Source organism: Olsenella sp. Marseille-QA0557 (assembly GCF_965119725.1).
GTDB lineage: Bacteria > Actinomycetota > Coriobacteriia > Coriobacteriales > Atopobiaceae > Coprovicinus > Coprovicinus avistercoris.
The window spans coordinates 1,729,189-1,786,859 of record NZ_CBCPMI010000001.1; the positions used below are offsets into that span (position 1 = coordinate 1,729,189).

At 47.6% G+C, this 57,671-nt stretch carries 52 protein-coding genes, 2 tRNA genes and 1 pseudogene (2 of these 55 only partly in view); 12 read left to right on the forward strand and 43 right to left on the reverse strand.

Annotated elements, in window-relative coordinates:
- The 4 genes from ACQY6Y_RS07855 to ACQY6Y_RS07870 all read left to right on the forward strand — a co-directional run.
- On the forward strand, positions 1-3,355 hold the 3' portion of the coding sequence (locus ACQY6Y_RS07855; protein WP_428379787.1) for a SpaA isopeptide-forming pilin-related protein. The gene continues 7,184 nt to the left of window position 1, outside the view; the window shows 3,355 of its 10,539 coding nt (coding positions 7,185-10,539); its start codon lies off the left edge, out of view; its stop codon occupies positions 3,353-3,355.
- A gap of 247 nt (positions 3,356-3,602) precedes the next feature.
- Positions 3,603-3,941 carry a hypothetical protein gene (locus ACQY6Y_RS07860; RefSeq protein ID WP_428379788.1) on the forward strand — a complete coding sequence of 113 codons (339 nt, stop codon included), beginning with the start codon at positions 3,603-3,605 and terminating at the stop codon, positions 3,939-3,941.
- Between the two features lie 758 nt (positions 3,942-4,699).
- Complete coding sequence (locus tag ACQY6Y_RS07865) at positions 4,700-5,389, forward strand: NYN domain-containing protein (protein WP_428379789.1); 690 nt, start codon at positions 4,700-4,702, stop codon at positions 5,387-5,389.
- A gap of 394 nt (positions 5,390-5,783) precedes the next feature.
- Complete coding sequence (locus ACQY6Y_RS07870) at positions 5,784-6,266, forward strand: hypothetical protein (RefSeq protein ID WP_428379790.1); 483 nt, start codon at positions 5,784-5,786, stop codon at positions 6,264-6,266.
- A gap of 91 nt (positions 6,267-6,357) precedes the next feature.
- On the opposite strand, the gene ACQY6Y_RS07875 is transcribed toward ACQY6Y_RS07870, so the two are convergent.
- The 5 genes and pseudogenes from ACQY6Y_RS07875 to ACQY6Y_RS07895 form a co-directional block, all read right to left on the reverse strand.
- Positions 6,358-6,433, reverse strand: a tRNA-Ile gene (locus ACQY6Y_RS07875).
- An 82-nt stretch (positions 6,434-6,515) separates the two neighbouring features.
- A tRNA-Ala gene (locus ACQY6Y_RS07880) sits at positions 6,516-6,591 on the reverse strand.
- Between the two features lie 164 nt (positions 6,592-6,755).
- Positions 6,756-7,382 carry a LysR substrate-binding domain-containing protein gene (locus tag ACQY6Y_RS07885; RefSeq protein WP_428379964.1) on the reverse strand — a complete coding sequence of 209 codons (627 nt, stop codon included), beginning with the start codon at positions 7,380-7,382 and terminating at the stop codon, positions 6,756-6,758.
- Positions 7,383-7,499: 117 nt separating this feature from the next.
- Positions 7,500-7,640: pseudogene (locus ACQY6Y_RS07890) on the reverse strand (LysR family transcriptional regulator); the annotation flags it as partial.
- 103 nt (positions 7,641-7,743) lie between these two features.
- Positions 7,744-8,136, reverse strand: a complete 393-nt coding sequence (locus tag ACQY6Y_RS07895; protein ID WP_428379791.1) for a hypothetical protein — start codon at positions 8,134-8,136, stop codon at positions 7,744-7,746.
- A 285-nt stretch (positions 8,137-8,421) separates the two neighbouring features.
- Between ACQY6Y_RS07895 and ACQY6Y_RS07900 the strand changes: the two genes are divergently transcribed.
- Positions 8,422-9,276 carry a transporter substrate-binding domain-containing protein gene (locus ACQY6Y_RS07900; RefSeq protein ID WP_428379792.1) on the forward strand — a complete coding sequence of 285 codons (855 nt, stop codon included), beginning with the start codon at positions 8,422-8,424 and terminating at the stop codon, positions 9,274-9,276.
- A 12-nt stretch (positions 9,277-9,288) separates the two neighbouring features.
- Positions 9,289-12,360: a mechanosensitive ion channel domain-containing protein gene (locus ACQY6Y_RS07905; protein WP_428379793.1), complete on the forward strand. Its 3,072-nt coding sequence runs from the start codon at positions 9,289-9,291 to the stop codon at positions 12,358-12,360.
- Between the two features lie 125 nt (positions 12,361-12,485).
- On the opposite strand, the gene ACQY6Y_RS07910 is transcribed toward ACQY6Y_RS07905, so the two are convergent.
- The 28 genes from ACQY6Y_RS07910 to rpsP form a co-directional block, all read right to left on the reverse strand.
- Positions 12,486-14,183 (reverse strand): proline--tRNA ligase, encoded by a 1,698-nt coding sequence (locus tag ACQY6Y_RS07910; protein WP_428379965.1) that lies wholly within the window; start codon positions 14,181-14,183, stop codon positions 12,486-12,488.
- Positions 14,184-14,240: 57 nt separating this feature from the next.
- Positions 14,241-15,332, reverse strand: coding sequence for a flavodoxin-dependent (E)-4-hydroxy-3-methylbut-2-enyl-diphosphate synthase (gene ispG / locus ACQY6Y_RS07915; RefSeq protein ID WP_428379794.1), 1,092 nt, complete (start codon positions 15,330-15,332; stop codon positions 14,241-14,243).
- 2 nt (positions 15,333-15,334) lie between these two features.
- Positions 15,335-16,711, reverse strand: coding sequence for a M50 family metallopeptidase (locus tag ACQY6Y_RS07920; protein WP_428379795.1), 1,377 nt, complete (start codon positions 16,709-16,711; stop codon positions 15,335-15,337).
- Complete coding sequence (dxr, locus tag ACQY6Y_RS07925; RefSeq protein ID WP_428379796.1) at positions 16,708-17,904, reverse strand: 1-deoxy-D-xylulose-5-phosphate reductoisomerase; 1,197 nt, start codon at positions 17,902-17,904, stop codon at positions 16,708-16,710. The genes ACQY6Y_RS07920 and dxr overlap by 4 nt, the downstream gene beginning before the upstream one ends.
- Positions 17,901-18,827: a phosphatidate cytidylyltransferase gene (locus ACQY6Y_RS07930; RefSeq protein ID WP_428379797.1), complete on the reverse strand. Its 927-nt coding sequence runs from the start codon at positions 18,825-18,827 to the stop codon at positions 17,901-17,903. The genes dxr and ACQY6Y_RS07930 overlap by 4 nt, the downstream gene beginning before the upstream one ends.
- Positions 18,824-19,612: an isoprenyl transferase gene (locus ACQY6Y_RS07935; RefSeq protein ID WP_428379798.1), complete on the reverse strand. Its 789-nt coding sequence runs from the start codon at positions 19,610-19,612 to the stop codon at positions 18,824-18,826. Before ACQY6Y_RS07935 ends, ACQY6Y_RS07930 begins: the two co-directional genes overlap by 4 nt.
- A 29-nt stretch (positions 19,613-19,641) precedes the next feature.
- The gene (gene frr / locus ACQY6Y_RS07940; protein ID WP_428379799.1) at positions 19,642-20,187 is read right to left on the reverse strand and encodes a ribosome recycling factor; all 546 of its coding nucleotides are present in this window, start codon (positions 20,185-20,187) and stop codon (positions 19,642-19,644) included.
- 2 nt (positions 20,188-20,189) lie between these two features.
- Positions 20,190-20,915 (reverse strand): UMP kinase, encoded by a 726-nt coding sequence (pyrH, locus tag ACQY6Y_RS07945; protein ID WP_428379800.1) that lies wholly within the window; start codon positions 20,913-20,915, stop codon positions 20,190-20,192.
- Positions 20,916-21,088: 173 nt separating this feature from the next.
- Positions 21,089-21,964, reverse strand: a complete 876-nt coding sequence (tsf, locus tag ACQY6Y_RS07950) for a translation elongation factor Ts (RefSeq protein ID WP_428379801.1) — start codon at positions 21,962-21,964, stop codon at positions 21,089-21,091.
- Between the two features lie 43 nt (positions 21,965-22,007).
- Positions 22,008-22,757: a 30S ribosomal protein S2 gene (gene rpsB, locus ACQY6Y_RS07955; RefSeq protein ID WP_428379802.1), complete on the reverse strand. Its 750-nt coding sequence runs from the start codon at positions 22,755-22,757 to the stop codon at positions 22,008-22,010.
- Positions 22,758-22,935: 178 nt separating this feature from the next.
- Entirely contained in the window at positions 22,936-23,874 is a 939-nt protein-coding gene (gene xerA / locus ACQY6Y_RS07960; protein ID WP_428379803.1) for a site-specific tyrosine recombinase/integron integrase, read from the reverse strand.
- Positions 23,867-25,249, reverse strand: coding sequence for a methylenetetrahydrofolate--tRNA-(uracil(54)-C(5))-methyltransferase (FADH(2)-oxidizing) TrmFO (trmFO, locus tag ACQY6Y_RS07965; protein ID WP_428379804.1), 1,383 nt, complete (start codon positions 25,247-25,249; stop codon positions 23,867-23,869). The genes xerA and trmFO overlap by 8 nt, the downstream gene beginning before the upstream one ends.
- Positions 25,242-26,165 carry a DNA-processing protein DprA gene (locus ACQY6Y_RS07970; RefSeq protein ID WP_428379805.1) on the reverse strand — a complete coding sequence of 308 codons (924 nt, stop codon included), beginning with the start codon at positions 26,163-26,165 and terminating at the stop codon, positions 25,242-25,244. The genes trmFO and ACQY6Y_RS07970 overlap by 8 nt, the downstream gene beginning before the upstream one ends.
- A gap of 8 nt (positions 26,166-26,173) precedes the next feature.
- Entirely contained in the window at positions 26,174-27,676 is a 1,503-nt protein-coding gene (locus ACQY6Y_RS07975; RefSeq protein WP_428379806.1) for a YifB family Mg chelatase-like AAA ATPase, read from the reverse strand.
- Positions 27,664-28,272, reverse strand: a complete 609-nt coding sequence (locus ACQY6Y_RS07980; RefSeq protein WP_428379807.1) for a YraN family protein — start codon at positions 28,270-28,272, stop codon at positions 27,664-27,666. Before ACQY6Y_RS07980 ends, ACQY6Y_RS07975 begins: the two co-directional genes overlap by 13 nt.
- A gap of 178 nt (positions 28,273-28,450) precedes the next feature.
- A complete protein-coding gene (locus ACQY6Y_RS07985) occupies positions 28,451-29,221 on the reverse strand; it encodes a ribonuclease HII (protein ID WP_428379808.1) in 771 nt (256 codons plus the stop codon).
- Between the two features lie 75 nt (positions 29,222-29,296).
- Complete coding sequence (rplS, locus tag ACQY6Y_RS07990) at positions 29,297-29,638, reverse strand: 50S ribosomal protein L19 (RefSeq protein WP_428379809.1); 342 nt, start codon at positions 29,636-29,638, stop codon at positions 29,297-29,299.
- A 101-nt stretch (positions 29,639-29,739) separates the two neighbouring features.
- A complete protein-coding gene (locus ACQY6Y_RS07995) occupies positions 29,740-30,705 on the reverse strand; it encodes a DUF6273 domain-containing protein (protein WP_428379810.1) in 966 nt (321 codons plus the stop codon).
- Positions 30,702-31,754 (reverse strand): deoxyguanosinetriphosphate triphosphohydrolase, encoded by a 1,053-nt coding sequence (locus ACQY6Y_RS08000; protein WP_428379811.1) that lies wholly within the window; start codon positions 31,752-31,754, stop codon positions 30,702-30,704. The genes ACQY6Y_RS07995 and ACQY6Y_RS08000 overlap by 4 nt, the downstream gene beginning before the upstream one ends.
- Positions 31,755-31,884: 130 nt before the next feature.
- On the reverse strand, positions 31,885-34,656 hold the full coding sequence (gene ppdK, locus ACQY6Y_RS08005) for a pyruvate, phosphate dikinase (protein WP_428379812.1): 2,772 nt from the start codon (positions 34,654-34,656) through the stop codon (positions 31,885-31,887).
- Positions 34,657-34,909: 253 nt separating this feature from the next.
- Positions 34,910-35,791, reverse strand: a complete 882-nt coding sequence (locus ACQY6Y_RS08010; RefSeq protein WP_428379813.1) for a pyruvate, water dikinase regulatory protein — start codon at positions 35,789-35,791, stop codon at positions 34,910-34,912.
- Between the two features lie 79 nt (positions 35,792-35,870).
- On the reverse strand, positions 35,871-37,967 hold the full coding sequence (gene glyS / locus ACQY6Y_RS08015) for a glycine--tRNA ligase subunit beta (RefSeq protein ID WP_428379814.1): 2,097 nt from the start codon (positions 37,965-37,967) through the stop codon (positions 35,871-35,873).
- Between the two features lie 3 nt (positions 37,968-37,970).
- Positions 37,971-38,879 (reverse strand): glycine--tRNA ligase subunit alpha, encoded by a 909-nt coding sequence (locus tag ACQY6Y_RS08020; protein ID WP_428379815.1) that lies wholly within the window; start codon positions 38,877-38,879, stop codon positions 37,971-37,973.
- A 47-nt stretch (positions 38,880-38,926) separates the two neighbouring features.
- Positions 38,927-39,466, reverse strand: coding sequence for a signal peptidase I (lepB, locus tag ACQY6Y_RS08025; RefSeq protein ID WP_428379816.1), 540 nt, complete (start codon positions 39,464-39,466; stop codon positions 38,927-38,929).
- Positions 39,463-40,221, reverse strand: coding sequence for a tRNA (guanosine(37)-N1)-methyltransferase TrmD (gene trmD, locus ACQY6Y_RS08030; RefSeq protein WP_428379817.1), 759 nt, complete (start codon positions 40,219-40,221; stop codon positions 39,463-39,465). Before trmD ends, lepB begins: the two co-directional genes overlap by 4 nt.
- Positions 40,221-40,760 (reverse strand): ribosome maturation factor RimM, encoded by a 540-nt coding sequence (locus ACQY6Y_RS08035; protein WP_428379818.1) that lies wholly within the window; start codon positions 40,758-40,760, stop codon positions 40,221-40,223. Before ACQY6Y_RS08035 ends, trmD begins: the two co-directional genes overlap by 1 nt.
- Positions 40,761-40,771: 11 nt before the next feature.
- The gene (locus ACQY6Y_RS08040) at positions 40,772-41,068 is read right to left on the reverse strand and encodes a KH domain-containing protein (protein ID WP_428379819.1); all 297 of its coding nucleotides are present in this window, start codon (positions 41,066-41,068) and stop codon (positions 40,772-40,774) included.
- A gap of 2 nt (positions 41,069-41,070) precedes the next feature.
- Positions 41,071-41,403 (reverse strand): 30S ribosomal protein S16, encoded by a 333-nt coding sequence (rpsP, locus tag ACQY6Y_RS08045; RefSeq protein WP_428379820.1) that lies wholly within the window; start codon positions 41,401-41,403, stop codon positions 41,071-41,073.
- 238 nt (positions 41,404-41,641) lie between these two features.
- Between rpsP and ACQY6Y_RS08050 the strand changes: the two genes are divergently transcribed.
- Genes ACQY6Y_RS08050 through dinB form a run of 3 tightly spaced genes read left to right on the forward strand, consistent with a single transcriptional unit; the run spans position 41,642 to position 44,900 of the window.
- On the forward strand, positions 41,642-42,322 hold the full coding sequence (locus tag ACQY6Y_RS08050; protein ID WP_428379821.1) for a response regulator transcription factor: 681 nt from the start codon (positions 41,642-41,644) through the stop codon (positions 42,320-42,322).
- Positions 42,323-42,379: 57 nt separating this feature from the next.
- Positions 42,380-43,618, forward strand: a complete 1,239-nt coding sequence (locus tag ACQY6Y_RS08055) for a sensor histidine kinase (RefSeq protein ID WP_428379822.1) — start codon at positions 42,380-42,382, stop codon at positions 43,616-43,618.
- 19 nt (positions 43,619-43,637) lie between these two features.
- The gene (dinB, locus tag ACQY6Y_RS08060) at positions 43,638-44,900 is read left to right on the forward strand and encodes a DNA polymerase IV (protein WP_428379823.1); all 1,263 of its coding nucleotides are present in this window, start codon (positions 43,638-43,640) and stop codon (positions 44,898-44,900) included.
- Here dinB and rsfS read toward each other — a convergent pair.
- From rsfS to ACQY6Y_RS08105, 9 genes are all read right to left on the reverse strand, one after another.
- Entirely contained in the window at positions 44,888-45,274 is a 387-nt protein-coding gene (rsfS, locus tag ACQY6Y_RS08065) for a ribosome silencing factor (protein ID WP_428379824.1), read from the reverse strand. The two genes, dinB and rsfS, sit on opposite strands and share 13 nt — an antisense overlap.
- Positions 45,271-45,975, reverse strand: a complete 705-nt coding sequence (gene yqeK, locus ACQY6Y_RS08070) for a bis(5'-nucleosyl)-tetraphosphatase (symmetrical) YqeK (protein WP_428379825.1) — start codon at positions 45,973-45,975, stop codon at positions 45,271-45,273. Before yqeK ends, rsfS begins: the two co-directional genes overlap by 4 nt.
- Positions 45,972-46,712: a nicotinate-nucleotide adenylyltransferase gene (gene nadD, locus ACQY6Y_RS08075; RefSeq protein WP_428379826.1), complete on the reverse strand. Its 741-nt coding sequence runs from the start codon at positions 46,710-46,712 to the stop codon at positions 45,972-45,974. Before nadD ends, yqeK begins: the two co-directional genes overlap by 4 nt.
- Positions 46,709-47,977: a glutamate-5-semialdehyde dehydrogenase gene (locus ACQY6Y_RS08080; protein ID WP_428379827.1), complete on the reverse strand. Its 1,269-nt coding sequence runs from the start codon at positions 47,975-47,977 to the stop codon at positions 46,709-46,711. Before ACQY6Y_RS08080 ends, nadD begins: the two co-directional genes overlap by 4 nt.
- A gap of 104 nt (positions 47,978-48,081) precedes the next feature.
- Positions 48,082-49,296: a glutamate 5-kinase gene (proB, locus tag ACQY6Y_RS08085; RefSeq protein ID WP_428379828.1), complete on the reverse strand. Its 1,215-nt coding sequence runs from the start codon at positions 49,294-49,296 to the stop codon at positions 48,082-48,084.
- A complete protein-coding gene (gene obgE / locus ACQY6Y_RS08090) occupies positions 49,293-50,693 on the reverse strand; it encodes a GTPase ObgE (protein WP_428379829.1) in 1,401 nt (466 codons plus the stop codon). Before obgE ends, proB begins: the two co-directional genes overlap by 4 nt.
- Before the next feature lie 109 nt (positions 50,694-50,802).
- Positions 50,803-51,057: a 50S ribosomal protein L27 gene (rpmA, locus tag ACQY6Y_RS08095; protein WP_428379830.1), complete on the reverse strand. Its 255-nt coding sequence runs from the start codon at positions 51,055-51,057 to the stop codon at positions 50,803-50,805.
- Between the two features lie 36 nt (positions 51,058-51,093).
- Positions 51,094-51,441, reverse strand: a complete 348-nt coding sequence (gene rplU, locus ACQY6Y_RS08100; RefSeq protein ID WP_428379831.1) for a 50S ribosomal protein L21 — start codon at positions 51,439-51,441, stop codon at positions 51,094-51,096.
- A gap of 123 nt (positions 51,442-51,564) precedes the next feature.
- The gene (locus ACQY6Y_RS08105) at positions 51,565-53,067 is read right to left on the reverse strand and encodes an MFS transporter (RefSeq protein WP_428379832.1); all 1,503 of its coding nucleotides are present in this window, start codon (positions 53,065-53,067) and stop codon (positions 51,565-51,567) included.
- 257 nt (positions 53,068-53,324) lie between these two features.
- Between ACQY6Y_RS08105 and ACQY6Y_RS08110 the strand changes: the two genes are divergently transcribed.
- Complete coding sequence (locus tag ACQY6Y_RS08110; protein ID WP_428379833.1) at positions 53,325-54,308, forward strand: NAD(P)-dependent oxidoreductase; 984 nt, start codon at positions 53,325-53,327, stop codon at positions 54,306-54,308.
- A gap of 18 nt (positions 54,309-54,326) precedes the next feature.
- Positions 54,327-54,998, forward strand: a complete 672-nt coding sequence (locus tag ACQY6Y_RS08115; RefSeq protein WP_428379834.1) for an MBL fold metallo-hydrolase — start codon at positions 54,327-54,329, stop codon at positions 54,996-54,998.
- A gap of 78 nt (positions 54,999-55,076) precedes the next feature.
- On the opposite strand, the gene ACQY6Y_RS08120 is transcribed toward ACQY6Y_RS08115, so the two are convergent.
- Positions 55,077-56,690, reverse strand: a complete 1,614-nt coding sequence (locus ACQY6Y_RS08120) for a peptide chain release factor 3 (RefSeq protein WP_428379835.1) — start codon at positions 56,688-56,690, stop codon at positions 55,077-55,079.
- A gap of 184 nt (positions 56,691-56,874) precedes the next feature.
- On the opposite strand from ACQY6Y_RS08120, the gene ACQY6Y_RS08125 reads away from it, so the two are divergent.
- Positions 56,875-57,671, forward strand: partial view of a calcium/sodium antiporter gene (locus ACQY6Y_RS08125; protein WP_428379836.1) — the 5' portion only. The gene runs 184 nt beyond the window's last position; only the first 797 of its 981 coding nucleotides appear in the window; its start codon is at positions 56,875-56,877; the stop codon falls past the right edge of the window.

Consider the following 57,671-nt stretch of genomic DNA (forward strand, 5'->3'; position numbering starts at 1 on the left):
TATGGATCAAGATGGTGTGGATGAGCTGTTAGCAAGCGGTCTTACGACCAATAACCAGGGTATTGTTACCACGGTTAATAACCAAACGCCCATAAATACTGAAAGTACTCTTGGGCATGACCTTACCTATGAAGGCAAGTACACCAAGCTTTCCGATGGTCTGCCTGAAGGTAAATACTACTTCCTTGAAACCAACGCCACCTCTGGTGCTGTTATGCCGGAAGGCGACGCTGCTAAGAGTGAGATACTCGAGATTACTCAGAATACGCACTATGCAGCCACCAATACGCCGGTATCCGCCACTATGGGAAATGAGGACTTCTCGGCTGAGGTTATCTTGCATAAGTACGATACAGTGAGTGGCGATCCCATCGAAGGGGCTGTCTTCCAGCTTGTCTACACATCTGAAGGCGGTACTTCAAGCACGAGCAAACGTTATACAACTGCTCCGGACGGTACGTTAACGCTTCAAAATCTCGAGAAGGGCACCTATGTCTTAACCGAGCTTTCTAATACTGGCTATGAATCCAACAATTTCAGCGCAACGTTTACCATCGATAACGACGATGATGACAAGACCTTTGACATCAAGAATGTCTCTGATGGAGATGACATTGACTTTACGGTTACAAGCGCTGCATCAACATTCGAAGATGGCAAGGGTATTCCAAATACCCCACAACCAGGCAGAATCACTCTGAGCAAAACAGATGATCAGGGTAACGCCCTTAATGACGCCACCTTTAGACTGGAAATCAATGATGGTGGTACTTGGAAGACCGTCGTCGATAATTTGGTAACAGGGCGAACCTACACGCTTAACGATGCCAACGATGGGATTAAAAGCACGGGAGCAAACGGCGTCAAAGGACAACTTAGTGTTGGTAATTTGCACTGGGGAACCTATCGATTTGTAGAGACCTCCCCTACCCCTGGTTATATTGGTGTTGCTAACGATGGTTCAGCCATTACAAGTAAGGAAGTTGCTGTCGGTCGCAACAATCTCAATCCTTCGCTCACGGGTTCCAATGCGGTGCCTAATAAACCTACAAGTCTTGAGATCAACAAACAGAATGAAGTTCATCAGCCGCTTGCAGGTGCTGAATTTAAGGTAACACCGGTTGATGGTACCTTTGCCGATGACACAACCACAGCAAAGACCCTCACTTCCGATAGCACTGGTCTCGCAGTTCTGAACGGTCAGCTTGTTGTTGGCACGACTTATCAGATCTTCGAAAGCAAAGGCCCGAGCGGCTATGATCCTGCAGATGAGATCCTGACGATTAAAGTTGCTGAGAATGGCGATCTTGAGGTGGTTGGCGATATGCCAGATCACTGGGAGCGCGCCGACCTTAACGGCGACGGCGCCGCCGATAACCAGTTCTCATTCATGGCGACAAACTTCCATATGGATATTCAGCTTCTGAAGATTAGTGCTGCTGATGGCACGCCACTGAATGGAGCAACCTTTACCCTTACAGGCTTCTGCATGGATAACAACTCCACCCATACCTACACAACGGCTGACATAACGAGTGATGAAACGACCTATTCCGGTGTTGCTCTTATCGATGCCGGCCTGATAACAGGCGTGGACTACACGCTTACCGAGACGCAGGCACCTGCGGGCTATATCCATATGACAAGCCCACTCAAGTTCTATATGGATGAACGAGGTGAAATCACCGTAGAGGGAGAGGTTCCTGAAGGTTGGACAACTGCAGGCAATAACATTTCTATTACCGCAGAAAACACGCCTGTCGAACTTCAGATAACGAAGCTCGCCTCTGCGAATGACGAGACGCCGGGTAAGGCTTTGGCTGGAGCTACTTTCAGCATTACACCTGCCGATGGTTCTACCTTTGCCAATGGCTCTCAGGACGCAATTGAACTCACCACCGATAAGGACGGCAAGGTCAATCTGACGGCACAACTTATGGTTGGTAGCTCCTATGACATCACAGAAGTCACTGCTCCTGATGGTTATGAACGAGTAACAGGCACAATGCGCATCAGTGTTGCCAACGATGGCTCTCTCAGCGTTGTTGGTTCTGTGGATGCCGACGGCAACGTAACCGGGCAGCTTGCTCCAAATGGTTACACCAAGGTTGCTGATAACAGCTTTGAGGTTCAGGTAACAAATGAACCTATCGAGATTGGACTTGTCAAGGTAGACGCCACGGATTCTGGAACTACACTTGCGGATGCTCAATTTGAAATTACGGGCGTCTTTGCTGGTCAAACCGAATCTGAAACACGCTCTTACACAACTGATGAGCAGGGCAAACTTATTTTGAAAGCCGAACTTAAGAGCGGTCAGACCTACACCTTGCACGAAACTGTTGCACCGGCTGGCTATGAGCTGGTTACTGGTGAGCTGACCTTCTCAGTTGCCGAAGATGGCACCTTGGCAGTCACAGGTGATATTCCTGCGGGTTATAGCATTGAGCAGAACAACGTAACAATTGTTGTTGCCGATGAACCGCTGAAGATATCGCTCGCTAAGGTAAACACCGATGGTGATGAACTTGCTGGCGCTCAGTTCCGTATTACGCCTGAGAGCGGCACCTTCCCTGATGGTTCAGAAGAAAAGGTTGCCACATCAGCAAGTGATGGCAGTGTCTTTACCGATCTCATGGTAACCGGCTCTTCTGAAGGCACGCGCTATACCGTCACTGAGGTAACAGCACCTGCTGGCTACGAGAAGGTACCTGCCTTTGACATCTTGGTATTCGAAGATGGAAGTATTCAGCTTGCCGACGATACCTCCGATGCGATTAAACAGGCTGTTCAGATTGGTATGTCCGACAACGGCGTAGCTACTATCACAGTGGCTGACACCCTCATTGAGGCATCGATGAGCAAGGTATCCCCTAACGGAGGAGCCCTTACCGGTGCAGTGTTTGAAATCTCCGGAACCTTTGTTGACGGAGGAGCCCCTCGTCTCATTACCTTTGATGAGACCAACACGGTGCCACTGGAAGGACTTGTTGTTGGTGAGACTTACACCATTCGCGAGACCAAGGCTCCTGATGGGTACGACGTAATTGATGGCGAGTGGAACTTCACAGTTCAAGACGATGGCACGCTTGCAGGCGACGCAACTGGTTCAGTTGCAACACTCACCACAGGTGGAGAAGCTGGCTACTTCGTATCTGACAACGGACTTGCCATTACAGCGGTTGATACCACGACACCTCCTGACGAGGAAGAGGATCGTGAGGATTCTGGAGTATTACCGTTCATACCTAAGACGGGAGATCCAACGACCTACACCTTCGTCTTCGTTCTTGCTGCACTCGCAGTCGGATGTATTGCTACAGGCCTGAGAATGGCACGCAAGCGCCGTTCATAAGGTCTAAGGAGAGAAGCTCCTCTCCCCTTTAGCCCTCTGGCTACTTTCGGGCCGCACTACTTCTAGTGCGGCCCTTCTTGTATGCAGGAAGGAGGTGCTCTCGGTATCAATTAAGGCGAACAAACTGTTTGATGTGTCTCTTGTAGCAAAACCCATTACCACATGCCTATAAATGCCTTGTAAGGCTTTCTCTTACGTAGAAAAATACAAGTAGGGATAGCATCTCTGTGATTGGAGGGTAGATGATATGACCGAAAACACTTCATCTGCTGCTCAAAGCCAATCAGATCATGAAGAGCTCGCCATCACACTTTGGCATCCAGATATGAGGCCTTCTGCAGAAACTGATGCCTCAAATTCCGACACACATGCTCCAGATGAAAACTTTTCTTTTGGGTCCCGTCTCACATTAGGTCAAAGAGCTGTTTTATCTGCATATGGCGTATTTGTTTGCGGTGTTGGAATGTTTGCATCATTTGCTGCAGGTATGACCCGCATAGGCCTTATATTGGCAATCATGTTTGTTGGATATGTTGGCCTTGCTTTTATCACATGGCGTGAATACCGCGAGCAAAAACAAGATTGATTGATTCAATAAAGCTTTTGCAAGATGACCTTACCTTGGCCACGTGACGTAGTTTGTATTAGACAAGAAAAAGATAGAAAGGGCCTCAGATGCTCACGCTCTTATACATGATCTTCTATGGCTCAATCTTGGTTACTGCCATCTATGTTTTCCTGATCGTTTTAGGTGGGATAGTAAATAGAAAGAAGTAAGCAAGAAGGACAGTATCTTTCCCTCCAGTCAATCTTGCGGATAATTCTCATAATAGGATTTTACATTCGACCAGCTAAATGATGATGGGTTCAGAAGGATTCGAACCCTCAACCAAAGGATTATGAGAATACTTTATATATATTAAATATACTGCTACCCTGATTGTTCTTGTAGTTGCGGTGTGGTTAAGTCTCCCTAAAATCTGCTTACAGCGATATTGCCGCTTCCGCAAGAAGGTGTTCTCGTTCATACTCGGTCAGCTCGGCCTGGGCGATGACCTCGCAGCTCATGTACATCGCAATTTCCGCATCGAGATTATGAGACTTCTTAACGAATATAAGGACGTTTTCAGAGACGTCCATGGAATATAGAAGGTGACCATTAGACGTTGTGGTATGGCATCAAGCGGATAAAGAGGAGGCGAAGTAGTAATTTTGTGATGTAAATAATTCTTGACACATATTTGCTTGGGTCGTTAAAGTATTTATTGATTCGGCCCTATGCGATATGCCCCGCACTGATAAGCGGTGTGCGTAAGCAAGGGCCTTAATTTTTTGGAGTCCCTTATGACAAAAACAGCGATTCTTGTTGATGGTGGATTCTATAGAAAACGAGCAAGGAAACTTTGGGGGATTAAAACTCCTGAAGAGCGTGCAAATGAATTAAACGCTTATGTTTTCAAGCACCTCAATAAAAGAGATGGCAATTCAAAGCGAGAGCTTTACAGGATCTTCTACTATGACTGTCCACCTGTACAAAGCACTGTTTATCACCCGCTCCTGAAGCAGAATATTAATTTCGGCAAGCTAGAAACTTACGCTTGGACACTAGGCTTCTTCAATGCCCTAAAAACAAAAAGAAAAGTCGCCTTGCGCATGGGGAAACTATCTGACGTAAAGCCACATTTCATGCTTGATCCAGACAAAGTAAAAAAGTTGTGTGCCAGTTCTATAACTGTTGATGATTTATCCGAGAAAGATTTTCGTATTTCATTCATGCAAAAGGGCGTTGATATGAGAATGGGAATCGATATTTCTTCTCTTGCCTATGAAGGAATTGTTAATCAAATTATCTTGATATCTGGAGATAGTGATTTTGTTCCCGCTGCAAAAGCGGCGCGCAGAAAAGGAATTGACTTTATTCTCGATCCTATGGGCAACTCCATTAGCAGTGACCTGATGGAACATATCGACGGCAAAGAGTCATTTGTTGACAACGACCCGGTAAAGAAGCCATACAAGAAGAATGATGAGTAGACAAAAAATCCCCCGCTAGTGTTGCAGCACGTAGGCAAGGGAAAACCTCGACTCGAAAGGGGCAACTACATTATCCCCCGAAAATAGAAGAGTCCCTGTTCAAGCCTCGGCTATAAGAAAGAGTTTAGGCCGGGTGTATGGAAAATAACAGTTGGCTGTGGCTATAAATCAAACGCTCAATAAAGAAGAGTGACCAGAACAATTCATGAAACCACAGACGGCGCTGAAAAAGGCATAGCTGCCTAGTGTTTGAAATAGAGCATCCCTTTCTAAAGGCGATCCGCGTACTATCGCTGACTGCTGTCCCTATTTCATGGGTCCCTTACACGGGGACAAAATTGAACCGCTATGGCTTGTGTTAGTTGGTGGCGGCCTTCGCGTTAAAGAAGCTCTCGTGCTTTGGTGCGAAGATATAACGTTCTCCCCTATAACTCATGTAGACGGTACGGAAGGCGTTATAGCTCATGCATCCATAACTAAGGCGTGGACTGAGAAAGACGGTTTGAAGGCAACAAAGAACGCCTTCTCTACGCGCATTGTACCTATACCAGATCCGTTTGCGAGCAAGCTATACGAGCAGACAATGATAGGACCAAGAACTCCATTATGGCCGCTTTATCCGGGTCGCTCGCGTAAGTGGTGGCGTTGTCTATTTGAGAAAGATAACCCGCTTTATGGCATGCCATACACACGTATGAAAGACATGCGATCCGTCCATGAAACCATGCTCCAGGATGCAGGAGTTCTCGATACCCTCAATGCGCGTATTCATGGGCGCACAAACGTGCAAACAGGTTATACGCACTACCTCAAACCATCTGCAGCGATGGATAATTCTGTCGATGCACTGCGTATAAAAATGCAGAATATAGGCTAATTTATCGAATATAAGGTATGACTATTAGCAACTCTTAGCAACCGATACAAAAACAGGCCAGAGGAAATATAGCCCCTGACCTGCGAAAAGTTGGTGGGCCCAGAGGGATTCGAACCCCCAACCCAGGGATTATGAGTCCCCTGCGCTAACCGTTGCGCCATAGGCCCTCAATACAAACAGACAAAAGCTGTTTAGATGCAAGCTACAAGTAATAAAAAGGCGACGGCCAGAGCCGCCGCCCGTAACTTGTGGTGGAGAATAGGGGGTTCGAACCCCTGACCTCATGACTGCCAGTCATGCGCTCTCCCAGCTGAGCTAATTCCCCTTGCTTGGTGCGTGAACTAATATACCAGAACCAAAATTTACGTCAAGCAAAACTTTGAAAAGATTTTCAATACCTTCAATACCTAACTTATGACTATCTATAAAACAAAAACTCACTTACCCATTGATTCTCTTGTCAGCACACCTTTGAAACACGGCATCTCATTAGATACGCAAAAGGTTTTGAAAATTGAAGGATTTGCTGGTAAAGAATGCATCCAGTTTATCTAAAGCTGGAGTATGCGTATCTTTTAGAATCGCGCGACTAATTGAAACTGAAACAACTTCATCAGGATCAATCTGATGCATTTCTGAAAGCCCAGGTATTCCAAACGCAGAAACCGCTATACCAAGAGCATAGGCATTGTTGTTCAGAGTTGCATCCTGATACTCCTCTTCGCTTAAAACCATAAGCTCGGGCGAAGTGAGACCACAACGTCTATAAGCGCCAGTTACTACTTCAAAAAATCCAGCAATGGCGGATGAATTGATTACAGGATATTGAGAGAGATCTTTGATTGATACGAACTTCTTATCATTGAGTGGATGATTCTTTGAAAAGAAAGCGGCTGTAGAAACTTTACCTATTGGCGTGGTATCACAATCATCATCTGAAAAGTTGCCAATAGTAATTAAAGCATCGCAAAGATTATCTTTTAGCGCGAGAAGCGCTTCGGACTGATACCGCATAGAAACTCGAACATTACACTGTAGATGCAACGATAAGAATTTTTCAAGACCGAGACAAAATCTCTCATGACTAAAAAAGAGCGGAGCCCCAATTATTAGCACAAGATCTGCTTTTGGTCGTTTAGAACTTGAGTTAATAATTGTATCCGCAAACTCCTTCGTTCTTTTAAAAGAGACAGTTGCTTTTTCTGCATATGGAAATAATGCCTCACCAAATGTTGTTAATTGAGAACCGGTACTGCCGCGAAAAAATAACGGCTCTCCCAACTCTTCCTCAAGCTCACTTAAGGCTTTAGACACCGCCTGAACAGATACACCAAGTTCAGATGCCGCATGAGAAAAACTACCAAGTCGAGCTGCTGCACAAAAGTAGAAGAGCTACCGAATGTTCAAGGGAAACACCTTTCGCAATAGCTTTTAATTAATGCAAAGAGATGTGACTTGCAATGAGATCTGATGGTCTTTACTGATCTTTGCGAGCGCGTCGTGCAAAAATAGCACCTAACAACGATAAACAAGCAATGACGATGTATTGCCAGCTACTACCAGTGCCACCAAAGGTAACCATTGCATATTCAGCAATATTTACAATCACGATAAGAGTTGAAAGCACGATGTAAGCTTTAGATTTCGATGGATCTTTGGCGCTGCGGAAACCAAGAATTGCATCTATAAAAAAGATGAAGCCACTAATTAAGAAGATAACTCCCCCAACTTCTGCTGCTATAGCTGAATTTGCAACACCAGAAATCACAGGGGCGCTCTGGGCGTTAAATACCATAACAAAGCCGACTGCGAGATATATAACTGCAATCACAAGCATAAAAAGGCTTAAACCTTTAATCATTTTAGGCATAGTTGTTTTCTCTATTCTATTTTGTGTTTGCCATAAATAAATGAACCGATAAAACTCAGCTCATAGAAAAGGTTTACGGATTGTTACAAACGTTGCAACTCAATAACACGTGGATTCAAAGAAGTGTTGAACCCACTGCTCTGTTTGCTTTTTAATGCCACCTTCTCTATTAACGCATTCGCTTCAACCAACACTTAAGCCTCATGACCTTCCCTCATCAGTTCTTTTCAGGTTCGGCACAATACAAAGGTTTGAGGATGAATTCAAAAGAGTTGGAGTGATAGCGTGAACTTAACACGAAGATCTTTTGGCCTGTTAGCAGTCACACTAGGAATGTCGGCTGCTTCACTGTTTTCCACAGGCTGTCAGTCGCCTACTACAACAAATTCAGCCGAGCATAATTCTTCACTGAATAATGGTGGTGTTTTACGAGCCGGTGTACGTGCAGACGTTGTGGGGTTCGGCTACCTAAATGAACAGACTGACAAATACTATGGCCTAGAAATTGATCTTGTTAACGAAATAGCTCAAAAATTAGGCTTTGGAGAAGTTCAATTCGTTACGGTTACACCAGATGATCGTAAAGAAATGCTTCTTGAAGGAAATATTGATTGTATTTGTGCCTGCTATTCAATTGCAGAAACAAGACTTGAAAACTTTGATTTCTCCCCTGCTTATTACAATGACTCTGTTATTGCAGTGGTTCAAAAATCTTCAATGATTGACAGTATTGAAGAGATGAAAGGGCTTACCTTTGGAACAATGGCAGGATCAAATGCTGCCCTTCTATTAAACATCAAACTCCAAGAAATTGGCTTTAGCAGCGGGATCGACACGGCACATAACGAAGATAACTCTGATGTGCAATTCGACACATGGCAGTTACTTCAACTGCCTTCTTATCAAGAATTATCTGATGCATTAGAGGTAGGAACAATTGATGCAATGGTGCTCGATGGTGCGATTGCTCAAACCTATATGGATGATAAACGCATTATCCTCGAAAACTTTGAAGTAGCAAAACAGTCTTATGGTGTCGCCACACAAAAGGGTTCTGAACTTTCTGGCCAGATCGCCGAGGCCGTTCAAGAAATGTTAGACGATGGCACCCTTGACGCTCTTATTGACAAGTGGAACTAAGGAGGATGAATCGTGTCTCAGAAACTAAAGCATAAGATTGTCCTTCTTACACTAGTTGTTATTGTTGCCGCTCTTATCTCCGGCTTTTTGCTTTATAGATTGCAATTAAATTTAACGCTTGCAAGCTATGAGGAAGAAATGTCACAGAAAGCTGAAAGCCTTACAGAGATTCTTGAAACAGCAAGTAACGAAGCCGCAGAAAGTAAAAAAACCTTTGACGAGATCTATCAATCAAAGGCAGAAAGCGTTTCCTTTATGGCTCAAAATGATGCCGGCTTCGAGGCAACTGATGCCAAGATGGATGAACTTAAACAATTGCTTGAAGTTGATAACATTTTGGTAGTACAACGTGACGGCACTATCATTGCAGAAGCCGAAAAGACTCAAGCAGATTTTTCTAGCGCTCGTTTTAATTATTTACGTAAATGTTTTAGTACTCATGAGGCATCACGAGCAGTTGAGATCGAATTGCCAGACCAAAATTGGCTCATGCGGTATTACGCAGCACGTCTTGATGACAAAACCATGGTTGTTATCGAACAAAACCCTGCTGAATTGCGTGAGCTCATTGAGAAAACGGATTCTACTGCAAGCGTATTGCGTGATGTTTCCGTAGGCCAAGATGGCTATATCTTTGCCCTTTCGGCGCAAACCTATGTTGTGGAATACCATCCAGATGAGTCGCTCATTGGCACCGATGCCCTGAGCGAAGGGATCGATGTAGAAAACCTCGAAGATGGCTTTACAGGCTGGCTGAATCTTGCGGGCAAACGGATATATGCGCATGTAGCCCTTATCGGCAACACCTACTATATCTGTGCAGTCCCGGAGAGCGCTCTTACACAGACTGCTTCTATCACCGTTGCTGTTATTCTCTTTGTATTAGTAGCAGTTATGGCCACCGTCGCTCTGTATGGCGTCTTTGTTATGCATGCTGATGAAAAGGACGGAGATAACGAAGAAGAATTCAGGGACTTTGGTGTATTCCGCTATCACAAAACAGTGGGTAAACGAACAGTAATTCTCAGTCTTGTTGGTTGTATTGCTGTTGCTGCAGTCTCGTTCTATATGCAAACGCTTTTTTCCTTGTCTGCCCAGTCAGTCACAAATAAAGCGCGTGCTGAGGATATTGCTGAGACTATTGAACGAACCGATGAGCAAGCAAAAGAGCTAACTGAGCAATACAACAGGCGCTACCTCTCTAAAGCACGAGTAGCTGCATACATTCTTGAAAAAAATCCCAAGCTTGCCAACAAGCAAGACATGCAGGAACTTGCCAATGTGCTTCAGGTTGCCAATGTGTACCTGTTTGACGGATCAGGTTCCCTCATTGCTTCAAATGCACCTTATGAACATTTCCAACTATCCGACGATCCCGAAGATCAGTCATATCCGTTTCATCAGCTATTAACTGGCGTTGATGAATATGTTCAAGAGCCCATGAACGATGAGATGACAGGAGAACTCAAACAATACGTAGGTGTAGCTACGTACGATAATGATGGATATGTAGATGGCTTTGTTCAAATAGGCATACGAGCCAGTCGACTCGAATCGCTCCTTCAAAGTGTTCAAATTGATACCGTGCTTGAAGGGGTGCAAATAGGCTCAAATGGCTTTGCATTTGCGATTAATAAAGACGATAAAACCATTGCGTCTTTCCCCAACCCTCTTCTTGTTGGAGCAAAGGCCACTGATGCAGGTCTTACTGAAAATCAGATACGCGGCGGCTATGATGACTACCTCACCATTGATGGATCGTCATATTTTGCTTCATCAATTGAAACACCTGACTATTACTTATATGTAGCAGGCCCTGAAGGTGAGCCAATGGCACAACGCATACCATTGACAATAACCATTACATCCATTGCTGTTATCTGTATGTGCGTTGTCTTTTGCGTTGTTACTCTTGAACGAAAGAATGCACCACAAATTCAGGCCAGTGCTTCGGATACATCTGACAAACCCGATATCTTTGATATTGAGACACCGTCAGGCCGTATGGCACGCACTGAGTCAGCCGCCAGTCGCTGGCTTAATAAATCACTTGCCTGGGATGATATGACACCTGAACAAAAGCTCTCGATTGTTCTAAAGTTTTTTATGAGTATTGGTGTTATAGCCATCTTCTTATCCGTGCTATTTCAGAAGCAGATTTTTGATTCAGAGTCTGTATTTGGCTATATTCTCGGCGGTGGCTGGGAACGTGGACTCAATATCTTCGCCATAACTGCAGCGATAATGACGGCTTGCGTCATCTTTACCATCTCATGGATCATCCAACGCATACTTCATTTGCTTTCTAGTATTCTCTCTGCACGAGGTGAGACAGTCTGTAGATTGCTCCTCAGCCTTACAAAATATGGCTCAATTTTGGGAACACTCTATTGGACACTCTCAACTATTGGAGTTGATACCGCAACACTTCTTGCAAGCGCTGGTCTTCTTACCCTAGCAATCAGTTTTGGTGCAAAAGATCTGGTAACAGACCTTTTGTGTGGCCTGTTTATTATCTTTGAAGGGGAATTCCGTGTAGGAGATCGAATCTCTGTGGGAAGCAACACCGGTACGGTTATGGAGATTGGAATACGTACCACCAAGATAAACGATGGCGATGGCAACGTAATTGTTTTACGCAATAGCGCAATCTCTAACGTTATCAATCGAACCAAGATGGATTCATATGCCAGTGTAGATATAGAAATTACTGTTGGTGAAGATCTCCCGTATTTGGAAACAATCTTAAAGAAAGAACTCCCCCGTATTGCAGGGCGTCAACCTCTTGTGCTCGATGGTCCCTTCTATAAGGGGGTTGTAGCACTGAGCACCTCAACAATGACGCTACGTATTGTTGCCCGCTGCAATGAAAAAGATCGTGGTGCTTTAGAGCGCAATCTTAAGCGAGAAATGCGTCTTATGCTCACACGATATAACATCGCGCCTTATCAGGAACAATTCATTCACACAGATGCCGAAGAGAACGTCAGAACTTTGAAAGATGACGAGGAATTGCAAGAAGCAGATGATTTCGTAAAGAGTCAGAGTTCATCATCAAAAGATATTGGCAACGATAATAAATAGCTGGTCAATATAACTCTATAGTGTTATCTATATCATCATTACAAACAAAGAAGGGCATCATAATGATGCCCTTCTTTCTATAAAGCTCATTGAAAAGGTGGTAAGTAGTATATAAGTACCATGCTCTATGCACGCTGTGGAATAACCATCTCGGCAAGCATGGACGCTACTTCGGAAATAGGAACTTCGTTTCTCTCTCCCGTTGCACGCACTTTTACCTCAACATTGCCATTCTTAATGGCCTTCTTACCGCAAACGATCTGATATGGGAAGCCCATAAGGTCGGCATCAGCAAACTTCACTCCCGGGCGTTCTTTACGATCGTCTACAACAACCTCAATCCCAAGGTCTACAAGCTGCTGAGCAATGCTCTCTGCAATAGGCCACACTACCTCATCATGAACGTCCAGAGGCACCACTTCTACCTCATATGGCGCTACACAAACAGGCCAGCAAATACCATGCTCATCGTTATGCTGCTCAACAACGGCTGCCAACGTACGAGACACGCCAATACCGTAGCAACCCATGAGAAATGGACGTTCACGCCCATCTTCATCCATGAAGGTGGCTCCCATGGCCTCAGAATACTTTGTACCAAGTTGGAATACCTGAGAAATCTCTATGCCGCGTGCGCCCTTAAGCGGCTTGCCGCAATGAGGACATGGGTCTCCTTCATGCACAGAAACAAGATCTGCCCATTCATCAACTTCAAAGTCTCGACCAGGACAGGCACCCGTAAAGTGATAATCAACCTCATTTGCTCCGCATGTCCAGCTCTTGGAGGCTTTGAGTGACTCATCACACACCAAACGGATGTTTTGAGGAAGGTTAACAGGCCCGATAAAGCCCTTATGCAGACCGGCTTCTTCAAGCTCCTCATCACTCATGAGGTGATAATCGCCAAAAAGACGTACTGCTTTAATCTCATTGAGCTCGTGATCGCCCGGAACAATCGCAACGACGCGTGTGCCATCCTCAGCGATAAGCGCCAAAGACTTACGCGTACCATTCTCAGGGAATCCAAAGAAAGATGCCACTGCCTCGATGGTACCAAGGCCAGGCGTATACACTTTCTCGAGCGTACCATCCCCGGGGCCTTCTGTTACAGAAACAGTGGTTGCAGCCGCCTCAACATCGGCTGCAAAGCCGCAGTCACACCAGACAAGAGCAGCTTCACCCGCATCCGCAAGAGCCATAAACTCAACAGAGGTGTCGCCACCGATTTGTCCAGAGTCTGCAACGACGGGCAATGCGCGAATACCGCAACGCTCTGCAATGCGCGCATAGGCGGCCTTCTGCTGGTCATAGCATTCCTGCAGAGACTCTTGCGTTGCCGAGAATGAATAGGCGTCCTTCATAATGAACTCACGGCCACGCATGAGGCCAAAACGCGGACGAAGCTCATCACGGAATTTATCCTGAATTTGATAGAGCGTTACTGGAAGCTGCTTATAAGAACGCAGTTCATTTCTTACGAGATCTGTAAACGTTTCTTCATGGGTAGGACCAAGGCAAAACTCACGATCATGCCTATCATGCATGCGCATAAGCTCTGGTCCGTAGGCATCCCAGCGGCCCGACTCATGCCAAAGCTCTCCAGGGGTGAGCATAGGTACGAGCATTTCCTGAGCACCAATGGTTTCCATCTCTTCACGGATAACCTCTTCGATTTTGCGAAGAGAGCGCCAAGCAAGCGGAAGATAGCTATACAAACCAGAAGCGGTTCTACGAATCATGCCTGCACGCAAAAGAAGTCGATGGCTCGCAAGCTCAGCCTCTGCAGGATCTTCCTTAAGCGTCGGAGCATAAAGACGACTCATTCTTTGATAGGTGCTCAAATCAAATCCTCTCCTGTACGACAATATGCACGTTACAGCTTAGCCAAAACGTCGCTCAATTTCTTCCATAAGTGCATCAACGATGTGATCTTCTTCCACTGTGCGGATGGTTTCGCCATTTGCAAAAAGAACACCCTTGCCACGACCGCATGCCACACCAATATCAGCGCCGCGAGCTTCTCCCGGTCCGTTTACCACGCATCCCATCACAGCAACGGTAATGGGTGCCCGCACTGATGCGAGGCGTTTCTCAACCTCTTCTGCGATGGCAATAAGATTGACTTGGGTACGGCCGCAGGTAGGACAGCTCACGAGCTCTGGTCCACGTCTCCGCATACCGAGTGCTGCGAGGATCTCCCATCCAACACGAACTTCTTCGGTGGGGTCTGCAGTGAGCGAGACGCGCATGGTATCGCCAATTCCCTCTTCAAGAAGAGCGCCGAGTCCCACAGCGCTTTTAATTGTTCCTTGGAGGGCAGTACCAGCCTCGGTGACACCCAGATGTAGTGGAATATGAGGCAGTTCGCGAGAAAGATTACGATAGGTTTCAAGCGTTGTCGGAACATCATGAGCTTTAGCGGACAAGACAACATCATAAAAACCGCGCTGCTCAAAATGATCGACAAAAGAAATAGCTGAAGCAACGAGCTTCTGAGAAAGGCTCAAGTCTTTTCGTTCATCTACGCTCTTATCAAGCGATCCTGCATTTACGCCTATACGTATAGGAACGCCAAACTCCCCTGCTGTATCGATAACTGCATCTACGCGATCAAATGAACCAATATTTCCCGGGTTAATACGAACAGCCGCCGCTCCATGCCGGATTGCCTCAATAGCCAGCTTGTAATCAAAGTGAATATCCGCCACTACTGGCAAGGGAGATTCGGTGCAAATTTGCTTGAAAGCATCAAGCGCTTCCATGCGCGGCACCGTGCATCTGATAATTTCGCAACCGCCTTGAGCAAGTATATCTATTTGGGCAAGCGTTGCATGAGCATCCTCAGGATTGGTGTTTGTCATCGATTGGACGCTTACGGGAGCTCCCCCACCAACGGGCACATTGCCAACATGAACCTGGCGAGTTTTGTTTCGTGCATCCTGGTGGAGCGCTTCAGTATTCTGAGTTTCCATGCCTACCCCATCAAACGTGTGATGTCATTCTGCAATGCCACAACAAAGAGCAGCACAAAGAATGCCAACCCTGCCATACTCACAATATTTTGAGCTCGTACAGAGACGGGCTTGCGACGAATTGCCCCGATAATCTCAATCACTATTTTTCCGCCATCGAGTGGTGGTATAGGAATGAGATTCATAAATGCAAGAGAAAGCGATACAGCTGCAGCAAGCAATACGAGCTGAGCCGGACCAGCTGCTGCAGCTTCAGAAGCCATAACAGAGATACCAACCACCGATGAGGCATTGTTCATGACTTCCATGGTTTGGGTTGGAATAAAGAGACGAACGGCAAAATCTATGACCTGTGCAGAATACTCAAACGTAAGCGCAAGAGCGTCTTGAACGGGCATTCTGAGACGCTCAATAGGAGCTGTAATGCCAATGTAGCCGGAGCCATCAGGAACAATGGTAGTCGTATAGGTTTCGCCATTTCGCTCGTAGGTAATCTCGAAAGGTTCGCCATCACGAGAGGCATCAGAAATAGCAGTTGCTAAGCTATTGAAATCATATGTTTCAGTTCCATCTACAACGCTTAACACGTCACCAGGTTCCAAGCCCGCAACCGCGGCTGGCGATCCTTCTGTAATCGTGCCAACTACGTTTACATTACGGGCAGCATCCATACCGAGAACAGAAAGCGCAATGACAATGAGGATTGCTCCTGTAAGAAAACTTGCAAGCGGCCCACCGAAAAGCATTAACAATCTTCTCGGAAAAGAAGCGCCCTGATAGGTATGTGAACGTTCAGCCTCGAAAAATGCTTCCGCATTATCATCTGCAAGAGGCTGAGGGGTGCCAACTGCATATGAGTCTGCATGATCTAAATTATGACCAGCGTCATAAATAGTGAGAAGGTTAGAATCACGCGCAACAGTTTGAAATGCCTGAGGCCAGCGATCTTGATGTTCATATTCGCCTAATTCAGGGTTGTAATAAGGCTCTACTGAAGCCCAATCAACGAGTATGGACAAAGCTTCATAAGCCTCATCCAACGTGCAACCAACTTCGGTCGCAAGCTCCTCAACAGCAACACGACCATGTTTTTGGACGCCGGCCAAAATTGGAGCCAAGTATTCATTACCCGAACCAGACATACCGCAGATACGGGTATATCCACCAAGCAAAATGGGGGTAATACCATATTCGGTGCCGCGCGTCCGACTTCTCTTCGATAGATGAAAACGACAAGGGAGGCCGAGAAAAAACTCAGTAACCCTCACACCGCTTATGCGCGCACAAAGAAAGTGACCAGCTTCGTGAGCAAATACCAAAACGGACAGGACAATAACACCCCAGAAAATAACTGGGAGAACGGTTAAAGCCTGACTCATACTTCTAATCCTCCAATGATGGTTTCCGCGCGCTTGCGAGCAAGACGGTCGACATCCTCGAGTTGTTCTAACGACTCGACATGTTCAACATCGGTACGATTCATAACTTGCTCTACGACTTCAGGTATTCCCAAAAATGAGAGATTCTTTTTCCTGAAGGCAGCGTTTGCAATCTCGTTGGCTGCATTCATCGCGCAAGGAAGAGTACCTCCAGTCCTGCCCGCCTCAAAAGCGAGAGCAAGACATTTGAATGTTGTCATATCGGGTTGAGAGAACTGTAGTGGGACTTCCTGACAAAAATCAACCGATGTAGCAGGACTTTCCCATCTATCCGGATAGCTAAAAGCGAGCTGAATAGGAATGCGCATATCCGAAGGACCAAGCTGAGCAATAACCGACCCATCAACAAACTCAACCATAGAATGAATGCGACTTTGCGGCTGAATGAGCACCTCAATGGCATCTACCGGAACATCAAAGAGATGATGTGCTTCAAGCACCTCTAAGCCTTTGTTCATGAGCGTAGCGGAGTCAATGGTGATCTTGGGTCCCATAGACCAGCTCGGATGAGCAAGAGCTTGCTCGGGAGTCACGTCGGCAAGTTCACTCTTTGTCTTTCCTAAAAAGGGACCTCCGGAACATGTTAACCAAATGCGTGAGAGCTCCGAGTGACGCTCACCCCTCAGACATTGAAAGATGGCTGAGTGCTCAGAATCGACTGGAATAAGTTTGCCAGGTTTCACCATAGGCATGAGCAAATCGCCACCTGAGACAAGCGCCTCTTTATTTGCACAAGCCACGATCTTGTCAGCGGCGAGTGCATCATAGCAGGCACCAATGCCAGCCTCGCCCACAACCGCTACAAGAACACAATCCACCTCAGGCAGCGTTGCGAGACGGCGAACAGCATCGGGGCCAAACCTCAAATCGCAGGTATCGGGAAGCTCAGTAAGAACAGGATCGTCTTTATGAGTGGCGTTGGCAACAACGACATGAGGAACATGAAATTCACGCTGTGCATGAACCAGTTTCTCGCACGAGGAGAAAACTGAAAGGCCAACGACCTGGATTTTATCGGCATGGAGACGACAAACATCTAACGCCTGTGTTCCAATCGAACCCGAACATCCCAAGATTGCAACACGAAGAGGCCTGTCGAGGGTTTGGGAAGGAACATCCTCAAATAAACTCACAGAAATCCTCCCATTCTCAAAACAAAAGCTGCGGCCATGCACCCAAAGAGCATGGAATCAGAACGATCAAGCATGCCACCATGACCTGGCATAAGATTGCCGGAATCTTTCACACCAACGGATCTCTTAATGCGAGACTCAAACAGATCACCAAAGACGCCAAAGACTCCGCAGACAATGCCAGTAATAATTGCAGCAGGAATCGTTAACGAGCTTAGCTTCAATACTGAAATCAGAACCCAGATGAGCACAGAACCAATCATGCCGCCAAAAAAACCCTCCCAGCTCTTGTTGGGAGAAATTTTGGGAGCGAGTTTGTGCTTACCAAATCGTGTACCGACGATATAAGCAAATGCATCGTTAGCCCATATCGAAAGCATAACGGCAAACGTGAAAACGCCGCCTAATATGCTTGAATCTGTACCGCGGAAATAAACAATTGCAGTAAAAAGAAGTGAGGTGTAGAGCGGCCCAAAAATGGTTACAGCAACGTCAGAAACATTGGCTCGCGGTGTTAATACATACCAAATACCTACAGCCGTCACAAAGACATATACTGCTGCACCCGTCCAAACATAGGAAAAGCTTGCAGCAATAGGAAAAGCAAGCGAGGCAATGAGGCCGATAAGCTCATTGGGCATACGGCCTGCCATGCGCATCATACGATAAAACTCAGAGCAACAAAGCCACGCATAAACGCACACCAAAAGAGTGGTTGTAATCTGGCCCGCCAAAAGACAACCTAAAGTCACTACAGCATAAATTACCCCTGAGGTTGTACGCGTAAGGAAGCGCTCTGCCTTACCTCGAGCTTGCTGACCCTTAAGTTGACCAAGGTCATGCTTTTCTAAGCGCTTGCGTTCTCTTTCTTCACGTTCAACTTGTTTGCGCTCTTCTTTGGACTGTGTCGGTTCTTCACTCATTTCGATGTACCAACTCCTCCAAAGCGACGCTCTCTCCCTTGATAAGAACGAAGCGCACGTAATAGGTCCCAACGCCCAAAGTCGGGCCACATTTTGTCGGTTACATAAAATTCGGTATAGGCAAGTTGCCAGAGCAAATAATTCGAGAGACGAAGCTCTCCTGAAGTTCTAATAAGAAGTTCAGGGTCTGGCATCGAAGCGGTATAAAGCTTGGAGGACACAAGATCTTGATCAATATCCTCAATACTAATGGAGTCTGCTGCAACTTCCTGAGCTATAAGCTTACAAGCACGAACAATCTCAGCACGAGAACCATAGTTCACCGCAAGTGCAAGTGTCATGCCGGTATTAGAGGCAGTTTCGGCAAGACCCTTTTTAAAGGTATCGCGCGTTTTGGCTGGAAGAGCTTCAATATCACCGAGAAAAACGAGACGTACATTTTCGCGTTCAAACAACGGCAATTCACGAACAAGCGTAGAGGCAAACAGATGCATTAGCAGGTCTACCTCACGCTGTGGACGCCGCCAATTCTCAGTAGAAAATGCATAGGCACTGAGATTATCAATACCCAAACGTACACAGGCAGTGATAATTTCTCTCAGTGCTTTTACACCTTCTTTGTGGCCTTGACTGCGATCAAGGCCACGAGCTTTAGCCCAACGACCATTGCCGTCCATAATGATGGAAATGTGCTTCGGCAGCGCCTCCAGGGATATATCATCAACCGATATATCCTCAGGCGGATTTGAGAAGTAAAGCCTCAGTTTTTCTTCGTTTCTCTCCACGAGCTTTGCCTGCCTTTTCCACCGAAAGTTTAGATTTCCATAACTTCAGACTCTTTTGTCTTGAGCATTTCTTCAATCTTCTCAATATAAGAGTCGGTCAGCTTTTGAATACGGTGCTGCTCACGCTTTACCTCGTCTTCGGAAAGCTCTTCGTTATGCTCAGCTTTAGAGTTAGCATCGCGGCGAACATTACGAACAGAAATGCGAGCCTCCTCAGCAAGCTGGCGGCACTCTTTTACCAACTCACGACGACGCTCCTCAGTAGGACGAGGGAAAGGTAAACGGATGCATACACCATCGTTACTCGGTGTAATACCCAAATCAGAAGATGCAATAGCACGCTCAATAGCGTTGAGTGAAGTCTTATCCCATGGCTCAACAACCAGCATGCTTGCCTCAGGTACTTTTACACCGGCAAGCTGTGTAATAGGTGTCGGTTGGCCATAGTAGTCAACAGTGATTGCATCCAAAACATGAGGATTGGCTCGCCCAGTTCGTACCTTCGAGAAGTTAGCAGTTAACGCCTTGAGGGTTTTCTCCATCCGCTCACGGGCTTTATCACAAATCTCGCTCATCGTTAGCACTCCTCCTCAACAACGGTCGTTCCAACGGGTTCACCGCGCAAGGCCTTATCAAAGACCCCAGGTTGTTCAATATTAAATACCATCATGGGCATATGGTTGTCATGACACAAGGCTGTTGCAGTTGCATCCATAACTTTTAGATCACGGGTAAGCACATCTAAGTAGGTAATAGAATCAAACTTAGTAGCTTCAGGGTGAGTTACGGGATCCATGTCGTAAATGCCATCAACTTTGGTTGCTTTCATAAGGATTTCCGCGTCGATCTCACAGGCACGCAACGCCGCAGCAGTATCGGTCGTGAAGTATGGATTGCCAGTACCAGCCGCGAAGATAGTAATGCGTCCTTTTTCAAGATGACGGGTTGCACGACGGCGAATATAACCTTCTGCAACTTCATGCATTTCAATGGCACTCATCACGCGGCACATCATGCCATGGCGCTCAAAGCAATCTTGCAATGCAAGGGAATTCATAACAGTTGCAAGCATGCCCATGCAGTCAGCCTGTGCCCTATCCATTCCGGAAGCAGCGCCCGCCAAACCCCTAAAAATGTTGCCACCGCCAACAACAATGGCTATTTGAACACCTTTATCGTAGGGGACTTTAATCTCATGAGCTAAACGCTCAAGCATCTGAGGATCGATGCCATAATCCGATGAACCCATCAGAGCTTCACCGGAAAGTTTAAGAAGAACACGATGATATTTGTAGTCCGACACGCTTGAACCTCCTCGTATCGTAGTAAGACGAAACGACGAAGTCCGTCGCGACGTCCAAACGATTCTAGCAAAGCCGTAAGCTTACTCAGCAAGCTGATAGGTGAGCAGTTGCTGTAGGCACACGAAAGGGGCCGGCGCTAAGCACCGGCCCCTCTTAAAAACCAAAACGCTCTTTACTCCTGCTCGCCAAAAGCGAAGCGATCAAAAGCGAGAACCTCAATGGTATCGTCACAAGCCTTGGAAACCTTAGCAGCAAGCTCATTGACAGTTACAGAACCATCCTTGATGAACTCCTGCTCAGTAAGGACGTTGTCCTTATAGAACTTCTCGAGCTTACCAGTGGCAATGCGCTCCTGGATTGCCTCGGGCTTACCGGAATCGGCTGCCTGAGCCATATAAATGGACTTCTCATGCTCAACAACATCTGCGGGGACATCTTCACGACGAGCAGCAACAGGAGCAGCAGCAGCGACCTGCATAGCAACATCGTGAGCAAAGGTCTTGAACTCCTCGTTAGAAGCAGTCTCTGGCTTGGTAAAACCAAAGGTGACAATGTCGGCAAGCTTTCCACCAAGGTGGACGTAGCTCGAAAGAGCACCGGACACAACGGAAACACGCTTAAAGCGGTTGACCTTCATGTTCTCACCGATAACGTGAATCATCTCGGTAAGCTCGGCATCAACCGTGGACTCGCCCATTGCGCAAGCCTTCAGAGCATCAACGTCGGCAGGATCGTTCTCGGCAACAACCTTAGCAAGGTCAGCAGCAAAACCGCAGAACTTAGGATTGGTGCCGACAAAGTCAGTCTCGCAGGTAAGCTCAAGCAGAGCACCGGTACGACCATCTTCAGAAATATAAGCAGCAATGGTGCCCTCGTTGGTATCGCGGCCAGCACGCTTAACGGCCTTTGCAACACCCATCTTGCGAAGAACGTCTACAGCCTTCTCAAGATCGCCTTCGGCCTCAACAAGAGCCTTCTTGCACTCCATCATAGGAGAGTCGGTCATCTCACGAAGCTGCTTAACAAGAGCTGCAGTAATCTGGGCCATGGTATGCCTCCTCAAAAGCTAAATATCAAAGCGTAAGAAATAGTTACTCTGCTGCGGGAGCTTCGGCAGCCTCGTCAGTACCAGCCATCTCTGCCTCAGAGATCTGCTCCTTACCAGAACCAGCAAGGCAAGCGTCGGCAACAAGCTCGCACATCAAAGAAACGGAACGGATAGCATCGTCGTTGGCAGGAATGCCGTAATCGATGACATCAGGATCAGAGTTGGTATCCAAAAGACCAACAACCGGGATGTGGAGACGATTTGCCTCGCGAACAGCAAGCTCCTCACGCTTGGTATCAACCACAAAGATAGCCTGAGGAATGGCCTTCATATCACGAACGCCACCGAGGTTGCGCTGAAGCTTCTCGAGCTCCTTACCGAGAACAGCCTGCTCCTTCTTGGGGAGAGCAGCCATACGACCATCCTCGACCATAGCTTCGAGCTCCTCCATGCGATCAATACGGGAGCGAATGGTTACGAAGTTGGTGAGCATGCCGCCGAGCCAACGCTGGTTGATATAAGGCATGCCGCAACGCTCAGCCTGAGTAGCGATCGGCTCCTGAGCCTGCTTCTTGGTGCCAACGAAAAGAACATTGCCACCCTTTGCAGTAACGCTCTTAAGGAAAGAATAAGCCTTGTCGGCATCAACAATGGTCTGCTTGAGGTCGAGAATATAGATGTCATTGCGCTCACCGAAGATGTAAGGTTTCATCTTGGGGTTCCAACGACGGGTCTGGTGACCATAATGGCAGCCAGCTTCAAGCAGCGTACGAATGTTAATCTTAACAGCCATGTTTAAACCTCCAGTTGGTTGGCCTCCGCGCAGGTCTACCCTATCCGACCACTTATCGTGTGGCTTCTCACGATAAGCACCATGGCGGATAAGTCGCCACGCGTGTGAATTAATATGCTGTGCAGACACACAACTTTTGGAAGTATAGCAGCTTTTTCTCTAACTTCCTAGGATTTACTTATCCTTCACCTCTTGGATGTGCCTGACGAGCTATCCCTTTGAGTCGTTCTACCGAAACGTGTGTATATATCTGCGTCGTTGCAAGATTTTCATGACCGAGCAACTCTTGGACACTTCTCAGATCTGCTCCACCATCCAAAAGGACCGTTGCGAACGTGTGTCGCATAGCATGAGGCGTAAGAGAGGGATCGAGTCCAGCTTCAGACACACGCGTCTCAAAAACTGTACGTAAGGCGGCAGCAGACATTCGTCTTCCTCTTGTTGAAAGAAAAAACCCTTGATCCCCCGGCGTTTTTCTCTTTGCAACATACAAGGGTCTGACGTTCTCAAGATACTCAGAGAGAGCTGAGAGAGCCGCAGGATAAAGCGGGACAATACGTTCCTTGGACCCTTTGCCAAAAAGCCGCACTTGACCGGAGGAAAAATCAATATCCCCCACATCGAGATTGGATACTTCCGAAATACGTGCTCCGGAAGCATACATAAGCTCAAGAATCGCTCTGTCGCGAATATCTTTAGGTTGAGAACCTTCACACGTAGCAAGTAGCCTACGAACTTGTCCGTCGCTCATCACATGAGGCAACCTTTTAGAAATTTTTGGGCTCGATATGGCAGCTGCTACATCTTCTGTAGATTTTCCTTCCCGTACAAGCCACGCAAAGAAAGAACGCAGTGCCGAAAGTCGCCTGTTAACCGTTCTCTCTGAATACTGCGCCCGTGTAAGCTCAGCAAGGTAACCTCGAAGTTGGCGATGAGAAACACTGAGTGGATTTATACCCTCCCGCTTACACCACAAGCCGAATTGTTCGAGATCTCCCTCATAAGCTTTTACGGTGCGACTTGATAAGTTGCGAACACCAGTAAGCTGAGAGAGAAATTCAGCAACTAACGTCTGATAGGCCTGGAGTGCAGCCTCACGTGAAGCAGCATCATTCATGCTCAAACACCGTATTATCTATGGCACAAGCACCCTCACTAAAGAGATCTGCACGAGAATCGATATAGGCGGTGAGATCTTCAAGGGCTCGCGTAGCATACGCTGCATAGCGTTCGCGTTTGCGACGAGAAGCATGTTCAAGTGGAGGGAAAATTCCAAAGTTTACGTGCATGGGTTGGTAGTTATCTGTCGCCTCACTTGTCGCCCACTGTACGAGAGATCCAAAAGCACCTGTTTTGGGAAGCTCAACATATGACGCACCAGTAAGCTGAGCATAAGTGTTAAGTGCAGCCAACAGTCCTGATGCAATAGCCTCGGTATAGCCCTCTGTCCCGGTTATCTGTCCTGCAAACCGCGTAGTAGTACAAGGGATAGCAAAGGTGGCATCTAACACCTTGGGCGAATCAATAAATGAATTACGATGCATCACGCCATATCGGAAAAACTCTGCCTGTTCAAGACCTGGAATCATTCTAAAAACACGACGTTGTTCGGGCCACGTAAGATTTGTTTGAAAGCCGACCAAGTTATAAGCTGCAGCACTGCTTGTTTCAGCACGTAGTTGTACGGCTGCCCAGGGACGTTTTTGAGTTGCAGGATCAATAAGACCAACCGGCTTAAGTGCGCCAAATCGCAATGAATCAATTCCTGTGCGCGCTATCTCCTCTACAGGTTGACAGGCACAAAAGAGATCGGTCTGTTCAAAGGAACGCGCAATAACGCGATCTGCCGATACAAGCTCGTGAATAAAGGCTTCGTATTGCTCACGATTCATCGGACAGTTGAGATAATCGCCACTGCCTTCTTGTTCATAGCGAGACTGAGCAAAAACAATGTTGCGATCGATGGTTGTGACATCAACAATGGGTGCAGCAGCATCATAAAACGAGCCATACTGACCACCCACTGCGTCAAGAATTGCTTCAAATAAGATGTCAGAACAGAGAGGGCCAGCAGCTATAACTGCAGGGCCCTGTGGGATCTCGGTTGCTTCTTCTCTTACAAGAGTAATGTGTGGGTTACACTCAATTGCTTCAGTAACCTTTTGGGAAAACTCTTCTCGATCCACCGCAAGAGCCCCGCCAGCTTGTACACGTGAAGAAAGCGCAAACTCCATAAGTGAAGAGCCCATAAGAACAAGTTCACGTTTGAGCAAACCAGCAGCAGAATCAAAGCGAAGTGACTTGAGCGAGTTGGAACAAACAAGCTCGGCTAAGCCATCCGTGTGATGTGCTGGAGAAGACATCAAAGGCCGTTGTTCAATCAACCGCACAGAGACATTACGCTTTGCTAGTTGAAGAGCACATTCACACCCAGCAAGGCCTCCACCTATGACAACTACTTCTTGATCAGATAGTACTTCTGAGTCAGCCATCTGATTCCCTTCTTACCATCGAAGCCTTTTGGATGTGCTCCGGAAGATATACCTTATTTGTAGGTGAATATCTTCCATCAGGAAGACGCTTTACAAGGCCGTGCATTTCATAATCAGAGAGAGTCTTCACAATCGTGAGGACATCTATACCCAAACGTGTTGCCAGCTCATCAGGACGCGTAGGACATGCAACCAGAGCCGAAAGAACTCTTCCTCGGTCGGGCAATTCATCCCTGGTAGCAAGTCGTGTTACACCAAAATCGAGCGAAAGTTTAACTTCTAAAGCCATTTCATCTGAAATTATTGATGCACCCTGCTCAATGAGCTGATTGGTTCCTCGAGATGATGGTGAAAAGATAGGACCAGGTATTGCATAAAGTTCTTTTCCAAGATCAGCTGCAGCACTTGCAGTACTGAAGGTGCCAGAAGGAATGCCGGCCTCAGCCACCACAAGCACCTGGCAAAGCGCGGCAATTACTCGATTACGTTTTGGAAAGGCATATCTTCTTGGTGGAGCGCCCCAGTGTTCAAGAGATACAACGACACCGGCCCCAGATGTAGCTTTACGAAAAATAGCTTCGGACGAGTGGGGGTAGATCATATCGGCCCCACATCCTGAGACAATGATAATTTGCCCGCCTGCACTCAGCGCAGAAGTGAGTGCGGCACAGTCACACCCCATAGCACCACCTGATAAAAGAGGGATGCCACACTCTGCTGCCACTCTTCCCAACATCTCAGACACACTCAACCCATAAGGCGTTGCTCTACGTGCTCCAATGACAGCAAGAGAAGGCTGCGTGAGAATACTTAGATCCCCTACACCATATAGTTTGGAAACATCTCCAAGCCCATCTAAGGCATCCGGCCAAGCCTCATCACCCTGATGCAGCTCGAAAGAATTATTTGACGTCATGCTGTCTCCTACGCATTTATCTCCATACGATATGCCAGAGCAAGCGAAATATCGTCTTCCTGAATGTATTCACGTTCTGCTAAGTCGGCAATTGTCCTTGCTATGTGAACAAGTCGCGTCATACCTCGTCCACCAAATCCAAGTTGTTGAGCAGCATGAATAAGATATTTTCTCGCTCGTTCATCCAGCCATTTATACGTGAGGGTGTTGCACGTACTGCATTCTTTCTCGCGTCGCCAACGTGCAAAACTTCTTCCAGCCAGCACTCGTTGAGCCATCTCATTTGAGGAAAGGCTGGTTGTTTGTGCTACCAACTCATCGCTTGATGGTTGCATCACACTAAGCCTCATATCAATTCTGTCCAAAAGAGGACCCTTAAGCTTGGCCATATAACGAGTTATTGCAGTTGGTGTGCATGAACATTCATGAGTCGGATCACCATAATGGCCACAAGGGCAAGGGTTTGTTGCTGCCACAAGCATAAAACGAGAAGGAAATACATACGTACCATCCACACGAACAAGACGAATTAAGCCCTCTTCAAGAGGTTGTCGTAATGCTTGAAGCGCATTGGATGGAAACTCTGCGAGCTCATCTAAAAACAGTACACCCATATGAGCAAGGGAAATCTCCCCTGGCATTACCGGCCGTCCCCCACCAACAAGTCCAGAAACAGATATTGAGTGGTGGGGAGCTCTGAAAGGAGGGATACCCGCAGCAAGATCTTCTAAGGATAAATTTGCCACAGAATGAACTCGCATGGCTTCTAGCATTGCATCTTTATCCAGCCTAGGAAGTATAGTTGGAAGGCGTTGTGCCAGCATTGTTTTACCAGCCCCTGGAGGACCGACCATAATTATTCCCAGCGAGCCCGTAGCTGCAATTACCAAAGCCTCCTTCGCAAGTTCTTGACCTTTCACTTCTGAGTAATCAAGCGAATGACTATTTGGATGATCAGTTTGAAGGGATGTAGTTACGTGGCGTGTAAGAGATCGTTCACTGGAAGGTAGACGTAAATCTGACAGTTGTCTTACATGCTCAAACGGAATGTCTATAAGTGAAGTATCAGTCCCACTAGCGCTGCAGAGAACGAGTTGTTTTTCTTTTGCCAGAAGCGCATAAGCAACCATACCGCGCACCGGTCTCACCAAACCGTCAAGTGCAAGTTCTCCAACTAAGAGCCTTCCTACAAGAGCATCTGACGATATTTGCCCTGTTGCTTGAAGGAGTGCTGCGGCAATAGGGAGATCAAGTCCAGTGCCTGTTTTGCGAATATCACTAGGCGCAAGATTTACCGTGATATGAACCCGAGGCATGGTAAAACCACTTGAACGAATAGCACATCGAATGCGAGAACGAGCTTCCAACACAGCAGCATCAGGCATTCCTACAATAGTGAGACCAGGTATTCCTCCAGAAATATTCACTTCAACTGAAATGGGAATTGCTTCTGCGCCCCTTATGACAGCTGATTGTATGGGAGCAAAAGCCTCAGATGCTAATCCTCCCACGAGTATGCTCCTATAAGATGACGAAGCCGAGCTAATGATTCACCAACGATATTGATGGCTATAACATCAAAACGCACTGCATCATATTCGGAGTGTAGAGCCAAATACATAAGAGCAATCTTGCGGTAACGTTGCTGTTTTCGTTTTCCAACAGCAATTTCAGGCATGGTGTTTTCAGAATCATGAAGCGCTAAACGTGTTTTTACCTCCACCAAAACCACTTCATTTAAAGATTGGACAACGTCGGTGGAGTCTTGTTCGAGGTTTGTACATTTCTTTGGAGTGTCTGGTTTTCCAGATACAACCGAAATGCATTCTGAGTGCTGTAATTCAGAAAAGCCGTCCGAAGTCACATGTTTTTCTGGAAATTCATGCGGCGCGAGTGTAACGATATCCGCTTCTCCAGCATTGGAAACCCAATTTCTATCAAGGATTGTATAGCCCCTCCGCTCGAGAAACGCAGCAGCAATATCCTCCCCTTCTAGGCCGATTTCTCGGGCGCTATATTCACTGAGTAGCTTACCTTGAGATCTTTTCGAAAACTGTTTCGTGGAGGTCTTCTGAGATATGAGCTGTCTTTCGAAGGTCTGAGACATCTGAACTCCCTTCTCAAAGATTGAGTAGAGAAAGGATTTCAGACACTACTTACAGATTTCTTGACGCAAACAGTCTGATTTCGAACAGGTCTTATAGCAAAGACCTATGTAAAACAGTGAGCATCCTGCTTATCTGCCCAATTGAAGCATCAACATATAAGTAGTTGTTCGTTACTTGTTAGTTATTCAAAAAATTTTGACAGAAGCTACGCCGATGCAGAGGAGTAAGGCCTAACTTTTGTATAGCTGCAATATGATCCGGTGATGCATACCCTTTTGACTCTGCGAAATGATAACCAGGATATTGGGCATCAAACGCCACCATCAAAGCATCGCGTGTGACTTTAGCCACAATTGAAGCGGCGGCTATACAGGCAACGCGAGCATCTCCTTTGACCAAAGCATGTTCTCGTGGATGAATATGCATCGGATTACCGTCAACAAGAACGGCGTCGGGAACACTATGAGTCTCTTCAACAGCCTGTTTCATGGCCATTCGTAGTGATACGGCCATTCCTGCAGCGTCAATTGAGGTGTTCTCTATATGTGCAATACCTATTGCTATGGCACAATCTGCAATTTGTACTGCCAGTTCTTCCCGACGTTGAGGCGAAAGCTTTTTTGAATCATTAAGACCCCAAATAATGGGTTCATCAGGCAAGGCAACAGCTGCAACTGTGAGAGGACCGGCAACTGCTCCACGACCCACTTCATCTACTCCCACAATAATGCCTGAACCACCAATCTTATGCATGAGGTCATACATAGCCAGTACGCGTTTCCGCTCATGCACCTCTCGTTCATAGCGCCTACAAGCTGTACTCAAAGCCTTTTGCACTTGCTTTCGTTCATCAGCTTTGTAGCGCTCACACAAATCTGGCAGCTGTTCGAATGAAGCAGAGCGGAGTGCTTGTATTCTTGCCTGTGCAGATTCTTTTTGCTCTGACATATCCACTCCACTCTTTACACTCTAAGAAAAAGGGCTGCCCAAGGACAGCCCCAATCAAACAAATGAAAATCTCGCTTAGCGCTTCTCGCGAATACGAGCTGCCTTGCCAACACGATCGCGCAGGTAATAAAGCTTTGCACGACGGATGTCACCATGACGGACAACGTCAAGCTTAGCAATCTTGGGGCTATGCAGCGGGAAAGTACGCTCAACGCCAACACCAAATGAAAGCTTACGCACGGTAAAGGTCTCACGAGCACCAGCACCGCTCATACGAATAACATCGCCCTCGAAGACCTGAATACGCTCACGATCGCCTTCCTTAATGCGATAGTGAACCTTTACGTGATCACCAATCTGAACCGTCGGAATATCCTCACGGATCTGGCGACGCTCAATAGCGCGGATGTAATCCATTTGTTTCCTCATCTCTACACTAGAGGTGCCGACCAAAGAGAACGGCACATAGGTTTACACACAGCGAATTAGTATACCAGGTTAAACGCAATCCGCAATATCTACACGCAAAAGCCGACAACAACACCCTGAGAAAGATCGGGCGCACTATAGCCATACGGATAGCCCGTGCTCAACACATTGTAAAAATAACGTCCATCGAGGTTCTGATAAACAAAGAAAAATGGTGTTCTATATGACCAAGACGTCTCATTACCTTGATACGTGCGGATCAAGGTGTCGCTTGGATCGGAAGATGACGTAACTTTTGCTTGAGCAAACCGTTCGTACTGTTCACCTTCAGCATTAGGCACTGCGTCGAGATAAGCATAGTCAGCACCGTATTCGTGCTCAAACCAGTTAATTTGTCCACAGACTTCTCGAGCAGAGAACAGCCAAACGTAATCTGAGGTAGCGCTCACTGCAGATGCATCACGCGCTCCCCCAACATTGTTGGTGAGCTTCTCAACACTTACCAGATGTTCGCGCAAATCCGTTGGAAATAAATCCAACGCATCTCCGTTAAGCCAAGCGCGAAGTTCGCAAGATTGCCACCCGCCTGCATTGTCGCCATTTGAGTTCACAGGACGGTTTGCGATGGCTTGCATAGTAATAAAGGTGAGTCCCGCCTTGCCAGTACCATCACTCTTGTCATCATGGCGAATACCAACAAGCTGAGCTGATACAACCATTCCATTTGAAAGCTCAATTTGTATTTCATCATCACTGAGAGAGCCGTTAGCATCTACCAGTCCATAAGACTGAGCAATAGAGCGACCTTCTTCATCAGTAGGTGCAGCACTTATCTCTGCAGAAATATCTGAAAGTTCACTCCACGAGTAATCTGACAGATGGAGATCATCGGAGTTAGCCTTCTCATTTGAAGAAGTGAGCGTATCAGGGTTATCGTCAGAACCTGAAACAAAAGGCAGACTATGTCCGGTACTCACAAACCAAACTGCCCCTACGCCAACAGCCAAAATGACCAATGAAATGAGAAGACGTAGTACTGCAAAGCCTTTTTTCACGAATGCTCTCCCATCCTCCAGGCGCGAGGGATTTTAATGTTTTGATACATGCGTATAGCATAGCGGTCGGTCATACCAGAAACAAAGTCTGCAACTTGAATATCGGGATGCTTTGTTGCATGACGACGATACTCATCGGGCACCTGATCAAGGTGTTCCATAAAATAATGGAACAAATCAATGATCAACTGGCGTGCCTTTGGTTCATCCACCTTAGCATCACTCTCGGTATAGATATGCTCACGCAAGAAAGATCGAAGTTGCATCATTGCATTCCATACATCATCTGACATACGGATATCATTCATATCTGAGCTCGTATATACCACATCACGAACCATGGTAGCTATACGCTCAGAAGAGGTTGTGCCAAGTATGGCTAGAGGTTCTCGCGGCAAATCTGATTCACGAAGCAAGCCGGCCCGTTCAGCATCATCAATGTCATGGGTCACATAGGCGATTCTATCCGAAAGCGCTACCAGTCTGCCTTCAAGGGTGCTTGCCTTACGACTGCCTGTATGACATAAGATCCCATCAACAACCTCACGAGATAAGTTGAGCCCCTGTCCATCCTTTTCAAGCACTTGAACAACTCGTGCGCTCTGCACGTTATGACGAAACAGCGTTTTGCCTTTTGAGGATTCAGGATCAATCCCTCGCCATTCGGACAAAGCCCGCGACAATGCACCCTCCCCAGCATGACCAAACGGCGTATGTCCAAGATCATGCCCTAAGGCAATTGCCTCGGTTAGATCTCCGTTAAGGCCTAAAGAGCGAGCAATATCTCGTGAAATCTGCATGACCTCAAGAGAGTGTGTAAGGCGCGTTCGATAATGGTCTCCTTCTGGCGCAAGAAAGACCTGTGTTTTATGAGCTAATCTGCGAAAACTTTTGCAATGCAAAATACGGTCGCGATCTCTTTGAAAGCACGTACGAAGTGGATCCAAAGGTTCATCTTTATATCGACCCTGAGACTCATCGGCAAAACAAGCAAACTTGCTAAGATGCTCATGCTCAAAGCGCTCACAGGCAATACGATCAACAACCATAGTCACCACCTCTATAGCTCACTGTAATAGCACTTTACAGCGTAACTCTTAGGTATTACAGATCAAAAAAGAGGGAGAGCCCAATGGACTCTCCCTCCCTACTCACACATTCCGCGGATAGGTCCGTGAATTACTTATCCCTCGAAATAGCGCCACCGTTTGCTGCGATCTTTGCCTGAGCAGCGGTGAGACGTGCGATAGGTACACGATAGGGCGAGCAGCTGACGTAATCTACACCGTCGTCATAGTAGGTGTGGATGGAATCAGGATCGCCACCAGTCTCGCCACAGACGCCGCAAACAATCTTAGGATTGGCGGTGCGACCACCCTGAAGAGCAATCTTGATGAGCTTGTTAACGCCATCATCAAGCGTCTCAAATGGGTTGGTAGCAAGAATCTTCTTGCGCAGATACATGGGGATGAAGGCGCTCTCAACGTCGTCACGAGAGAAGCCGAACGTGGTCTGCGTAAGGTCATTGGTGCCAAAGCTGAAGAAGTCAGCATACTGACCAATCTCATCAGCCTCAAGAGCAGCGCGCGGAAGCTCAATCATGGTGCCCACAGGAATGTTGAGCTCCATGCCATACTTGTCAGCAACTTCCTGGACGCCCTTAAGAATCTGCTCACGAAGCATAGCAAGCTCGTTAGCAGTAGAAACCAGCGGAACCATAATCTCGGGCTTAGGATCAAGACCACGGCTCTTGAGCTCAGCAGCAGCGCTAGCGATAGCACGTACCTGCATATCGGTGAGCTCAGGATAAACGATGCCAAGACGGCAACCACGCAGACCAAGCATCGGGTTAGCCTCAGTCATGGAATCGATACGACGGAGCAAATCGCGCTTCTCAGCAATTTCAGACTTAGCAGCACCCTTGTCCTCGAGATGAGCAAGCTCAACAGCAAGGTCACGAGGATTGTCAAGGAACTCATGCAGAGGCGGATCGAGCAGGCGGACAATGACCGTCTTGCCGTCCATGGCCTCAAACATGCTCAGGAAGTCACCCTTCTGAGCATCGAGAAGCTTGCCAAGTGCACGCTCCTTAATGCCATCGCTCTCAGCGAGAATGAACGACTGGATGATCTGCTTACGCTCGCCAAGGAACATGTGCTCGGTACGGCAAAGACCAATGCCCTCAGCACCGAAGTCACGAGAGAGCTGAGCATCTGCAGGGTTATCTGCGTTAGCACGGACGCCCATAACTGCACCGCGAGAAGGATCGAGACGAATCTCGTCTGCCCACTCAAGGATTGTCTCAAGGTCGCCTGTAAGCTCAGGACGAACGAGGGCTACAGAGCCGAGAATGACGCGGCCGGTTGTACCGTCGATGGAAATAACGTCACCCTCGTGGAGAACCACGTCGGTGCCAGAGACGCGAGCCTCTTTCTTGGTTGCGTCGATCTTAAGTGCCTCAACACCGCAGACGCAAGGTGCACCCATGCCACGGGCAATAACGGCAGCATGGCTGGTCTTGCCACCATGGCTGGTGAGAATGCCCTCAGCAGCAACCATGCCCTTAAGGTCGTCAGGGTTGGTCTCCCAGCGGACAAGGATGCACGGACGATTGTCCTCAGCAAACTTCACAGCATCATCAGAGGAGAAGACAACCTCACCAACAGCGGCACCAGGGCTTGCATTCAGACCAGTAGCGAGAACCTCAAGATCTGCATTGGGGTCAAGCTGTGGGTGCAGGAGCTGATCGAGCTGCTCAGGATTGACACGCTGAACTGCCTCTTCCTTAGAGATGCGACCCTCGCGCTCCATATCAATAGCGACCTTCAGAGCAGAAAGAGCGGTGCGCTTACCAACGCGGGTCTGCAGCATCCAAAGCTTGCCCTGCTCAATGGTGAACTCAATGTCCATCATGTCGCGATAGTGATCCTCGAGCACCTCGAAAATGTGATAAAGCTCGTTACCAGCCTCTTCAAGGGCAGGGATCTTACGAAGGTCAGCGATAGGCTCGGTGTTACGAATACCAGCAACAACGTCCTCGCCCTGAGCGTTTACCAGGAAGTCGCCATAGCGCTCGTTTGTACCGTCAGCCGGGTTACGGGTGAAGGCTACGCCAGTTGCAGAAGTATCACCCTTGTTACCAAAGACCATAACCTGAACGTTTACAGCGGTACCAAGGTCATCGGGGATCTTGTTCTGCTTACGGTAGAGAATGGCGCGCTCATTCATCCAAGAACCAAAGACAGCCTGCTCAGCAAGGCGAAGCTGCAGATAAGGATCGGAGGGGAATACTGCCCTACCGTCAACAACAACCTCAGGATGCTCTTTTACGTCAACATTCTTGGCGAAAATATCCTTGAACTCAGCAACGAGCTTCTCGAGATCTTCGGCCGTAAGGTCGGTGTCGTTCTTGACACCCTTCTTCAGCTTAAGAGAAGTAATGGCGTTCTCAAACAGGTCGGAGTCGACACCCATTACGACGTTAGAGAACATCTGGATGAAGCGACGATATGAGTCCCAGCCAAAACGAGGATTCTCTGTCTGAGCAATGAGGCCATGAACAGAGACATCATTCAGACCAAGGTTAAGAACGGTGTCCATCATGCCAGGCATGGAGAAAGGAGCGCCAGAGCGAACGGAGACCAGCAGAGGATCCTCAGCATCTCCCAGCTTCTTACCCATACGCTCTTCGAGGTCTTTACGAGCCTCATCAATCTCATCAAGAACGCCCTCAGGCCAAACATTGCCAGCAGATGAATATGCAACACACGTCTGGCAGGTAATTGAAAATCCCGGAGGAACTGGAAGACCGATCTTGGCCATCTCAGCAAGGTTTGCTCCCTTACCGCCGACAACGTATTTGGCCTCATCGACGGTATTTCCAGCAACTTCTGTTACATCGTTGCCGGAGGCGTCCTTGCCGAAGCGATATACGTGCTTGGTTTCAGACATCTAAACTCCTCGTCTCTTACACACACCAGATTAAGTGTGCATTCTTGCTCTGCATTCAGCCTTTACAGGAGGCGAACGCAAGACTCACTTTCCCTATTGTCCGATACTCAGTCAGGATGTGAAGCGTGAATACGTTGGCGGATCAATTTCATCCGTAGACGGAGCATTCATATAAAGGACTTGACAAAAAGAAAAAACAGGAGCGACCACAGCGTGATCACCCCTGTTTACCTACAAATAACTGTAGAAACAATTACGCGTCTTCAGAATCTGAGAGCGATTCCTCAAGGTCTTCAATACGAGAAATAATCTCAGTTGCAGATTCTTCTACGGCCTTGCCTTCGGTACGAATGACAATGCAGCCGAGATGCTTCATAAGCTTACGAGCCTCATCTTGCTCGGCAACAATCTCGTGTGGGTCAGCATAGGAACCTGCAATTGCAAAGGCAGCATCATCTGAAAGACGATTCTGACGGAAAGCCTGAAGCGTATTGGTTGAAGAGACAAGACCAAAGAGACGACGCGGATCGACCTGCTCAAGCTCCTGAGGCGGCTCAACGCCAAGCGCCAAAGGCACATTTGCAACCCTGTAGCCCAAGAAAGCTAAGTACATTGAGAGTGGTGTCTTAGAAGTACGTGAAACACCGACAAGGACAATATCTGCCTTCGGAAGATCTTGCGGGTTACGACCGTCATCATGCTCAACAAAGAACTCCATGGCATCAACACGACGGAAATACTGACCATCTGTGTTGTGGATAACGCCAGGAACGTTCTTAGGTTCTTCCCCTGTAAGAGTGGAAAGAACAGTAATTGCTGGTCCCATCAAATCGATAGATGGAATAGCGCGACGATCAAGTTCGCGACGAACCTCTGCACGCAAATTAGAATCCACAATGGTGTGGAACACAGCCATCGGAATCTCTGGATCGGTCTTCTCGTCAAAGTAATGACGAACCTGCTCTACGCTCGTAACCTTAGCAAGCCGTTCAATTCGTACAGACTCATTAGGAAACTGACCAGCAGCGGCATTAACAACCTCAGATGCAGTGTCGCCAAGAGAGTCTGAAATGATATGAACGACGGGCGTAGCCTCGTCGAAGTCCTCATCAATGAGGTCGAAATTTGCCTTCACGAAAGCCACCTTTCCGCCAAATGCTGAACCTGCCTGCGAGGCGAAATTATCGCCTCGCACTTTAGATATTTATACCATTCTAACGCCTGCCAGCGAGCGCTCCCATGTCAGCAACCCCGCCAAAGACACCAGCAAATCTGTTAAGGAGACGCAGACGATTATTTCGCACGTCCTCATCTTCATCCATAACAAGCACTTCGTCAAAGAATCGATCGATTGGCTCTCGCAAACCTGCAAGGGCAGCAAGTGCACCCTGATAGTCTCCTGTGCTGAGCGCGCTATTAACAGCATCTTCCCCTTCTGAACAGGCCTTAAGCAAAGCAAGCTCAGGAGCAGAGAACTTGGTTTCGTCGACATCATCACCAAGTGATGCATCAGCAAGATGAGCTGCACGAGCGTAGGCATGCGCCAAATCGTCAAAGAGCTCAGTATCATTTTTGCGTGCCTGCTCAAGAGCATGGGCGCGATGTAAAAACTCTGCAGGATCTACAACGCCCACCGCAGAAACAGCTTCGATTGTCTCGGGGCGGACACCCTCATCACGCGCGATCGCTGCAAGGCGACCGACGAAAAATGCGAGCACTTCATTGCGGACTTTATCGAGGTCAAAGGAGATATCCTGAGATGAAAGTGTCTCGAGCGCACAGCTGACCAATGAACTCAAAGAAAACGCTGGGAGCGCCTGCAAAATTGCAATTGCACCAATAGCAGAACGACGAACGGCGAATGGATCGGATGAGCCGGTAGGCGGTTCATCAACTGCAAAAAGTCCACAAATCGTATCGAGTTTATCGGCAAGAGCCACAACTTTTCCTACCGTGCCCGAGGGAAGTTCATCTCCAGCAAAGCGTGGACGATAATGCTCAGCTATGCCACGGGACACCTCTTCGGGCTCACCGGCGGCCTGAGCAAAGTAGCCACCCATAACGCCTTGCTGGCTAGTGAATTCAACGACAGTCTGGCTTACCAGGTCAGCCTTAGCAAAATGGGCAGCGCGAATAGCCTGCGCAGAAGTAATCTCATCAAGACCAGCTAGTTCTGCGGCAGCACCTGCAATTGCCTCCATGCGCTCAACCTTCTGGCGCATAGTGCCGAGCTTCTCATGAAATACCACGCGATCCAGACGTTCAACAAACTCATCAAGACCAACCTTAAGGTCTTCCTCATAGAAGAACTTGGCATCATCTAAACGCGCACGAACAACACGTTCATTACCATCAACAACTATCTCAGAACATGCCGGGTCAGCGTTGGACACTACGACAAATTCACGAGTGAGATTGCCCTGCTGGTCATAAATGGGGAAATAGCGCTGGTTGGACAGCATGGACTCACAAATAATTTCATGAGGAACTGCCAAGAACTCTTCGTCAAAAGTGCCAACAAGCGCCGTTGGCCATTCGCACAGGTTTACAACTTCATCGAAGGTACGCTTAGGCATATCAACATGAGCGCCACCGCGTTCTTCTTCAAGAGCTTTTACCTGTTCACGAATCTTTTGTGCTCGCCTCTTCTCAAGGAGAACACCGGCATTCTCAAGAACGTTTTCGTAAGCCGAAGGTTCGGCCACGATGTGTTCACCAGGGCCCAAGACTCGATGACCACGTGTTGTATTGCTGCTGGTTACATCAGCATAACTAACAGGGATAACATCCTCACCAAAAAGAGCACAAATCCAACGAATGGGCCTTACGAACGTATCGTGAGAAGAACCCCAACGCTGGCTGCGATAGTTAGGCCACTCAAGAGAACGAATTGTCTTTTCACAGAGCTTAGAGAGGAGTGGCAATGCAGAAGCAGCTGGAATTGTACGCTCAGCAAAAACATATTCCTTGCCATCACTGTCTTCACGCCTTGTAAGATCTTCTGCTCCCATGCCAAACTTGCGAGCAAAACCTATAGCTGCTTTTGTGGGCTCACCCGCCTCATCAAAAGCGATATGAGCTGCAGGACCACGACGCACTTCATGAACCTCTTCAGTCGATTCAGCAACATCGGAGACAATAACGCTCAAACGTCGAGGCGTTGAAGCAACACGAAGTGCTCCGTGAGGCAAACCCGCATCATCGAGCTCACGTTCCACGAGCTTTCCAAGCTGGTTGGTTGCATTCATAAGCGGTGCCGAAGGCATCTCCTCACAGCCTATTTCAAGCAAAAAATCGCGTGTTTTGGCCATGGTCTATGCAACCTCCTCGTTCTTATGCTCATCAGTCGAACCAGCAACTTGTTCGAGATATGCCTCACAACATGCCTTAGCAACCGTACGCACTCTCAAAATATAATTTGCTCGTTCAACAGCTGACAGAGCACCACGAGCATCAAGCAGGTTAAAGGCATGGCTGCATTTCATAACACAGTCATACGCAGGAAGCGGAAGCTTGGCATCCAGGCATGCATGGCACTCGCGCTCATAGTCATCAAACTTCTGACGCATCATCTCAACGTTGGCAACCTCGAAGTTGTATGCCGAGAATTCTCGTTCATTCTCGAGGAATACATCTCCGTAGGTCATAGGAGTACCATCGGGCAAATAGCTCCAGACAAGGTCATAGACACTTGTAACGTTTTGGGCATACATAGCAATTCGCTCAAGGCCGTAGGTAATCTCAACAGGCACAGGATCAACTTCAATACCACCTACCTGTTGGAAATAGGTGAATTGCGTAACCTCCATACCGTCAAGCCAAACTTCCCAGCCCAGACCCCAAGCTCCGAGCGTTGGGCTCTCCCAGTCATCTTCAACGAAGCGAACATCATGTGCATTAGGATCAAGGCCAATAGCGGCAAGCGAACCCAAATACAGTTCCTGTGAATCCGCAGGAGAAGGCTTAATGAGCACTTGGAATTGGTAGTAATGCTGCATGCGGTTGGGGTTCTCACCATAGCGTCCATCCGTAGGACGACGGCAAGGCTGAGGATAGCAGCACCTCCACTCCCCTGGACCCAGTGAGCGCAGGGTAGTAGCGGTATGGAAGGTACCAGCTCCCACCTCGGAGTCATAAGGCTGCATTACCGTGCAACCACAACTAGCCCAATAGTGCTCGAGCGTCAGGATCATATCCTGAAATGTTAGGGGCGTCTCGCCCATGTGTTCGCCCTCCTTCTTGTCAGCATGTGTCGTTAAAACACAAGAACCTACAAAATGCGCGCATCCTCAAATGGCCAGAAAATAGCGACCGCTCTTGAGGTTACCGAATCAACAGGAATTGCGCCGAAATAACGAGAATCTCGAGAGTTGGTTCTGTTATCTCCCATAACCCAAATGCACCCCTCAGGCACGACATAGGGGTAACTTATGCCTCCACCTTCGCCGTCAAAGGGGATGGGGTCTGAAGGTTTGCCGTCTACATATGGCTCATCAAGTGCGACGCCATCAACATAAACAACGCCATCAATGAGCTCCACTGTTTGGCCTTCAGTAGCTATGACACGCTTAAGCAGTGTTTGGCCACTACCTTCAGGGTCTTCGAAAGTAACAATTTCGCCGGGCTCAGGATCACGGAAGCGATATGAGATCTTCTCCCCAATAAGCCTGTCGCCAAGCTGCACCGTTTCCAACATTGATCCTGTGGGCACTTCATAAACTTCGGCAACAAATGTGCGAATACCTAAGGCGAGCACAACGCCCACCACTACCACAGCAAGAAAACTCAGTATCGATTTAAGAGTTCTCATAACCGCTCCGCTTCCTTTTGCTGAATAAACTGAGCAACATACATTTTTTCCTCTTCGCTCAGCGCAGCAGTATCTAACAAATCTGGACGCAACTGTGCAGTGCGCTCCAAGGCATTCCGACGCCTCCAGGCAGCAATAGCTGCATGATCGCCAGAAAGTAAAACAGAAGGCACCTTCATGCCTCGATACTCCGCTGGACGAGTATATTGAGCATACTCAAGAAGGCCATCAGAAAAAGACTCATCTTGCGCGCTCATATCATCCCCAAGTGCCCCAGGAAGCAGACGAACCACTGCATCTATAACGACAAGTGCAGCGAGTTCTCCTCCCGTCAGAACAAAATCGCCAAGTGAAAGCACTTCATCAGCCCGTGTATACACACGTTCGTCAATTCCTTCATAGCGCCCGCAAACAAATAAAATCCGATCAAGCTGGGAAAGACGTTCTGCACATGCTTCATCAAAACGATGTCCCACTGGAGAAAAAAAGACAACGTAGGGTTTTGTAGAACCCCGCTCAGAGAGATCATCAATCGCCTCAAGAATGGGCGCCGGCTTCATAAGCATTCCCTGGCCACCGCCAAAAGGAGCATCATCGACTGTTCGATGTTTGTCGTGCGTCCAATCTCGCATGTCATGCGCTTCGAAGCTAAATATACCTTCTCTTTGGGCACGACCCATTATTGAGGTATTGAGATAACTTTCAAAAACGTCAGGAAAGACCGAAAGTGTTTCGTAGTGTTTTGACTCTAACATTACTCATCACTTTCCTCGGATGACCGAGTTGGAAGGGTGCCTTCGGGTACTCGCACCAAAAACGCTTCCCCATCGCTTATGGTTCCTTGTATTACCTCGGGTACAACTGGAATAAGAACTTCACCATAGGGGCCTTGTATGGACCAAACATCATTGGCAGGGCCTACCATAACCTCAGCTATTACGCCGAGCTCACCCACTTGTTCATCCACGACATGAGAACCCAATAACACATTTGGATCATGCAAGACCAGATCTTCTGGAAGATCTTCTTCAAGCGCAAGGATTGATTTACCCACTAACTCTTCAGCATCAGAGATGGTTGAGACATCGAAAAAAGTAACGAGCTGGCCGCGAGGCCCATCTTGAACTTCTGCAACACGGTGCCATCTGTTGCTTTTAAGAGCGGGAGGAACGAGACAGACCATAAGGTTTTCACGCATAAGAGAAGGAAGGCCGTTAACGGAAACCGTCACGACCTCCCCCTTTTTACCATGTGTCTTTACAACACGTGCGATTGTTTTGAGCTTTTTGTACACAGAGAAAACGCCTAACCCAAAACCTCAACCTCAACAGAAGTACCTACGCGTTGACCAAGTGCTCGAGCAAGCGTGCGAATGGCTTTAATGGTTCGACCACGGCGGCCAATAACTTTGCCGGCATCGGCTTCGGCGCAGCTCACCTCGATAAGGGTTCCATCATCACTATCAACCACATCGAGTGTTACAGCATCAACGTCATCAACCAGGCCACAGACCACATACTCAACAAGATCGGCGACCTTGTCAGAAGGCTCCTCTGCAATCTGGTCTTGATCGCTCATGCCTTCTATAACCTCAGATGTCATTGCTACTCAGCAGCCTCGTCAGCAGCCTCAGCAGCTGCGGCATCCTTAGCAAGCTGCTTCTTGGATTTACGCTCTTTCACTACGGGCTCAGGAGCGTCGCCGCGTGCAATGTCAATAAGATGAGAGACAGCGCTGGTGGGCTGAGCACCCTTTGCAATCCAAGCGTCGACCTTCTCAAGATCAATCTCAATGGTCTTAGGGTTGGTCAGAGGGTTGTAACGACCAACGAGCTCAATGAAGCGACCATCGCGTGGCATACGACCGTCAGCAACAACAACACGATAGTAAGGACGCTTCTTGGCACCATGACGGGCCAGACGAATCTTAACTGCCAATGAATACTCCTCTAGACGTGCGGCGTGTATGGATCGAGAAGGCTCGCCGCGTAGCCACATAAGCGATAGATAATGATAGGCCATAAAACCTATGGTGAGAAGTGCTGATTTTGTGAACTGCAGTATAAGCCGGTAGAACCATGAGCACAAAAATAGGTGTTTCAGGCCGTCTTAAGGCTCGTCATTACCATATATAGCAGGCCTCTGCTGGAAAACTACATGAGAGGAGCGCCTGTAAATGAACATTCTCGTAGTTGAGGACGAACGAAATCTCGCAGACGCCATCTGTCACATATTAGAAGAAGCGGATTTTCATGCCGAAGCTGCCTACGATGGCAAAGCTGGGCTCGCATATGCTGAAAGCGGAATGTACGACGCCATGATTCTGGATGTAATGTTACCCGGAATTGATGGAATAGAACTCGTCCGTGCATTGCGAAGAGAAAACAACTCTCTTCCTGTTCTTATGCTTACAGCACGTACCGAAACAATTGATAAGGTTGCAGGACTCAATTCCGGCGCCGATGATTATATGACCAAACCTTTTGAACCCATTGAATTGGTTGCACGTGTAAGGGCTATTACTCGTAGACAGGGTGAAGTAGTTATAGACAAGGCACATTTTGGTGATCTTACGCTTGATCTCAGCACCCACGAGCTTTCAACCGAGACATCCTCGGTACATCTATCTCAAAAGGAATTTGAGGTTATGCAAATTCTTATGAGTTCAAATGGGCGAGTTGTTTCTAAACAGGATTTACTCACCCGTGTTTGGGGCACCGAAGGTGAAGCGCTCGAAAACTCAGTAGAAGCATACATTTCTTTTTTAAGAAAGAAGCTTACACACCTGCAGTCAAGTGTCCAAATCACCACGCTCAGGATGCTGGGATATCGTCTAGAAAAGATTGAAAAAGAGTAAGCTCTTCTCTAATAGTCACAACTTTAAACAGAGATTTTAGCTATGTAAGGAGAAGAGATGCTCAAACGTTTGAGAAGAACTTTCTCTGCGTTTTTTTGCACTCTTCTCATGCTTCTTTTAGCAACCGTATTAGGCGTTACCTTATTTCTGACTTACGTCTCGCATCGAGAGCCGGTTGAAACAGCTCTCACATACAGCTTGGAAGATAACAATCTCGATCCCCCTGAAATAGGTGGGAGCTGGTCTGACGAGGAATATGATGACGACACAGCACACATGCTTATAGCGCGAGTAAATCTCAATGAAGATGGAACAATTGTTTCTTCCAACAAATCGGCAGTACATGTGAACGCCGTCGACTTGGCCAAGATAATAAAGGATGCTTCAGAAAATTCTTCTGCTGAAGGAAGACTGGAATCATCACATCTCAGCTGGCGTAGTAGACAAGAGAATGGATATATCTACATCGCCATTGCCGACACCACCCCATTCGACCAAATTTTTATAAACCAGGCACAGGGCACGGCAGCTCTCTTTATTATTCTCTCCGGTCTCATTTTTCTTGTAAGTATTGCTCTGGCTCGATGGGCTCTCTCCCCTATTGAGAGGAGCTGGCAGCAGCAACGCAGATTTGTCGCAGATGCGTCCCATGAACTCAAAACACCACTTTCAGTCATCATTGCCAACACACAAATCTTGCAAGAAAAAGATGCTGGTATTCCTGATAAAACAATGAAATGGGTGAATAGCACCGCTGAAGAAGCTCACCGGATGCAAGGGCTGGTAGAAGGACTGTTGGCGCTGGCTCGTTCTGAGTATGCAGTCGATAGCGGCAATCTTCCTCACGAGAACGTAAATCTATCGACCATTGTTGAACGCTGCGCTCTTCAATTTGATGCAGTTGCCTTTGAGCGCGGATGCACAATCAAAACGCATGTCCAGCCCAATATAACGGTAAAAGGATCTTCAGAAGCGCTCGATAGGCTCTGTACGATTCTCTGCGATAACGCCTGTAAATACGCTCATCCCAATACCACTATTACTGTTTCTCTTGTCCATGTTCAAAATCATGCTCGTCTCTCGATAAATAATATTGGAGACCCCATCCCAAAAGAAGATCTCGATCAAATATTTGAACGCTTTTATCGTTCAAACAAATCTCGCACGAAGGAAACAAAAACAGCAAGTTACGGGCTTGGTCTTGCCATTGCCAAAGGCATTGTCGATGAGCATCGTGGAACCATTCTAGTAACGAGCAATGCTTACGAAGGAACCACTTTTGTAATAACCCTATAATTGGATTATGCAAAAGGACATGAAACAAAATGCTTCTCATGAACATGAGCTCACCATCTCATGGGATGGCCCGGCAATAGGCCTGCTCGACCTTGACGCATTTTTTGCATCTGTAGAGCAGCTTGATCATCCAGAATGGCGCGGCAAACCTGTCATAGTTGGTGGAGATGCCGATCATCGCGGTGTTGTATCAACAGCTTCTTACGAAGCACGTCGCTATGGTGTGCATTCAGCTATGCCTTCCGCTGAAGCAAAGCGACTCTGTCCGCAAGCCATCTGGACACATGGACACTTTGATAGGTATCGCGAGCTCAGCGCACGCATTATGTCCATAGTTGAACAAGAAACACCGCTTGTAGAACAAGTATCCATTGATGAGGCCTTTTTTGATGTAACGCCTGGACGTTTTTCTCGAGAGAGTCCTGTTGCAATCTGTCAGCGAATTCAAAAAAGAGTGTCCACACTTGGTATCACCTGCTCTATTGGACTCGGCACCAATAAAACGATTGCAAAAATTGCTTCGGAAAAAGAAAAGCCTCGAGGTCTTACCGTGGTACTACCTGGCAGCGAACGAGCATTCCTTGATCCCTTACCAGTACGCGCTATGAGTGGCATAGGGGCATCAGCGGAGGCAAAACTTGTAGCAATGGGCATTCATACACTGGGTCAACTTGCACAAGCAGATCCAAAACGCCTTGAACGGATCTTTGGAATTATGGGTCCTCGTATGATTATTCGTGCCTCGGGGCGCGAACATTCACAAGTGATAGAAGCTTGTGCTCCAGAAGATCGGAAGTCCGTCTCCAATGAGCGAACGTTTTCCCACGATCTAACCGCGCGTGACGAAGTTGAAGCGGCAATAGACCATATTGCTGACATGGTTGCCCGTCGACTGCGTGAAAAAGACCTCAAAGGTCGAACTATCACCCTTAAATTGAAGTTCAGTTATGCAGAAGGCAGAACTGCTCAGTGTCAGACATCTCAACCAACAAGAGACAAGCGTACCATCGCGCAAAAAGCTCGAACGCTTCTCCAAAACCTTTGGGCAGAAGGCACTCCCATACGCCTGCTTGGCATTGGAGTAAGTTCATTTGATAAAGGCGAGCCGGAGCAACTTGATCTCTTTGCGGCTCATGACCATGACGATGAAGAGCTACGTGAACGCCTTGCACGCACCACCGATCAGGTGCGTGCTCGTTTTGGCAAACAAGCCATCTCTTTCGGGTATGATTTGCGATTCACCGACAAAGACGCGGGTAATGGACACGATCAAGATTCATGAGACGTGCCTGCATCAGCGCCTTCAAGATCAAGCTTAACTCGAGGTGCGTCGCCCCAAAGTTTATCTAAGCGATAATACTCTCGTGCCTCAGGCTGGAAAATATGAACAACTACTGAGCCGTAATCTATAAGCGTCCAGGCAAGCTCTTCTCTACCCTCAATGGAAAAGGGTTTCTCATTGCAATTAAGACGTACACGCTCTTCTATTTCATCAACAATTGCATCTGCGAGACGACGATTAGCAGCGCTTGCAATTAAAAAATAGTCGCAAATATCTGAAGTGTTGGAAATATCGATAAGACAAATATCTGTTGCCTTTTTCTCATCGGCAGCAGCGGCAGCAACGCGTGCAAGCTCCAGTGGAGTAACACTCATGCAGTCTCCTTCGTAGTTGTAAAAGGCTCCTCCCCGCGTTCGCGAGCAAGAACAAGTTGATTGTAGATATCGATAGTACCCGGATAGAGCCAGCGTTCAGTCGCAATAACATAAGCAACACCATTTGCAAAAGAACGCCAATATAGCTCTGGGAGAGATACTGTTCCCACAAGATTACGTACAGCTTCTATACCCTCAGCAACTGGACGAAATACTTCAATGCCATCGGCAATAAAAACAATCATATCAAGCGGTGTTGGATGTGCACTCCCTATGGTATGAACCTTAATAGCATGAAGCACATCCTCAGGAAGCTCTGGGTATTTCTGAGGAAGCTCATGAGCAGCAAGTATGCCATGCAAAAGTGGCTGTACTAAAGAGAGGTCTACTCCTAAATCGAGATTAGTTTTACGTGCTCGCTCGATAAGCTCATCGTTGCTATATGCCTTGTCCCAGTCGTGCAGAATACCCGCTACACGTGATGTAAATGGATCCACTCCATAGAGAAGTGCGAGCTTTTCTGCACACAGTGCAACAGAATATGAATGTTGAAGCCTACGCGGTTTTGCAGCAAGCTGTTTCGCAAGATCTTCTTCAAGTCTTGCAAGATATGCCTCTTGGTCGGAAGAGTAAGACACCTCATCAAATCCACTCAACCAAGAAACGCTCGTATACGCCATGTGAGCTTGCTCACAACTCATGAAGACGCCTTTCGATAGAGACCGCGTTTTTTGATATAACCCACAACCGCATCAGGTGTGAGATACCGCAAAGACTGGCCCGCCGCTCGACGCGCGCGCAGATGGCTCGAAGATATGGCAAGTGCTGGCACCTCGAGATAGGTAACATCAAAACTAATGGACGACCGGAAGATTACATCACTGGCGTAGTCAAGATCATACCCAGGGCGCGTAGCCCCCACGAGATGTGCAAGAGAGGCAATCCGTTCCGCATCACGCCACTTCACAATATCCATAATGGCATCCGCGCCCGTAATGAAATAAAACTCAACATTATCAGGATAGATTTCACGAAGACGTGCAAGTGTGTCGACAGTATAGGTTATACCTGACCTATCTATCTCAAAGCGGCTTACAAGAAAATGGGGATTATCAGATGTTGCCAAGAGCGTCATGGCATAACGATCCTCAGGACTTGCAACTTCGCGCCCCTGCTTAAAGGCAGGCGAACCCGCTGGCATAAACACAACAATGTCGAGATTAAGATCACCTAAAGCTTGCTCGGCCGTTACGAGATGCCCATTATGAATAGGATCGAAGGTGCCACCCATAATGCCAAGCCGATACGTTTTTGTAGGATCTTCTCCGAGTAAAGGAAGATCCGGCGCAACGGGCTCGGAAAATGCATCTCCAAGCACCGTTGCATCACACTTTTGCACGATAGTGTGTGTCGCAGAAAGGCGATCGCACAAGTTCATCGAACCTGCCCTTCTCCGCGAAGCAAGCATTTTGTTGTTGTAAGCGCAGCAGCCCCCATGGGACCACGAACATGGAGACACTGCGTAGAAATGCCAATTTCTGCACCTAAACCAAACATGCCACCATCGGTAAAGCGTGTAGAGGCATTGGTGTATACCGCAGCAGCATCGACGTCGGAGAGGAAACGCTCACAAGCTTGAACATCTCGTGCAACTATGCATTCAGAGTGCCCCGTGCCATATCGATTGATATGAGCTATGGCCTCATCAATACCTGAGACCACCTTGCAAGATATTTCGAGTGCAAGATATTCTCGACCCCAGTCTTCCTCACCGGCAAGTACGTAATCCACTTCTTCAGTCAAACCGGCTGCAGCAGCTGCTTTACAGGTTGCCTCGTCACCATGAACAAGAACTCCCCAAACTGTACAAGCCTTGAGGAAACGAGGAAGAAAAGACTCAGCACACTCAACGTCAACCAAAACCGACTCACATGCATTGCAGACGCCTGGCCTGCTTGTTTTGGCATTTTCAATAATGGACAACGCCATATCTTGATCGGCGGAGGCATGGACATAGGTATGACAATTGCCTTCACCTGTCTCGATAACGGGGACAGTTGCCTGCTCAACACAGGTGCGAATCAGAGAATGACCGCCACGAGGAATTAACACGTCCACCAAACCATTTGCGTGCATAAGCTCAATAGTCTCGGCACGGTCCGTGCTTTGAATAAGGGTGGCACAATCCGCTGGAAGCCCTGCCTCTTCAATTCCTTTTCTGCAAGCATTGACAAGGGCAACACACGAATCATGAGCAGCTGAGCCGCCTCGGAGAACGCATGCATTACCAGAACGCAGGGTAAGAGCAACCGCATCGGCCGTTACATTAGGCCGTGCCTCATACACAATAGCTACGACACCAAGGGGAACACGAACTCGTGTAAGACGAATGCCTGAATCGAGGGTATGGCCACCCACTACTTCGCCAATAGGATCTTCTTGTGCAGCCACCTTACGCATTCCAGCAACAATACCGTCAATGCGTTCGTCAGTAAGCAATAGACGATCCATTAGCGCATTTGATAGACCAGACGCTTGTCCTCGTTCAAGATCATGTACATTAGCTGCGAGTATTTCTTCACGAGCCATATCAATGGCGTGAGCTGCTAGCTCGATTGCCTTTGTCCTGGTAGCTGCACCCGCAGTCGCAAGCGAGCGAGAAGCAAGTCGTGCTGCCTTAGCCAATTCACGAGCCTCAGACATTGAGCTCTCCTTTCCTTCTCTCACGCATAAAAATAATCATTCCTCTTAAACTTTCGGGTTTTACTAGTGTAAAACAGCCTTTTTGCAGCAACCATCTCATGACATTAGAAAACAAGCATTTCGTCTCGATGTACCGCAGGACTATCTGCTCGATCTGAAAGAAAACGAGAAATAATATCAAGCCGAAGTCCTCTTATTTTTCGCATTTCATCCGAGGAAAAACGACAGATCCCGCGAGCAACCAAATCACCTGCTCGTGAATAGATGCTCACGATATCACCGGCGTTAAAATCGCCATGCACATCTATCACTCCCACTGGCAATAGCGAAGCTCCCCTATTGATAAGGGCACGGCACGCTCCATCATCCGCAATAAGAGCGCCACGGGAAACCCCAGCAAGTCCAATCCAAAGCTTGCGTGCCTGTTCATGATGGATGGAAGCACTCTCTGCAGGAGCAAAAAGCGTTCCCGGCACCGTTCCATCCACGGCACGTTGTAATGCTTCAGGCATACGACCTTCACAAACAACCATGGGAATACCCGCAGCAAGCATTGCACGCCCCGCACGCACCTTGGTTGCCATGCCGCCCGTGCCATAAGAGGACTCCGTTCCTCCGGCCATGCTAATAATGCGTCCATCCACATGCTCGACGCGAGTAATCAACCGTGCAGAAGGATTCTCCTGTGGATTGGCAGTATAAAGTCCAGCGACATCAGACAGAATCACATAGAGATCTGCATCAATAAGCGTTGCAACAATGGCGCCGAGCATATCATTGTCGCCAAACGTAAATTCTCGAACACTCACCGTGTCATTTTCATTTACGACGGGAACAGCACCGAGCTCCAACAAACGCTCGAGTGTGTTACGAGCATTGAGGTAACCGGTTCTATCGGTTACATCTGCACGGGTTAGCAGTACTTGTCCACATGGCACACCACGTTCGGCCAGCACCTCTGCATACGCCTCAGTAAGCGCTGCCTGTCCAGCCGATGCACAGGCCTGAAGTGTTGGAATGTCTGAAGGTCTTGCATCAAAACCCAACCTTGCTCGACCAGTTGCAGCAGCGCCACTCGATACAAGAATGACACGCAAGCCACGAGATCTTAATGCACATATTTGCTCGCAAAGAGAGCGGATAAAACTGCGATCCAGCTCATCATCAGGACCCATCAGAGTAGAAGAGCCTACCTTTGCCACCACTGTTGCGCCCGATGAAACGAGCGGCTCTGGCGAATTGATCTGCCCACACTCATTAACTTCAAACGAAACGCTATCGGTCTGCTGAGATGAAGATATCTGCTTTTGAGAAGTCATCGCCTGCGTCCCTCCTCTTCAAATTCGGAGAGAACCGCATCGTCAATATCGTCGAGCTCAGCAAACCTATCGTCGCCACCAAGACCTTCATAGTTGAACGAATAATCAAGAATGCGCACTTCATCACCGTTTGTGCAACCGGCTTTTTCAAGAGCATCATCAAGGCCCATACGCTCAAAACGATGTTGGAGGAAAAGAATAGCTTCGTCATTATCCCAGTCTGTTTGAACAACCATACGTTCAACAGCAGGACCAGAAACCCGAAATACGCCGCCACCCAGGTTAGAGATAGTGAAGGCACGATCACGCTCTCTACGACGACGCTCCCAAATTCGATCATTTGACGGTGTTGAAGTATCCACAACCATTTCGGCACGAAGCTTTTTGACTTCTTGTGCACATGCACCGATAAGTGCCTCTAATCCCTCACCCGTAAGCGTGGAAATTGCAAAGAACTGTCGACCGTCTGCCTCTGCAGCAGCCCGAAGAGCTGCAATTGCCTCTGCGGTATTGGGCATATCGCATTTATTCGCAACAACAATTTGAGGTCTTGCCGCAAGCTCTGCAGCATATGCTTCAAGCTCGTGATTGATGATGTGGTAATCCTCAACCGGATCGCGACCTTCAAATCCCCCTGTTGCATCAACGATATGAACGATCAAGGCCGTGCGCTCAATATGACGCAAAAACTGATGACCGAGTCCCTTGCCCTCACTTGCCCCTTCAATAAGGCCAGGCACATCTGCCATAACAAATGAAGCATCATCCGATGTTCGAACAACACCGAGATTTGGAACCAAGGTGGTAAAAGGATAATCAGCAATTTTTGGACGAGCGGCACTCACGCGAGCAATAAGCGAACTCTTACCAACACTTGGCATGCCGACAAGAGCGACATCTGCCATAAGCTTCATTTCAAGCTCAATCCAATGGTCTCGAGCTGGTTCACCCTTTTCAGCAAAAGCAGGGGCTCGCCTTGTAGAGGTAACAAAGTGAATGTTGCCTCGACCACCAATACCGCCAGGACCAACAATTACTCGTTCACCTGGGTGGGTAAGATCAGCTATTTGGTAGAGCGGTTCCATTGTTTCCGGATCAAGTTCTCGCACCACTGTTCCAAGTGGTACACGAAGCACGAGGTCTTCTGCTGAACGGCCGTGCTTACGAGCACCTTGACCATGTGTTCCACGCTCAGCTCGAAAATGATGTTTAAAGCGATAATCAATCAAGCTTGAAAGCTGTGGATCAGCTTCGAGAATGACATCTCCACCATTGCCGCCGTCTCCACCATCAGGTCCACCCTTAGGCACATGTGCTTCTCGGCGGAATGACATGCAGCCGGCGCCGCCATCACCGCCACGAACATTGATTCTGGAAAGATCGGTGAATAGAGACATGTCAACTTCCTCCGAGAATTTCTGACGACTCATATAAAGCCAGTGTATGAAAATAAACCCTCGGTCGCAAACGGCCGAGGGTTTGAAAACAATTCTATATTGTTTAAGCCTAAGCCTCTGCAGGAACTACAGAGACAGTGTGCTTAACACCCTTCTTGAACTGAACGACACCATCGGTGAGGGCGAAAAGGGTGTCATCCTTGCCACGACCAACATTGGCACCCGGATGAATGTGAGTACCACGCTGACGAACAATGATCTGACCAGTCTTAATAGCCTGACCACCAAAAACCTTGGTACCAAGACGCTGTGCGTGGGAGTCGCGACCGTTACGGGATGAGCCGAGACCTTTCTTATGAGCCATGATCTACCTGCCTATCTACTCGAAGTAAAGCTGAAACTACTCGGCGTCCGTAGTAGCCTGCTCAGCCGCCTCAGACTCACCAGGAATGGAGACAATCTCGAGCTTAGTGAGGTTTTGACGGTGACCCTTCAGACGGTGATAGCGCTTACGCTTCTTAAACTTGAAGACGAGCTGCTTCTCGCCGCGGAATTGCTCGAGAACCTTGCAGGCGACCTTCTGGTCTGCAAGAGACTCTGCATTCACGTTGATGGACTTACCATCATTGACCATGAGAACGTCAAGCATGACCTGCTCACCAGGCTGCGCGTTGAGCTTCTCAACGTCAATGACGTCGCCCTTGGCAACCTTATACTGCTTGCCGCCAGTAGAAACGATTGCGTACATGTTATGCCCTTCATAGATGGGGTTGGTGCAACAGCTGGATATACTACCAGCTAGACCAGCCCTGGTCAATGAAAAAATACCCCGGAAAAAGTACCTGCAGGGAAAGTTCACGTATATAACGTATTACACATGCTCAACAGACATAGATTTCATTGCGTCTTGCCTTTGACGACGCCTTAAATATGCACCAAGGACGGTAAGAATAAAACCAAGCGCTACGCCAACCGCAATTATTACTAACGCAAAACTAAATCCAGCCTCAAACAACTCTGGACGATCTGGCACATACGAAGAAATTGGACGTTGGGCAAGATAGCTCATATGTCCATAGAGCAATGCTGTTCCTCCAGATACACCCAAACTCATGCCCATATTACGGATGAGCGAGACGAGGCTGCCCGCAAATCCAAGGTCGTTTTCCTCAACTGCACCCATAACAAGAGAGTTGTTAGGCGATTGAAATAAGCCAGAACCAACCGACATAAAGGCGATCGTGAGATAGATCTGCACCACACCAGCATTCACGGGCAAAAATGCCACGCATATAATTCCTACAGCATAAATGGCAAGTCCTATTAAGCAAGGTTTTGTGCTTCCCACACGGTCGGCAACAGCTCCAGAAATTGGTCCTAAGACTGCCATAGCAATTGGAATGGCAGTAAGAAGGATGCCAGCAATGTCTGAAGGATACTCACAGGCATTTTGCAAGAAGAACGGAATGAGATATTCAGTTGCTCCTACCCCGCAAAATACCAGCAGCATCGTAACGACATTGGCGGTAAAGACTGAATTCCTAAAAAGTGAAACACGTACAAGAGGCATGTCTGCACGTCGCTCAACAACAATACAAAGAACGAAGAGAGCAAGCCCCGCACCCAAAACACTCAGCATAAGGGGCATGGGCATTGCAGCGCCGGAGCTTATCACCATATAAAGACAGAAAAGTGCCGGAATAAAGACGAGTGTTCCTAACACATCGAAACGCGGACGTTCAGACGATACATACGCAGTATCGCGCGGTAACGTCATTACTCCCGCACCAAAAGCAATGACACCAATTGGAACATTGATAAGAAAGATCGCTTCCCACGGGAAGTACGCGATTAAAACACCGCCAAGGACTGGACCACACATAAGACCCAGAGAAATAAAGGTGCTCACAATGCCAAGTGCTCGACCGCGCTCGGAAGCAGGAAAAATCTCGGTGACGATTCCCATATTTGTTGCCAGTGCGCTCGAACCACCAACACCTTGGAGAACACGAGATATAACCAGCATGGGAAATGTGGTGGAAAGACCACATAAAAGTGATCCCACTGTGAAGAGCGCAACTCCAAATTGAAAGAATCGAACTTTGCCAAAGATATCGCCGAGACGTCCGAACACAAGCACGGTCATACATAACGAAATGAGATATGCGCTCGATACAAGCTGAATAGCTGTGCCGTCCACTGACAATGCTTGTTGCATAAGCGGCAGAGCAACATTGATGATGCTGCTATCCAAAGTGGACATAAAAGACATGACGGCAACCGTAAAAAGAATTGCCCAGCGGTTGTAATGTTTTTCCTTTACTTGTTTTGTTTGCGTGTCTGGGTTGTCTTGCAAAATTGGTGCATGAGACATAAAAAGAGAACCTCCAGTTCATAGATACGTAAAGCGCTTAGGCCTAACAATTCGTTAGGGTGCTAAATGCGGGTATCCACTGGGGGCGGGGTCACAGCCTCTCAAGAAATGCGCCCTCAGGCCAGCCAGCTCGTTGACCACAATCGGCAAATGTGGATAATACCAAAACCCTTTTTACCATTTACCTCTACCATACATACATCAACAGACAATCCAATAATCTCACTATTGAGCTAGCAATCGTCTTCGGAGGAATTATGAAACTCTTTGCGTATGCGCTTCGTCCTTATGATGAACTGCCTGTACTCAAAAAGATAGCCGATGAGGCGGGCTTTAGTTTTAATTGGACGTCGGATTATCCAAATGAAGAGAACGTAGCACTCGCTCAAGGCGCCGATGCCCTCTCAATTATCACGAATCCTATGCCCGCATCTCTATTGGATACCTATCATGCATTAGGTATTCGTGCAATAGCAACACGCTCCATTGGATATGACCATATTGACGTTGAGCACGCACACGCTCTTGGCATGCGCATCGCTCATGCCGCATATCCACCGGAAGGTGTAGCCGATTACACCATAATGTTAATGCTCATGGCTCTTCGTCGAGCAAAGCTTATCTTCAGCCAAAATGCTGTACAGAACTTTGATCTTGAAGGCAAGATAGGTCGCACGCTCTCTTCATGCACTGTTGGCATTATTGGCACCGGCGCAATCGGCTCTCAGGTAGCGCAAGAACTGAGCGGCTTTGGGTGCAAAATTCTCGCCTATGATCCCTACCCCAACGATAAACTCTCTGAAACGGTGAGCTATACGAGCTTGGATGCGCTTTTATCTGCCTCTGACCTCGTAACACTTCACGCTCCTGGCTTGCCGGAAAATTATCATCTCATCGGCGCACGTGAATTTAATCTCATGAAAAGCAGCGCTATTCTCATTAATGCCGCACGCGGCATGTTGGTTGATACCAACGCACTTATTGACGCTATTGAATCAGGAAAGTTGAGTGCGGCCGCTCTCGACACAGTCGAACATGAATCAAATCTGTACTACCAGAATAAAAGTCTGAGCGTCCTTCCTAACAGAGATCGTGCATTACTGATGGCGTATCCCAATGTGATCGTTTCTCCTCATATGGCTTTTTATACAGAAGAGGATGTGGAAGGCATGGTTCGAAGCACAACATATGCGCTACAGGCATTTTTAAACAATCAAACTTCCGCCTATGAAGTGCTCTAAAAAGAGGAGGGAGCCACGATGAATATTTCTGAGATGCTTGATTCCATAGCAGTGCCAACTCAGAGTGCTATCCGAATCGAAGGCCCACATGACACTGTTGTATGGCTTGATCCCTTTCACCTTACTGATGAAGAATCACGTCATGACGCAACGTATATCTGTATTACACACAGCCATTATGATCATCTTTCCCCTGAGGCTATTGATGCGGTAAAACATCAAACAACACGATTTATTGTTCCTGCTTCGGTTAAAGACGAGGTGCGTTCTCTTGGGGTTTCTGACATTACCTCAATGTGTGCTGGAGACATTCAGCACTTTCCTGACCTTATAGTCGAAGCTGTTCCTGCCTATAACGTTCTGCCGGAACGCCTTGAGATGCACCCACAAGCTCATGGCTGGCTTGGTTACATTTTGACATTCCCCGATAACCCAGTTCGCATATTCTGTGCGGGAGATACCGATCAAAACGCAGACAATGAAAAGATTTCGTGTGACATTGCGCTTATTCCAATTGGCGGAACATACACCATGGATCCTCTACAGGCAGCGGCTTTTACCGACACCATAAAGCCGCAGGTAGTCATTCCCATTCACTATGGAAGTATTGTTGGTGCTTATGCAGACTTTGATACGTTTGCAGCTCATGTTGATCCACACATTAGGGTTGTTCGCAAGCTAGAGCGCTAACGTGCAAAAGGGATTGCATCTGCAATCCCTTTTTTAAACGAAAGTGTAGAAATCAATTTAGAAAGCTTAAATAGAAGCCTAAAACGTTACATTGCCAAATTCAGAAAGCTCAAGATCAGGGTTGTGCTCATTGGCCCAATCAACATTCCAAGCACTTGTAAAGAGAAGCAATTTACCGCCACGCATATCTTCAACACGAAGCGTATCACGGGTGAGATTAAGCGCTCGAACAGCCGCTTCGTCATAATCGCCTTTGATCCAACGGATATCGGAATATGCCAAAGGCGTTCGACGAACAGATACGTGGTATTCGCTCTTGAGACGCTGCTCCAGCACGTCGAACTGAAGCACGCCAACCACGCCAACAATCACTCGCTCCATACCTTGACCGAGCTCACGGAAAATCTGGATGGCACCCTCTTGGGCAAGCTCTTCCATGCCTTTTACAAACTGTTTGCGCTTAAGCGTATCCACCTGTTCAATACGCGCAAAATGTTCGGGAGCAAAGGTTGGAATGCCAGCATATCGGATATGCTTTCCCATCTCACAGAGCGTATCGCCTATGGAAAATACACCGGGATCAAACAGACCAACAATATCTCCTGCATACGCTTCATCCACCGTAGCACGATCATCGGCCATCATGGCGGTGCCAGTTGCAAGCTTCATTTTGTGATTGCCCTGGACATGCCATGCATCCATGCCACGTTCAAACTTGCCCGAACAAATGCGCAAAAACGCAATTCGATCGCGATGGTTCTTATCCATATTGGCCTGAATCTTAAAGACAAACCCAGAAAATCCCTCTTCAACAGGATCAACCGCATGGCCTGTCTCAGCATCAATATGTGAGGTGGGTGCTGGAGCAAGCCGAAGAAAATCTTTTAAGAATGGTTCAACACCAAAGTTTGTAAGGGCAGATCCAAAGAATACCGGTGAAAGGGTGCCGTTTTGCACCGCTTCGATATCAAAAGCATCAGCAGCTCCGTCAAGAAGCTCAATATCGTCGATAAGAGCAGCGTGGTTTTCTTTACCAATGAGAGAGTCTAAGCAAGCATCCCCTAGCTCTGCCTCAATTTCATCCACACGCTTTGCAGCATTGGCGCGACCATCGCCCTCAAAGGCAAGCACATGACGACTTGCCCTATCGAATACCCCTCGGAAGTTTTTTCCACTTCCTATAGGCCAATTCATAGGATAGGTGTGAATGCCCAAGACTGTTTCAATTTCATCCATTAAGTCAAATGGATCACGAATTTCTCTATCGAGCTTATTTACAAAGGTGAAAATCGGGATATGTCGCAAGGTGCAAACGCGGAAAAGCTTGATGGTCTGAGCCTCAACGCCCTTTGCTCCATCGATAACCATAACAGCGGCGTCTGCAGCCATAAGTGTTCGATAGGTATCCTCAGAAAAGTCCTGGTGGCCAGGCGTATCCAAGATGTTGATACAGCAGTCGTTATACCGGAACTGAAGGACAGAAGAAGTCACGGAAATACCGCGCTGCTTCTCTATTTCCATCCAGTCAGACACAGCATGTTTAGAAGAACTTTTTCCTTTAACCGAACCAGCTGATTGGATGGCTCCGCTGTAGAGCAAGAGCTTCTCAGTAAGCGTGGTCTTTCCTGCGTCAGGGTGCGAAATAATCGCAAAGGTACGACGCGAAGAAACCTCCTCAGCAAGGCTCGGCATGAAATTCCTCTCTCAATGAATCTATTCCCTATGCAAACGAAGCATTGTAGCGAATATTGAGGCAAAACAGTATATGGAGAACAATGCAACAAAAATTATGGAGGAGGTTAAGAGATGACGGTAAGTGGAGTTCAATACACCTCCGAGAGGAGATACTTAAAGAAAGCTACATGAAAGGATTGTTGTGCTCATTACACTTATTACGCTTGTTCTTGGTTTTGCACTCCTTGTTTTTGGTGCAAATTTTCTCGTTGACGGTGCCTGTCGTCTTGCTGCACGCCTTGGTGTGCCCGATCGAGTGGCAGGCCTCACTATAGTTGCTATTGGCACCTCTTTGCCTGAGCTCGTCGTAAGTGTTACTTCTGGAGCAAATGGTCATGCCAGTATGGCGCTCGGCAATGTCGTAGGAAGCTGCATCGCTAATCTTCTTCTCATTCTTGGAGCCGCAGCGGTAATCGCTCCGATTAAGCTTTCAAAACAGACCATACGTTTTGAGATTCCAGCGTCAATTGGCACCTGCTTATTACTCGCCCTCTTTGGTAATACAGGCGATGTCATTACTCGTTTTGAAGGTGGCATTTTATTAGTAGCCTTTGCAGCCTTCATCGTTCGTGCTGCAATTGTAGGATTACGAGAAGGTTCCAACGAAGACAACTCGGAAGATAAGACCGTTGAAGAAATTGATAAGAACTTCTCGGAACCTTACTTGGTTCGAGGACCAGTTACGGACTGCTTCTTTGTTATTGCCGGCATCGTTCTCCTTAAAGTCGGAGCGGACCTTGCCGTCAATTCCTCAGTAAGTATTGCTGATGCTTTCGGAGTATCTGAGCGCATTATTGGTATGACAGTAGTCGCTCTTGGAACCAGCCTACCCGAGCTTGTTACGAGTGTTGTTGCTGCTCTGCGTGGCAACTCAGATATTTCTGTTGGAAACGTCACCGGGTCAAATGTCGCCAATCTTCTTCTTGTAATAGGTATGCC

Coding starts and splice junctions, on each gene's coding strand:
- ACQY6Y_RS08000 (WP_428379811.1), bottom strand. CDS start 31,754: ATGGTTGTTGATCGTATTGCCTGTGAGCGCTTTGAGCATGAGCATCTT.
- ACQY6Y_RS07860 (WP_428379788.1), top strand. CDS start 3,603: ATGACCGAAAACACTTCATCTGCTGCTCAAAGCCAATCAGATCATGAA.
- ppdK (WP_428379812.1), bottom strand. CDS start 34,656: ATGTCTGAAACCAAGCACGTATATCGCTTCGGCAAGGACGCCTCCGGC.
- ACQY6Y_RS08115 (WP_428379834.1), top strand. CDS start 54,327: ATGAATATTTCTGAGATGCTTGATTCCATAGCAGTGCCAACTCAGAGT.
- ACQY6Y_RS07920 (WP_428379795.1), bottom strand. CDS start 16,711: ATGAGTCAGGCTTTAACCGTTCTCCCAGTTATTTTCTGGGGTGTTATT.
- ispG (WP_428379794.1), bottom strand. CDS start 15,332: ATGGAAACTCAGAATACTGAAGCGCTCCACCAGGATGCACGAAACAAA.
- frr (WP_428379799.1), bottom strand. CDS start 20,187: ATGAGCGAGATTTGTGATAAAGCCCGTGAGCGGATGGAGAAAACCCTC.
- rplS (WP_428379809.1), bottom strand. CDS start 29,638: ATGGATTACATCCGCGCTATTGAGCGTCGCCAGATCCGTGAGGATATT.
- ACQY6Y_RS07910 (WP_428379965.1), bottom strand. CDS start 14,183: ATGAGTCGTCTTTATGCTCCGACGCTTAAGGAAGATCCTGCAGAGGCT.
- dinB (WP_428379823.1), top strand. CDS start 43,638: ATGAAACAAAATGCTTCTCATGAACATGAGCTCACCATCTCATGGGAT.
- ACQY6Y_RS08080 (WP_428379827.1), bottom strand. CDS start 47,977: ATGTCTGAGGCTCGTGAATTGGCTAAGGCAGCACGACTTGCTTCTCGC.
- nadD (WP_428379826.1), bottom strand. CDS start 46,712: ATGAACTTGTGCGATCGCCTTTCTGCGACACACACTATCGTGCAAAAG.
- ACQY6Y_RS08020 (WP_428379815.1), bottom strand. CDS start 38,879: ATGGGCGAGACGCCCCTAACATTTCAGGATATGATCCTGACGCTCGAG.
- rsfS (WP_428379824.1), bottom strand. CDS start 45,274: ATGAGTGTTACTCCACTGGAGCTTGCACGCGTTGCTGCCGCTGCTGCC.
- ACQY6Y_RS08120 (WP_428379835.1), bottom strand. CDS start 56,690: ATGCCGAGCCTTGCTGAGGAGGTTTCTTCGCGTCGTACCTTTGCGATT.
- ACQY6Y_RS08040 (WP_428379819.1), bottom strand. CDS start 41,068: ATGACATCTGAGGTTATAGAAGGCATGAGCGATCAAGACCAGATTGCA.
- ACQY6Y_RS07970 (WP_428379805.1), bottom strand. CDS start 26,165: ATGACGTCAAATAATTCTTTCGAGCTGCATCAGGGTGATGAGGCTTGG.
- ACQY6Y_RS07985 (WP_428379808.1), bottom strand. CDS start 29,221: ATGTCAGAGCAAAAAGAATCTGCACAGGCAAGAATACAAGCACTCCGC.
- ACQY6Y_RS08110 (WP_428379833.1), top strand. CDS start 53,325: ATGAAACTCTTTGCGTATGCGCTTCGTCCTTATGATGAACTGCCTGTA.
- rplU (WP_428379831.1), bottom strand. CDS start 51,441: ATGTACGCAATCGTTTCTACTGGCGGCAAGCAGTATAAGGTTGCCAAG.
- ACQY6Y_RS08050 (WP_428379821.1), top strand. CDS start 41,642: ATGAACATTCTCGTAGTTGAGGACGAACGAAATCTCGCAGACGCCATC.
- glyS (WP_428379814.1), bottom strand. CDS start 37,967: ATGGCCAAAACACGCGATTTTTTGCTTGAAATAGGCTGTGAGGAGATG.
- rpsB (WP_428379802.1), bottom strand. CDS start 22,757: ATGGCTGTTAAGATTAACATTCGTACGCTGCTTGAAGCTGGCTGCCAT.
- xerA (WP_428379803.1), bottom strand. CDS start 23,874: ATGAATGATGCTGCTTCACGTGAGGCTGCACTCCAGGCCTATCAGACG.
- lepB (WP_428379816.1), bottom strand. CDS start 39,466: ATGAGAACTCTTAAATCGATACTGAGTTTTCTTGCTGTGGTAGTGGTG.
- rpmA (WP_428379830.1), bottom strand. CDS start 51,057: ATGGCTCATAAGAAAGGTCTCGGCTCATCCCGTAACGGTCGCGACTCC.
- trmFO (WP_428379804.1), bottom strand. CDS start 25,249: ATGGCTGACTCAGAAGTACTATCTGATCAAGAAGTAGTTGTCATAGGT.
- yqeK (WP_428379825.1), bottom strand. CDS start 45,975: ATGAGTTGTGAGCAAGCTCACATGGCGTATACGAGCGTTTCTTGGTTG.
- proB (WP_428379828.1), bottom strand. CDS start 49,296: ATGACTTCTCAAAAGCAGATATCTTCATCTCAGCAGACCGATAGCGTT.
- trmD (WP_428379817.1), bottom strand. CDS start 40,221: ATGTTAGAGTCAAAACACTACGAAACACTTTCGGTCTTTCCTGACGTT.
- ACQY6Y_RS08055 (WP_428379822.1), top strand. CDS start 42,380: ATGCTCAAACGTTTGAGAAGAACTTTCTCTGCGTTTTTTTGCACTCTT.
- obgE (WP_428379829.1), bottom strand. CDS start 50,693: ATGTCTCTATTCACCGATCTTTCCAGAATCAATGTTCGTGGCGGTGAT.
- ACQY6Y_RS07930 (WP_428379797.1), bottom strand. CDS start 18,827: ATGAGTGAAGAACCGACACAGTCCAAAGAAGAGCGCAAACAAGTTGAA.
- ACQY6Y_RS07895 (WP_428379791.1), bottom strand. CDS start 8,136: ATGCCTAAAATGATTAAAGGTTTAAGCCTTTTTATGCTTGTGATTGCA.
- ACQY6Y_RS07980 (WP_428379807.1), bottom strand. CDS start 28,272: ATGTCTCAGACCTTCGAAAGACAGCTCATATCTCAGAAGACCTCCACG.
- ACQY6Y_RS07865 (WP_428379789.1), top strand. CDS start 4,700: ATGACAAAAACAGCGATTCTTGTTGATGGTGGATTCTATAGAAAACGA.
- ACQY6Y_RS08105 (WP_428379832.1), bottom strand. CDS start 53,067: ATGTCTCATGCACCAATTTTGCAAGACAACCCAGACACGCAAACAAAA.
- tsf (WP_428379801.1), bottom strand. CDS start 21,964: ATGGCCCAGATTACTGCAGCTCTTGTTAAGCAGCTTCGTGAGATGACC.